This is a genomic window from Bremerella cremea (assembly GCF_003335505.1).
Taxonomy (GTDB): Bacteria; Planctomycetota; Planctomycetia; order Pirellulales; family Pirellulaceae; genus Bremerella; species Bremerella cremea_A.
Genome location: NZ_QPEX01000044.1, coordinates 57,672 through 115,342, shown reverse-complemented (window position 1 = coordinate 115,342; position 57,671 = coordinate 57,672). Strand labels below are relative to the sequence as shown.

The following is a 57,671-nucleotide window of genomic DNA, read 5'->3' as shown; positions in this document are numbered from 1 at the left end:
ACTGAAGTTTAGCTTGGTTGCTTCATGCGGGCTCACCCAGCGGAAGCCACCCAGGAAGCTGACTTGGCCGTTGGGTTGATCAAAAGTATTCCAACCTCGCACGATCCCACCGTACCAGGTCATGCAAGACGAAGTTGCATAGCTGGCCAGCATGCCGGTGTGGGTGAACGGCTCGCCATATTGCATTGTGTACGAGTGCGAGTAGAAGAAGTTCTCCGGAGCCATGACCGACTCGTAGCCCATGATGGTATAGAAGTGACCTGCTTTCAGATTCACTCCGTTGCCCCACGGCACGTTGGCTTCCACATAGAACTGTGGCAAGGCCAAGCCGTAAAGGCCTGCATTTCCTGCATTGCGAGGACCGTTGCCACTATTCCAATGCTGCGAGTTGTTGTCGCGTGTTTCCAGCCCGGTGGCTTGGACAAAGTAATAGTCGGTACCGAACAGCACATCCACGCGGCCGCCGATATCCCAGGAGCAGGAATCTCGGCTAACTTTGCGGCCAAAGCTCGTGTACAACTGGTTGAGCATGTATTCGTTGGCCTGATCGTTGAAAATCAAAGGCCCGTTGGTGCCCGCTGGTCCGTTGGCTCCACCATCGGAATTAGGATTTCCAGTGAAGCCTTGTTCTAGCCAGCCGTTGTAAAACCACGGCGAGCAGCAGATATCATCGAAGCAGCTACCACAACTCGCGCAGTCTGCCTGCTCGAAGCCCAAGGCATCGGTGCTGGTGATAGATTCGGGATCGAACGTTTCAACAATTGGTTCGCTTGTGATTGCAGAAACAGGCATCACCTCCGGTTTGGCCGGGGCTACTGCGTTAGCTCGTACTACCCGAACTGGGGCTTTCGTTTGGGCCTGCAATGCCGACCCATTGAAAAATCCCAATACGACCGTCCATGCCAAAGCATGAGTAATGTGTAATTGCTTCATGATTTCTTACTGCCGGTTGCTGTTCCGCGCAAACCCTGGGGGGCGATTCTTTAAATCGTATGAATCGTATCGGTCATTCAAACTGGATAGATTGATCCAATTAGTCCGATTTGCGCGATTCCGCCGTTTTGTCTGATAGCGGCGGAATGATGGCAGTGGCAGCAGGAACCAGAGGCGAGCTTAGAAGGAGAACACCACGTCCAGGGCAAACGTGTACATGTCGTCCTTAGTGAAGTCGTCATACACGCCGGTCGTGCCCAGCGGGTTGAGATCGGACCAGTCGTAGCGTACTTCCGGGCGAATCAGCACATTCTTGCTTGGCCGCCAGTTGGCACCCAGCGTGATGTCGTAGTAGTTACGACCGGTGAAAAGTAATTGGACCGGTGCTTGTTGAATTCGCCAGTTATCTTCGTCGCAGAACCACTCGAAGCGGCCACCGAACGAGAGTTCGTTCGACCATTGGTAATACAGGTAATTGGTGATGCTGTAATAGTAGGCATTCGCGTTCATGAACGAACTGTCGAGGAACGCATCCTGCTGAACGCCAAAGTCATGCTCGAACGTGTAGTTCCAACGCGATCCCATCTTGCGGGTGTAGACGATCGTGTGGCTATATCGATTTTGATCCCCATTAGGGTCTTCGTTGCCGTTGTGCATGGCATACGACAAGCTGGAAACGTCGTTCTTCCATTGGGCACCAAACGTAAAGCCATAGGATCCGTTGATATTGTCGAAGTTATCCCAGCCGTTGGTCATGCCCGCTTGCAGCGTCAAACAAGTGGTTGGACTATAAGTCGTGAGGAAACCAGTGTTCGTCTTAGGGTTGCCATAAACATAGGTATAGCTGTGCGAATAGAAGAAGTTCTCCGGAGCCATCGCCGACTCGTACCCCATGATGGAGTAGAAGTGCCCCATCTTTACTTTCAGCCCAGAGCCAACCGGAACGAAAACTTCTCCGTAAGCTTGGGGAAGTGCTAAGCCGTAAAGTGCTCGGGAGTTGTTCTGGCGTGGGCCGGTCCCGTTCCAGTGTCGGGTTCCGTTGTCGTGACGTTCCAAGCCGTTGGATTCCAGAAAGAAGTAATCCGAGCCATACAGCACGTCGGTGCGGAAACCATAGTCCCAGCCGCAGCTATCGTCAGCAACATTCTTGCCGAACGAGAGATACAGTTGGTTCATCTGATAGTCATCGGCCCGATCATTGAAGCCAAGCGGTCCGTTGAAATTGCTAGCAGGATGGTCGGCGTTTGCCGTATAGCCTTGATCGAGCCAACCGTCGAAAAACCAGCTCCCTTTACCGCATTTGCCAAAACAAGAGCCTGAGCCAGATGCTCCGGTCTCGCAGGAATCGCAATTTGCCATCTGGATCTCAACCGCTTCTGCGGCTTCGTCACTAAAGGACGTGTAGTATGGATCCTGATTCAGCGCTGGGTATTGATCCTGATCCGTTAACCAGGTTGACGCAGTCGGAGCTTCACGAACCAAGTCTTGGGCATTTAGCAAGGTCGTAGTGAAGCTTGCTAGAAGGCCGCTTATCGCCAAGGTTGCAGTCGTCAGTCGACGGAGCATAAGTCCCATTCCTTGTACTCGAGCCAATCTCCGCAAGAGAGATCACAGCAAGGTAAGTACAACGTTTGATTTAGTGTCGGTAGTAACTGTTCGCGAGGACTTGACCTGCTGGTCGCATTCCCACGAACAATCACGTTTTCCGTATTGGATTCGGTTTCCGAGCTGCTAAAAGTTTGACGGAAGTGACGGATATCACTAGGTTTAGCACAATAGAATCGGAATAGATTGCCGTGCTTCTCTATTTTGACGTTAAGCGTCCAAACTGCTATCTGGCGAGTTTGCTATTTAGGGAGTCTTTGGGGAACCAGATACTCTAAATGGGCGAGGTTAACCTTGCGGATCACCGAGCATTTGCGGTGTGACGCCAGAATTTCTGCACCCATAACCAGCACGTTTGATAGAACCAGCCCTTTTTTTCTAGTGGGGGGCTTAGAGCGGCAAAATTTGGCTGTTTTAAGAGGGTGTTTCGTAAGTGCTTTGATAGTAGTCGTTTACGGTGTATTTCTGTGAGATCGGCGAGCACTTAAAGCGTTGCGAATATATGGGTTAGCTTAAAATTTCCGCGACACTTGGGTAAAATGGCGAGAATAGGTAACGAAGGCTCTAGTAATTCGTTGAATTTGCCGCAACCCCTGATTTTAATGGAACTACCTGAAACAGGAACTCCTCTCTAACCCAGGTGGAGTATCTGTTCAGAATTATTCGAGTCAAAGGACTGGGCTCTCCTCGTTTACCTAGTCTCATCAATCTCGCTCCCCTGACTGAACTGCAAACCGACCATTCCCCGGGAACATAGACTGGCCGTTGGTGCAAAGCATGAAGAACATCAAATCCGTTCGTAAAAATCTGATCGCTCCTAAGAAGTCGCGAAATTCCGTCCGCGACAATCGAGCTATGCGGTTGGAATCTTTGGAAATCCGCGATCTGCTCGCCGCGAATACCCTCGACTTTGTCGACAATCTGGAGATTGGCTCACCGGGAGAAACCCGTGACCTCCAATTGGAAGTCGATGCTGCCTCTGGCAGCTCGATTGTGGCCTTGCGGATCAAGGGAACTAGTGGAAACCTGAACCCCGACGTGCCGTTGGTCTTTATTCAAGACACCGATCGCACGAATCCAGCCAACCATGTACCGCTGTTGCAGGCCATGGGGGACATCGAGGGGACGAGCGACAGCTACATCCTGTTTCAAGTGAACGGGGGGGATAACTTTACCATCCAAGTAGGTGGTTCTGGATCCGGTGGTTTCATCGCAGAGATCATGCAATTTGGTTCGACCGATGCGGACCAGATGGTAACGGAACAGGAATACTACGAAGCGGTTGCCGCCGAGTTGCAAGCACGAGGAGCAGGCAACCACAACACGGCTGCTTACTTCCAAACGGTCTGGGGCATCGACTTCAATCAGCCGCAGTACGATCCTGGTTTCGATGCTAACTTCAACGGGATCGTGGAAGGATTCGAGCTCAGCTATATGGAATCGGCCATGGGGCAGCCTGGGGTCGTACTCGATTTAATTGGCGACAACGAAGCACCGGTTGCAACGGCCAAGGTCGCCGTCGACACCGGTATCTCTGCCACCGACAACATCACCAACGACATTGATGGCAATGGCGACAACAGTGCTATCGTTGGTACCATCACCGACTTCAGCAAGATCACCAAGGCGATCGTCAAGATCGACGGGAAAGCAACCTCGATCGATCTGGCCGCTGCTCCCAGCATTAACGCGATTACCGTTGGCGACAACGAAATCACCTTCGGACTGAGCATTGCCGATCTGGATGCTCTTCTCGGATCTTCGGTTGTTGATAGTGGTTCGCATACCCTGACGATCGAGACCGAAGATGAACTGGGCAACACCAGCATCACGCCGTTCTCGTTGGTCTTCCAGTTCGACACGACAGCTCCGAATGCTCCGACTGGTGTCGATCTGGCTGCCGAAAGCGATTCCGGTACCTCTAATACCGACAATATCACCAACGATACCACCCCCACGATTTCAGTGACGGCGGAAGCTGGCACGCGAGTGACCTTCAGTTCCAGCAGTGCCGGCGTATTGGGAACGGTTGTCGCCAATGAATCTGGCGTGGCAACCATCACCCCAACCGTTGGTTTGGCAGAAGGCAACCACACGATCACTGCCACATCGACCGATGCGGCTGGGAACGTGAGTTCAATCTCGACCGGCTTGATCATCACGATCGACACGATCAATCCTGCGTCGTTCACCAACTTGACGCTGGGCAACGCCACGACGAACCCGAACCTGACCGATCAAAGCCAGGCAACGTTCACCGGTACGTCTGAAGCAAATGCGATTGTTGAACTGCTCGACTTGAACTCGGCTGTGATTGCGACGACAACTGCCGACGCTTCAGGGAACTTCAGCTTCACCTTGTCTGACAATGTTGATCTCGACTTCGATATCAATAACTTCACTTTCCGGGCGACCGATGCCGCTGGCAACCAAAGCTCGGCTGTCTTCGTTGTGTACCGCAACACGGCTCCATCGATTGATGCTGGTCAGCTCTTCTCGGTCGATGAAAACAGTGCCAATGGCACGACGGTTGGTAACGTTTCGGCCAGCGGTAACGATACCGGTGACGTGCTGAGCTACGCGATTACCGGGATTGATTCGGGCTACGAAGGTGCGTTCGTGATCAACGCTTCTACCGGAGTGATCACGGTTGGCGATAGCACCAAGCTGAACTACGAAGACAAAACGTCCTTCACGCTCACTATTCAAGTTACCGACAGCTATGGTGACGGTGCTGGCGGCGAAGGCTTGGCTACCACTCAAACGGTGACCATCAACCTGAACGACGTGAACGAAGAGCCGACCTTCGATCAGCAAACGTACACCTTCAGTGTCGAGGAAAACTCGGCGGCTTCCACCAGCGTCGGCACAGTGACTGGTTCGGACGTCGATGCGGACGACACCTCGCTGACCTACGGCATTAGCGGTGGAAGTGGCGATGGATTGTTCGCAATCGACTCGGCCACAGGGGCGATCACGGTTGCCAGTGGGGCGGTTCTCGATTTTGAAACCACCAATAGCTACACCTTGGACGTCACCCTTACCGATTCGCTCAGCGGCGGTGAAGTTGGCCAGGTGAACACGGTCACCAAGACCATCACCATCAACCTGATCGACGTCAATGAAGATCCTGAATTCGTAGGTGAACCGATCACGCTCAGCGTTGCTGAAGACGCCGGCGAAAATGGGGTCGTAGGAACGATCAGTGCTACGGACGTCGACGCCGACGATTCGACGGCTGGCGATTTGACCTTCGGCTTGGCTACGGGAGGAACGGGCGATGGCCTGTTCGCCATTGACCCAACGACCGGTGAAATCACCATTACCGCCTTGGGTGCCTCAACGCTCGACTTCGAGACCACCACTTCTTACACGCTGAATGTCACCGTAACCGATAACCTCGATGGCGACGGAGCGGGCGAAGTGGGTGCTGCGGTTACTAAGACTACTAGCGTCACTATCAATATTCTGGACGCGAACGAAGCGCCTGAATTCGTGGGCGAGCCAATCTCGTTCACGCTGCCCGAAGACGCCGCCATCGATGATTCGGTTGGTACGGTAGCAGCTACCGACGTCGATGCCGATGATAGCTCGGCAGGCGATCTCACTTACGGCATCAGTGGCGGAACCGGAGCCAACTACTTCCAAATCGATCCAACGACGGGCGAAATTACCGTCAAGGATAACTCGGTCTTCGACTTTGAAAGTACCACCAACAGCTTCACGCTGAACGTCACCGTGACCGACAACTTGGACGGTGATGGTGCCGGAGAAGTCGGTACGCAAAAGACGACGACCACCACGGTCACCATCGATTTGACCAACGTCAACGAATTGCCAACCGTCCCAGGCGATACGCTCAACTTGGGTTTGGTTCGCTGGACTTTGGTAGACGAAGCTGGTGAAGTTGGCAACACCGTTAAAGTGGTCGGCTTGGTCGATCCGGAAATGCAAACGCTGACCTACACCGACAGTAGTGGCAACGCGTTCTTCCATATCGATTCCGCTGGCAACCTGATTTTGGACCAAGCCGTTACGGCGGGTGATCTGACTGAGGGTGAATTGGAAATCGTTCTTAACAACGTCTTGGTGTCGGACGGCATCGACTCGAAGACCATTAGCATAACCTTCAAGGTCGTCGAAAACTCGCCACCGGAATTCACTTCGCCTGCCCCTGGTACCACCGTTAGCGTGGACGAGAACCTGGTGGACGACGTGGTCCTGAACTCTGGCGATCCGATCGACGATACGCTTGTGCTGACTGCCACGGACCTGGAAGGTGACAATCCTCTGGTCTTCTCAGTAGCCCCGAGTGTCGCAAATCCAGACACCGCCTTGGCCGCCCTCTTCTCGGTCGCCGAAGTAAATGGCAACTGGACGGTTGTCGTCGCTGATCCGACGAACCTGAACTTCAACTACGTCAATCAGCACGGTGCATCCAACGGCACTTTCACCATTGACTTGGTGGTAACCGACGCTTTGGGTGGTTTCTCTACTCAGACCCTCGAAATCACCGTTGCTGATCGCAACGACACGCCGACTTTCACCGATCCTGGTACTTTGTCGCTCGACGAATACGTTGCTAAGGATCCTAGTGTCTCGTTCGGTACGGAAGCTGGCACGGTGGTCTTCGATGCCAGCACCGCGTTTGCCGATGCCGACCTGGGCGATACGCTGACTTACACGCTCGATTCCGCCGTGGTTACTGGGACCAGCACGGATATTTCTGGTGCGTTCACCATCGACCCGAACACCGGGATCATTACCGTTCTCGATCCAACGTTGCTCAACGCAGAAGGAATCGATCCAGATAGCGTCACCCTGACCATCACTGCCAACGATGGTAGTGGCGAAAGCAACAGCAGTGTTAGCGGTAACCTCAACATCGACATTGTTCCTCAGGACGAACTGCCGATCTACGTTTCGCCAACCGATAGCTTCGACGTTCGCTACCGCTTTGTCGACGGTGCCGATTCGGACGATCTGACTGACCTCGGAAATATTTCCGAAGTGCTGACGGTAGCCGATCCAGAAGGTGACACGATCACCTACTCGCAGCGAACCACAGGAGCTTCAGGTGAAGAATACTTCGCCCTGGCCAGCGACGGCAGCATCACCAGCATTAAGCAAGTCGATTTCACCGAAGATGAAATGACCTTCGAGTTGGTGTTCGACTACAGCGACGGCGAACTCGACTCGAATACCGATCTTGGTTTCAGCAGTGGTTTCGTGTTGACGATTCGTGTCTTCAAGAACCCACCGGCTGTCTTCGACCAAGCCAGCTACGACTTCTCACTCGATGAGAATACGGCTGCCAGCTCGACCGTAGTACAAACCGTATCTGCGACCGACCCGGATGGTGAAAACGTTACCTACGCGATTAATGACCCAAGTGGGACCTTCGCAATCAACGCAACGACTGGCGAAATCATCATCGCTAATGCAGCTGCTTTGAATTATGAAGCGAACTCCACGCTCAGCTTTACGGTGACCGCCATTGATGAAGCGGCCAACGAAACCGACATGCTGGTTACGGTTACGCTGAACGACCTGAACGAAGCACCGACGATCACCAACGGCACGCTGGAATTCGGTATCAATGAGGACACCGCCAACGGAGCTGCGGTAGGGACTGTCACCGCAACCGACCCCGACGCGGACGACACTACGCTCAGCTATCAAATCACCGGTGGTACTGGCCAAGGTGTCTTCGCAATCGACGCTGGGGGCAACATCACCGTTGCCGATGCTTCCCAGATCGACTTCGAAACCAACTCGTCTTACACGCTGCAAGTTCAAGTCACTGACAACGGTGGTCCAACACCAGGCTCGAACCTGCTTTCCGATACCAAGACGTTCACCATCAACATTGGCGACGTCAACGAAGCGCCTGTCTTAACCGGTGCCGCGTTCGACTTGCCGGTTGTTGATGAAAGCAATCTGACCGCAACTGAAATCGGGACGGTTGGCGATGACTACTACACCAAGGTTTACAGCAATGCAACGTACAACTTCCGCGGTCAATTTACCGATCCGGAAGGAGATGCTCTGACGCTGTCGATCGCCAATAAGGCCGCTATCGAAGCGTTGGACTACGTCAGCAGCATCAACTACGACAACGCGACCGACGAACTGACGATCGTGTTTGTCCACTACGGTGTCGCTCAGAACCGGGCACCGTTTACCATTCAGTTGGTTGCCCAGGAAACAGCCAGCGGCATGCTTACCGCAGATGCTCCGCTGGAAGTGGGCGTTTCGGTAACCAACCAAAAGGCCGTCGACTTCAAGCTGATTCCGGTTTCCAGCCCAACCGATTCGAGTCAGGCCTTCGCTGGCATTAGCGAAGGTCAACTCCCAGGGGCAATTAATCGAATCGCCGACGGTCAAACCTTCACGGTTGAAATCTGGGGAACGACATTAGTCGGTCAAGACGACGTCACCCCAGGCAATTCGTATATCGAAGGGTTCTCGATCGTCAACCTGGCCCTGCTCTTCAATTCGACCCTATTAACGACATCGGCAGACAATGTGGCTGCTCCCCTGAAATTGGGTGGAGGCAGCTCCGAGCCAATCACCGTCGATAACACAACCGGGCAAATCACGAACTTTAGTGCTTTCTTTGGCTTCGATGAGCTGCCAAGCGGTGTTGCCTCCGATGGTAACAAAGGTGAATACGTCCGCTTGGGCTATGTCACTTTGACCGCTCGGGACGGTGTGAGCACTTCAGGAATGACGGTCAACGATCTGTTGTCGATCGACTACTCTGACGCAAACACTTCGATCGTGCCGAATGCGGCTGATGCCAACGAAGTGAGCCCGGCTCCAGCTCAGGGCGATCCTGTACCGCGTCATAGCGATATTCAGCAAGATGTCATCGCAGCTCAGGCGAACATCGAATCGCCGGGTGTCGAGATTGTCGATGCCACGACGTTTACGATTTCTTCCGGAGACAGCTTGGCCTCGTTGCTGGTGGGAACCAACGGCAGCACGATCGATGGCAACTCGATCGCCGCCCAGTCGCTAGGGGGTGAAACGACTAGCGTTAGCGGGAAGTTGTTTGTCATCTTTACTGGGGACGCTGCTAATCCAACCTCCATGGAGATCATTGGCAGCGAACTGATCTTTGCTGACTCTGGTTCCTATTCCCCTGGTGAGCCGAATACGGCTGGTGGCAATCCTGATTCGGCTAATCCAGACCCGGCTAACTTTGGCGTGGTTACTAGCGATAGTTCCAGCACCACCAAGGTTGCTATTCGTGAGACCATCCTGCGAACTTCCAGTTCTCAGGTCATCAACTTGACCGGCAACGCTTCGAGCGGTGGAGCGACGTTTAATTCGCAAGGGATTGACCTAGAATATGGCTCAGGCTTCGCCGACATCAATGTCTTCATTGATTCCTTCGGTGTGAATCAGTCGGTACGACATTCGTTGGCAAGCAAATCGGTTGTTAGCCGCGGTGCTGAAAATTCGATGCTGGTAGGCGATGGCGTGGGTGGCTTTACCCTGACGCTTGACCTAAAGCGTATCTTGCTGGACGAAGTCTTGCCGGTTCAGGGGCAAATCACCCGAGACCTCAACCTGCTGCTCAACGCCACGATTGTGGCCGAGATCAACGGTGGGGCAAACCTCAGTGGTTCGGTCTTCAAACAAGACAATCAGCCTCTGGAAGATGGTTCTGGCGTGTTTGTCACGGTCAACAAGAGCCGCACTCAGCTAGACACCAATGGCCAAGTCTCGGAACTGCCTCAGGACGCCCAGTGGGCCTCCGAATGGGACACGCTGTGGGTAGAAGTTTGGGGCAACACGGCAGACGCTTTGGGCGTTTACGGTGGATCGCTCGACCTGGCGTATAACTCCGATTTGTTCACCGCCACGGCTATCGAGTACGCTCCTTCGATGGGCCTCAACCAAACCGGGACCATCGATACGGCCAACGGCAAGATCGTGGGACTGGGAAGTGCCTCGGAATCGAGCACCCTAGGCAAGGGAGCCTTCGTTCTGCTCGGACGTGTCAAGCTCGAGTCGCTGCCGACCAATGGGGTCGACGTTACCTTAGACGACTATCACAGTGAATCGCTTGGCTTGGTTGCCGAGAACGTTTCGCTGGGGCTCACCGGCGTTGGGATGACTGAAGTCTCGACCGATGTGGCTGATGTTGATGTCTGGGGTGTTGCCTTCGACGTGAACAACGATGGTCGAATCGGCTTGGCGGACTTCTCTCAGTTCGTTCAAGCTTTCGGTAAGTCGTCGCTTCACAGCAACGATGCCCTGGTGGCCGCGTTAGACTTCGATAACAACGGCTCGGTTGGCTTGTCCGACTTCAGCTACTTTGCCCAAAACTTTGGTAAGGGGAAAGATCAAGCTGCCAGCCTCGTCTATCCCGAAACCTTCACTCAGTCGTGGGTTGGTCGCAAGATTGAACTCGACGGTCCAAATTCCGTCGAAGACGTCTTCAACCAAGCCCTGACCGACTGGCAAACTTCGCTGGGCTTGGAAGAGCCAATCGATGTGAAGCTGGTTGTTACCGACTACGGCGATGCTCAGTTGGGTGAAGCTCAACTGGTAGCCGTCGACGAAAATGGCCTGCCTTCTTACGGTATTCTGACCCTCGATGACGATGGTGCCGGTTTAGGATGGTCGTCTGATCTGGCCGGCGGACCGGCTGAAGGCCAGTACGACCTGTACACGGTGATCTTGCACGAACTTGGTCACTTGTACGGCTTCATGGCCCACTACAGTGGTTTCGCCGACAATATTGTTACCGACTACAACGGTGGCAAGGTCTTCATGGGAGCAGACTTCGTTGCAACCTTGGATGACTATGGTTTCCACTTGGACGAAACCGAGAATCCTGGCGACGTGATGAACGACACCTTGGATCCAGGCGTTCGCAAGACGATCTCGGACCTAGACGTTCAAATTTTGCTAACGGCTTACGCTTCGGCGAGCAGCGAAAGCACGGTTGCCAGCGGAACGGCTGCCCTGCACACGGAAGCCCTGCATGCTCAGATGGCAAGCAGTATGATCGTCGATAACGCTCCGGTAGCAAGCGTAACCGAAGCCCCGATCAGCTTTGTCTACGACAAGGTCGTCGATGTCGAAACGGTAAGTGGCCGCACTGGCTACCAGTCGATGATCGTCCCGGCTGTTTTCGACGAACTGGTTCGCAACGGTATCCGCGTCACCACTTCTTCCTCAACGGAAGTCCAGCAACAGATGGACGACATCGATTCGGCGGTTGCTGACTTCATGGGTGAAGATAGTGCCCTGCTGGTTGCCGATGCAGTTGAAGACGTCCGATCGTTTAGCACTGAAGACGATTCCACCAACGTCGACGACTTGTTCGCCGACTGGGATGTCGAGTCCGATCTGGAAGGTTAAACGCTTGACGGAAGCGTGAAAACCTCAAGATCAAACGAAGAGCCGCGCCTTCCCGGGGGCGGCTCTTCTTATGCGCGCTTGCTATCGCCTGCCTAGCGGGGCTTCTCAGCGCGGGCAGCTAGTGCTAGGTTGGGGGGAGCGCACCTATGCTCGCCCCACCTGACTATCGTATAGGGAGAACTCTCATGCTGGGAATCAACGTCGAAGCGTGCCGTAGCCGTCAACAACGCCTGCTCAAAGCATTGGAAGACCAATCGCTAGATGCGATCGTGGTCACACAAAACGAACACGTCCAATGGCTAGCCGGTCCTCGTTACGAGTGGAAATTCTCACCAGCGGCAGTTCTCTTCGCGGATGGTCGCTTGGCGTTGGTCTCGCCGAACGAAGCCCCAGAAGCGGCAGCAGCGGATGACGTTCGCACCTACGAAGCCCAGTGGCTGTCTACTTTGCGTAACGATCAACGCGCCGCATCCAGCCAGGCCTTGCTGGGCATTCTGCGTGAAGCAGGCGAACTGAAGCGTTTAGGAGTTGAGTACTCCAGCTATCCGGTTCATGTTTCGAGCCAATTCTCGGCGGAATTGGTCGATATCGAACCGGAGCTTTACCGCCAGCGTCGGAAGAAAGATGCCGACGAAATCGCGAAGATTCGTATGGCGATTAGCGGTACCGAAAAGATGTACGAAAAGGCCCGCGAGATCATCTGCCCTGGCATCAGCGAACTGGAAGTCTTTAACCAACTGCAAGCGGCCGCAGTCATGCAATACGGCGAAGCCCTAACTGGTACTGGCAACGATTACGCCAGTGGCGAAATGGGGGGCCCGGCTCGTGATCGGAGGACGCAAGATGGCGAGTTGTATATCTTGGACCTTGGCCCTGCGTTTCGTGGCTACTTTGCCGATAACAGCCGCGCAATCGCCGTGAACGGTAAGCCAACCGACGAACAGCAAGAAGCATGGACCTACATCATGAAGGTCTTCGCACATCTTGAAGCAGTCGTGAAGCCGGGCAAGAGCTGCAAGGAACTGTTCCTCGAAGTGCAAGAGATCCTCAAAGCAGCCCCGATCGGCGAGTTCCCGCATCACCTGGGGCACGGTATCGGTCTCTACCCGCACGAAGCCCCGCACTTGAACTCGTGCTGGGACGACACATTCGCCGTCGGCGATGTCTTTACCTGTGAACCAGGCCTCTACGACGAACGCCTCCGTTTCGGTATGCGACTAGAAAACGACTATCTTGTTACTGAGACCGGGGTCGAAAACCTCTCACCCTTCAAGATGGAACTGGCCTAATCGTTGGCGATCGGCAAGCCCGTGTTCCTATGAGCATGGGCTTGGGAGAGGTGTCGTTTTAACTTTTGTAAATCGACTACCCGCTCTTTAGTTCATATTCGGATCTTGCGGCATGCTCTTTAGGTTGAGCGATTCTCGCATGATGTTCGAGCCGACTTCGCCAGAGACGCTTTTCCAGAGCAGGTCGGTGTTTGATTCGAAGATCGGCTCTTTGCGGGCCGGCAGCGTGAGCCAGCCGCCGACTTCCATTTCGTCTTCTAACTGCTGAGCGCCCCAGCCCGAATAGCCGAGAAACAACCGGTAAGGGCGTTTGCCTTCACGAATGAGTGGCTCGATGTTCTCGCGTTGGCTGGCGAAATAGACGCCAGGGATAATCTCGATCTCGGCTAATGCTTCTTCCTGATGAATCGCCATCAAGGGGCCTTCGACGGGGCCACCTTGTAAGACTGCTTCTGCGGCAGAGATTTCCTCGCCGCTGACGTTTTTCCACAGCTCTTGCACGGTCAGATTGATGGGGCGGGTCAGGACCAAGCCTAACGCCCCTTCATGATCGTGCTGAACCATCAGCACCACAGTCCGCAAGAAGTTGGGGTCAGGGAGATAGGGAGACGCGATTAAGAATTTGCCAGCGAGTGATTCCATCGTCCGCGAACTCCTCTCTGTTGCTACGCGATACGTTAGGCACCGCTACCGTACGTGTCGTGCCAGATACAGCCTCCCCAGGACCAGCCCACGCCAAAGCCAACCAACAGGTGCTTGGCTCCCTTTTGCAGCCGACCTTGTTTTCGCAAATCATGAATGAGAAGCGGAATGGTCGCTGAGACCGTATTGCCGACGTTTTCCAAGGCAATCGGCATGCGGTTGGAATCGACTCCCAGGCTTTCCTGCAACTGCTCCAGCATTTTACGGGTGGCTTGGTGGAATAGATAGAGTTCGACGTCGGAATTTGGGATGCCGGCTGCTGAGAAAATGTTCTTCACCAACTGGGGTATCGCACCGACAGTAAAGTTAATCAGCGCTGGGCCGTCCATGTACAAACGACTATTCCAACGTTTGCGATGCCGTGGTGTATGGGCGTCTTTCGCTGGACGAGCGCCGCCGTCGGTAACCATCAGCGTATCAGCCCCACTTCCATCGGTTCCGAACTGGAATCCATCCAGGGTTGGTTCGTCAACGGCTTCAATCAGCGTGGCAGCAGCCCCGTCGCCAAAGATCGTCCGCAAGCTGCGGTCGTCGTGGTCGATGTATTTTGAATAGGTTTCGGCTGTGATGAACAGCACTCGCTTGGCCACCCCTGCCCTGATCAGCCCTTCGGCCAGCGACAGACCATAAATAAACCCAGAGCAGCCAAGGTTGAAATCCAATGCACCACACGAAAGGCGCAAACCAAGCCGCTGTTGCATTAGGCAGGCCGAGGTCGGTAAGGGGTAGTCTGGCGTCTGGGTGCAAAACAGGAGAAAGTCGATCGATTGTGGATCGATATTGTGTTCGGCAAATAGACGCTCGGCCGCAGCGACTCCCAAATCCGAGGCGCATTCATCTTCCGCCGCGATGTGCCGGGCTGCGATCCCCGTCTTCGGATAGATCAAGTCCATGTCCCAACTGGGGAACTCGGCTTGCAACTGTTGGTTGGTCTCAATCCTTTCCGGTAGATAGGTAGAGATGGGACCGATCGATGCGTATTTCACAAACGAAACTCTTCACTTTAATTATTGACTAGGGGGATCCGGCCTACGTCCAGCGAAGAATGGAAACAGGCCACCCAGGGCGCATTGCGCAACATTCGGGGTCCTCGAAGCTTATCAATTCCACGATATGTGCGATACCCTGGCGAACGAATTCCCTACCATGACGGTTGCAATACATCCGTTTGGGGGTTGCGCTATTTTGGTGAACTCGCCAGCACTTTTCTGCTCTCAGCCAATTGCTGGAGGGCCGGTTAGGTAAACTGCTGAAAGTTTGATGCGAGCAGGCAAGAGCTTTTATGAGAAGTGGGGAAAAACTACGGGCGAGTGGTGTTTTCTGCCGAAGAGACGTGGGTATCTATACCATCCATTCTGGGTCGTCGTTTTGAAGGGAATCAAAATTGGCTGCCGGTCGTGTTCTGCAATATTTGCTGAAGTCGTGGTTTTCGAAGCCGGTTCACCAGCGCGAAATCTATTCTTGGATTCGCCAACATGCTCCGGTCGTTAAGATTGCCGAGATCGGTTTGGGCAGCGTCAAACGCGCCCAAGAGATCATCCAGTTCAGCCAGCTTTACGCTGAAGATCAGCGTATCGAGTTCCTAGGGATCGATATGTTCGAAGGTCGGCCTAAAGGAGACGGCATGCCTTTGAAAGCCGCCCACAAGACCCTCAACGCTAGCGGCGCAAAAGTTCAACTGGTGCCAGGCGATGCTGCCATGGCGCTGCCGCGAGTGGCCAACGTTTTTCGGGATGTGCAACTGCTGATCATCTCGGCAGATCAAGACGCCGACAGCGTTCGCCAGGCCATTACGTGGATACCTCGGATGCTGAACGAAAAGAGCTTGGTGCTGTGGGAAGTGCCCGATGCTAAGGGCAATTTAAGCTTTGGGCGGTACACCATGGCTCAAATCGAAGCCATGGCCCCGGCTGCTCCGATGCGACGAGCTGCCTAATCACTGGCTATACTTCTTCGCGGGGTAACGACTTCTGAGCGGCAAGGTACCCCGCTAAAGATCCGGCGATTCCCAATGGAAGGGATCCAACCAGACATAGGATGGATCCCACAACGTAACCAAGGCTAAGCCCGCCCAAAATGGTCAAGCGTCCCTGGGGAATGCTCCGCCAGCTTAACGCGCCCAGGCAAAGGTTGGCCAGAATATAGATCACTGCGCCTGCTGGCAAATAATAGGGCCCCAGTAAAAAGGTCAGAACCCCAAGGGGAAGTCCTAGGCCCAGAACCGTAGCGAAACGAAGTGGCCAGTAACTTAAGGCGCCGATTGCCGTGCCAATCCATAGCCAAAGTAGATTGATCCCCATGGCTATCAGTTCTGAAATCGGATCGGCCGGCGTTCCGAAATAAGCGGCTGCTATTGATAATGGAAGCCACATCCAAAGGGGAATCAGGCAGGCCAACGACATCCGCTGGCTAACCAGGGCCGCGACGACACGAGCCTCCGGAGAAGCAAACGGATTTACAGGAGGTTCACTCATCTGCTTTCGTGAGTCAGAAGTAATCCTGCCACTTTCAATCGTTATGGCAAGTAATCTTGCCCAGTTTAATATTCTGCCAAACGACTTCGGGGACAAGCGGCTGCATACGATTGCCTACTCCCCAAGAGTACCAAAAGCGTTCTACTTATTTGTTGGATAACTGCGGCTTTCCAGAACATTTTGAAGCTGGGGCGTGTCTTTCTGGGTAAACAGTACTATAAGAGAGGAGTCTTCTTGGTGACAACTTGCCAGGCATCTTTTTAGCGGCAGGATAATGCTTGATAGGTGGGTGCTTACGGGAGAGAATCTTTTGTAGTCGGTGTGAAGGGTAGTTTTTCGGCCCTATTGCCAGGTAAGAGGTTTTAAGCCGAGGATGGGAAAGATTCGCCTCTTGCTTACGAACACGTTAATATAAAAACAACAAGGAATACTCCGCTCACTTCGCGCGTGATTTTCTAAGCAGCTTTATGGCCAGTGACACTCCCCCAAATTCGATGGATCGGCATTTCGAGGAGACGATTGTTGCGCCAAGCGGAGCCGCATCGACGGGAGGCGGGGTAACCGCCACCCAATCTTCTTCGCCTCACATTGCGTTGGTTGAAGGGTCTTCCAGTCCGCACTTCTCGCGGGTAACGCAATCCTTGCTTCGCTTTCGCTTGCGGGTCGCCACACTGGTAATGTTCGGTATCTTTGCCGTCTATTTTGTGTGGCACTTGTACGATCACTTCGCAGGGGATGACGTCGGGCGAGAAGGTTCGTTTTTGATTAGTCTGCACGCCGGGATATTAGTGATTTTGGGTGGCAGTGCCTACTTGCTTTGCCCGAAGTGTGATATGCGACGCGGACTTTTGCAAATGCAAGAGTTGGTGACGTTTGGTTTGCCGGCATTGTTTTTGTTGTTATTGCAGTATCACACCATGCAGATTTGTGCGGTACGGCATCAGATGCTACAAAACCCGGCCCCTGGTTGGTTGTTGTTGATCTTCATCTACGCTCTCTTTATTCCCAACAAGTGGCAACGCGCTGCGATGGTGATCGGAGCCATGGTGATGGCGCCGATTGCCTTGTTGGCGTATGCTTGGGCAACCGACGGGGCCTGTGCTGCGGTGATGTACGGCAGCCCCGAAATGATGGCCGAAATCGCGATGAAGATGATCCTTTGTGGCGGTGTCGCCGTGTTTGGGGTCTACACGATTAACGTCTTACGGACAGAAGCTTTTCACGCGAAGCAACTCGGCCAATACCGACTCAGCCGTAGTCTTGGGGCTGGCGGCATGGGCGAAGTTTATCTCGCGCATCACTATTTGATGAAGCGTCCTTGCGCGATCAAAATCATTCGCCCCGAAAAAGCAGGCGATTCCAATGTACTGGCTCGGTTTGAACGTGAAGTGCATGCTTCGTCGAAGTTGTCGCACTGGAACAACATCGACATCTACGATTACGGTCGCACCGAAGATGGCACGTTTTACTACGTGATGGAGTACTTACCCGGCCTGAATGTTTCGGACTTGGTGCATCGCTTTGGTCCGTTGCCGCCTGGACGCGTGATCCATTTGTTGCGTCAAATCTGCGATGCCCTGAACGAAGCCCATTCGCAAGGGATGATCCATCGCGACATCAAACCCGCGAATGTGTTTGCTGCTAAGCGAGGTGGTTATTTCGATGTGGCGAAGTTGCTGGACTTTGGTTTGGCCAAGCCGATCGCTTCGACCGAAGACTCGAACCTGACACAGGAAGGGATGATCACTGGTTCTCCTTTGTTCATGTCCCCCGAGCAGGCCAGCGGCGAAAGCGAGCCAGATAACCGCAGCGACATTTACTCGGTGGGTGTCTTGGCTTACTTCATGCTGACCGGGCACGCACCGTTCGAGTACGAACGCCCCATTAAGGTCATCATTGCCCACGCTCACGAACCGGTCGTTCCTCCTTCGCAATTGGTCTCGACCATTCCGGAAGACTTGGAGGCGATTGTCTTACGGTGTTTGGAGAAAGATCCTAACAAGCGATTTCAGGCCATTCTCGACATGGCCGATGACCTGGAGAAGTGTGAAGCTTACGGCACTTGGCATCAAAAAGACGCCGTGCGATGGTGGACTGAGAACGAAACTATCGCCGAATGCCCGCAGCCAGACCCTGTCGAAGAAACGCTGCCGGTGGGGATTCGTACCTAAAGCCAGTCGAATGTTATTTCTCCTGGCGATCGCTTTCTAGAATCGCCCTGGCGGGGCTTTCTGGCGATGTCTCAGGTGATTGCCTCTGCTCATCAAAAAACAACGAGGTTGTTTGCAAGCCAACCCTGATAGCACCGTGGATTGTGCCCGCTTGCCCCCTGCCCCTCCCGGTTGGCGGGAAAACGGGATATAATGCCGCTCTACCATTATGCCAACTCTCTCTGGCTGTTCGCTAGGGAAGTGGCTGCCCAAGTGAACTTTTTGTGTCACTTGTGTCCTTCTATTGTTGGCCTATTCAAAGCCGTTTGGGGAAGAGTTGAATGATCGCGGAGAATGCCCCCCGTACGATGTTCCAGAAGATCTGGGACAACCACTGTGTCGTTGCCGAACCTGGCAAGCAGACCCTTCTGTACATTGACCTTCAATTGGTGCATGAAGTTACTAGTGCCCAAGCGTTTGAAGGACTGCGGCTAGCTGGCCGCAAGGTTCGCCGCCCAGAACTAACCAAGGCGACGCCTGACCACAACGTGCCGACGACCGACCGTTCGCTTCCGATCGTCGATCCGATCTCTAAGCAGCAGATCGACACACTCCGCCGTAACTGCGAAGAATTCGGCGTTCAATTGTTCGACCTTAACGACATCAAGCAAGGCGTCGTCCACGTGATCGGCCCTGAGCTTGGCCTGACGCAGCCTGGCATGACGATCGTCTGCGGCGATAGTCACACCGCTACGCATGGTGCTTTTGGTGCGTTGGCGTTTGGTATTGGGACAAGCGAAGTCGAGCACGTACTGGCTACGCAAACGTTGCTGCAAAGCCCACCCAAGACGATGGAACTGCGCGTCAATGGAACGCTGCCCAAGGGAGTTACCGCGAAGGATTTGGTGCTGTACCTGATTGGGCACCTGACCACCTCTGGCGGAACAGGCTACGTCTTGGAATACACGGGCGAAGCCGTGCGTAACTTGACGATGGAACAGCGGATGACCGTCTGCAATATGTCGATCGAAGCGGGTGCCCGGGCTGGCATGATTGCCCCAGACGAAACCACCTTCGAGTATATTCGCGGTCGTGAGTTCGCCCCGAAAGACATGGACGCTGCCATCGAATGTTGGAAGAACTTGCCTTCCGATCCAGGCGCCCAGTACGACAAAGTCATTGAATTCCAAGCCAAGGATATTGCTCCGCAAGTGACCTGGGGAACCAATCCTGGTCAGGTTTGTGCCGTCAATGCCAACGTCCCTTCGCCGGGCGACTTCGCCGATGCGACGGAACGCCGTTCGACCGAATCGGCCCTGGAGTACATGGACCTCAAAGCTGGGGCTCCGATGACCGACGTGAAGATCAACCGCGTCTTTATTGGCTCGTGTACCAACGGCCGCATCGAAGATTTGCGTGCTGCTGCCAGCGTTGTGAAAGGTCACAAGAAAGCAGATCACGTCCATGCGATGGTTGTGCCAGGAAGTGGCTTGGTGCGAAAGCAGGCTCAAGAAGAAGGGCTCGATAAGGTCTTCACCGAAGCCGGTTTTGAATGGCGTGAAGCAGGTTGCAGCATGTGTCTGGCAATGAACCCCGACAAGCTGGAACCAGGCGAACGTTGTGCTTCGACCAGCAACCGTAACTTCGAAGGTCGCCAAGGCAAAGGTGGGCGTACTCATCTGGTCAGCCCCGAGATGGCCGCCGCCGCTGGAATCTCTGGGCACTTTGTCGACGTCCGCGAGTGGGACTACAAATAGTTGAAAACAACCAATCACGTAGGGCCCGTGAGGTGGGCCTTGCGATGGTTGATGTTACCCACTTTGGCATGAACCTGCATTTTTGGTCCGCATAGCGGACCCTACATAAGTGAATAAACCAACATGCAAGCATTCATTAAAGAGACCGGCTTGGTCGCGACCATGGACCGGGCCAACGTCGATACGGACCAAATTATTCCGAAGCAGTTTTTGAAGCGGATCGAACGAACTGGCTTTGGTCAGTTTCTCTTCTTCGACTGGCGGTTTCTGGACGATGGCTCGCCCAATCCGGAATTTGAACTTAACAAGCCCGAAGTTGCCGGAGCTTCCATCTTGGTAGCTCGTCGTAACTTCGGTAACGGTTCGAGCCGTGAGCATGCCGTTTGGGCCATCGACGACTACGGTATCCGTGCGGTGCTGGCCCCCAGCTTCGCCGATATCTTCTTCAACAACTGTTTCAAGAACGGCGTTCTGCCGATTCCGTTGACCGAAGAACAGATCGAAGAGATCTTCCAACGCCAGGCCAAGACCGAAGGCTACAAGCTGACGATCGACCTGGAAACAAAGAAGATCACCGACGGGCAAGGCCTGGAAATTCCGTTCGAGATCGACGAATTCCGCCGCCACAAACTGCTCAACGGGCTCGACGACATCGCTTTGACGCTCACGCACGAAGACGAAATCGCCGCCTACGAAAAAGCCCACGGCATTGGCGCTTAAGCGCATTCTTCGCGCTGGCACCACAAATCGTGTCCCCTCTCCCTTTTAATCGGGAGAGGGCTTGGTACGGTTTATCTTTTGTGGGGGCTCTGCTTGTACCGAGACTCGTAAGTTTCGTCTCGACGTAGCCTGCGAATTACGGCTTGATGATTTGTACCGTTGTGCTTGTGCCCTCGTTTTTCTGCCAGGTCTTTGACGCTTACGCTTGGAAAACCTTGCGTTATGCGGCAAACTATACCTTATCAACTGCACTAGTATTTTCGAGAACGAGGCCCTCGCATGCTCCGCCGATTTGCCCTGCCCCTTTCCTTTGCTCTATTGATGACAGTTTCCGCGAAAGCGGAGATCAAGCCAGAAGTTATTCTCGATGGCCTGAAGTGCCCGACCGGGGTGGCCGTGCAGCCGGAGACAGGAATTGTCTACGTCGCGGAGTCCGCCGCTTCGCAAATCATTCGCGTTGTCGATGGCAAAGCGGAAGTGGTCGTGAAGGATTTTCCACAGGACGAATATGGCAAAGGCCCGACCTATTTGATGGGGCCATTGGGGTTGGCCTTCTTGGATAAAGATCACCTGGTGGTTGGCGACGGCAGCCTGAAAGATGGCGAGGAAGTCGTCCGCGTTTACCATGTCGACGAGATCGGCGACGGTGGTATCAAAGCCGACATGGGCAAGAAGACGAACCCGCTCAAGCCGAGCGATGACGTCCCAGGCGAAGGAAACTTTTACGGCGTGGCCGTCGATCAAGAGGCCATCTATGTGACTTCCAACGGCGACGACAAGAAGGGCTGGGTCGCTCGCTGCCCGTTAGAGATGGATGGCTTGGGAGAACTGACTCGTTTTATTCCTACCAAAGAAGTGGTTAGCGTTGACGCCCCGGCCGCGATCGTGATTAGTCCTCGCCGCGAGATCGTGGTGGGTCAAATGGGGGAAATCAACGACACGAAAGACAGTCTGCTGACATTCTACGATCAAAAGTCGAAGAAGCTGCTGTTGAGTTTGCCAACCGAGCTATACGACGTCGTGGGCTTGGCCTACAGCCCTAAGACTGGCCGTTTGTACGCCGTTGACTATAGCTGGGCCGATCCGAAGCAAGGGGGCCTCTACCGTCTGGACGCGATCCGCCGCGACGGCAAACAGGCCATCAAAGCCACCAAGTTACTCGACCTCGACCAACCCACCGCGATGGCCTTCAATGCCGACGGCGAGTTGTACATCACGGAATTTGCCAATGGCGATGGCAAAGCAGAAGGCAAAGACCCGGCGACCGGGAAGCTGCTAAAGATTGGCGAAGGGCTGTAGAAAGTTGATTCACACCCGTCTATTGTCCCCTCTCCCTTGAAGGGAGAGGGTTCGGGTGAGGGATTCCAACGAGTGGAATCGAAAGGCAACCTAAGCCGAGCCGACCGAGACTTCTTCCGTCTTGGTAACGGTAAAGCCAAGATCTTCCAGCATGCGGTAATCGTCTTCCGCTTTCTGCCCTGGCGTTGTTAGGTAATCGCCCAGGAAGATCGAGTTCGCGGCGTATAAGCCCAGCGGTTGCAGGCTGCGGAGGTGGATTTCGCGACCGCCGGCGATACGAAGTTCGCTGGTTGGGTTGGCGAAGCGGTAGACGGCCAAAATACGGAGGCATTGGCGTGGGCTCAAGTCTTTACCCAGACCCTGCAGCGGTGTGCCGTCGATTGGATTGAGGAAGTTGACCGGAATCGAGTGAACGCCCAACTCACGTAGTTCGAGGGCCATCTTCACGATGTCTGCTTCCGATTCTCCCATGCCCACGATGCCGCCACTGCACAATTCGAGGCCAGCTTCACGGACCGCCGAAAGGGTTTGAATACGGTCTTCGTAGGTGTGGGTCGAGCAGATCTTTTCGTAGTATTCGGCACTCGTGTTGACGTTGTGATTCACGCGGTCGACACCACAGGCCTTCAAGCGATCGGCCTGTTCAGGGGAAAGCAGCCCGAGGCAAGCGCAGATTTTCAGGTCGTACTTTTCTTTGATCTCAGGGACGATCGTTTCGACCGCTTTCATTTCCCGTTCGTTCGGGCCGCGGGCCGAGATGACGATGCAGTAGGTCTTCACATCCCGTTCGGCGGCGATCTTGGCCCCTTCCATCAGCTTGTCGCGGCTGAGGAAGTTGTACTTGGGAATTTCTGCATCGGAAACTTTCGATTGCGAGCAGTAACCGCAATCTTCTGGGCAGAGGCCGCTTTTGGCGTTCATCAGCTGGTACAACTGTACCGTCTTGCCGAAGTGTTGGCGGCGGATCTTGAACGCGGCGGACATCACGTCCAACAGTTCGTCATCGGACGATTGGAGGAGCGAAAGGCCCTCTTCCAACGTCAATTGATGACCACGAAGGACTTCATCAGCAAGGGCAGACCAGGATTGCGTCGTCGTCGACATCGGCGGCGTTCTCTTCTTTACTTTCGGATAGATCCAGAAACAATGATCGGCAGGCCACTTTTCAAGGGACGAAAGATGGCCCAAACCGACCAATCATTCTAAAACGCTTGCCAGGGAATTGTAAGGTCAGTGCCCATCGACACTTGGCAGCACCCCCGATTTGGGCCAGAATGCAGGCAAGGAGACCTTGTTTGAGCCACGAAAACGTATCTGATACCTTTGAAATTACCCGCCATCACTTCGTGCGCGTGGGAGTGCTGGGGCATGTGGGCCGCTTTACGTCGGTCGACGCGGTGGCGTACGCGCGCGGCATGCGCGTGGTTTGTCGTACGTCGCGGGGGTTGGAGGTAGGGGAAATCTTGGCCCCAGCTGGCGAAGCCGATGGTGCTTCGGTGGAAGGTGCTTCGTCGGACGGATCGATCTTACGTGGCGTGACCGTTTCCGATGATTTGCTGTTGGCCCGCTTGGAACGCAACCGCCAGGAAGCCTTCGCCGCGTGCGAAAAGGAACTGGCTCAGCGTGGCATTCACATTCCGCTGCTCGAAGTCGAACAATTGTTCGATGGCAGTTCGCTCTACTTCCATTTTTTGGGGGAAGTTCCACCAGAAGTGACCGAACTGACCGATCGCCTTGCCGAAACCTACAACGCGGCAGCAGGGATCAGTCAGTTTTCCGATCTGCTGGAAACCGGCTGCGGTCCTGGCTGTGGCACCGACGAAAAGGCTGGCGGGTGTGGTGACTCGTGCGTGTCGTGCGCGATTGCTGGGGCGTGCAAGAAGTAGGCACGTTCGAGAAAACGTTGATCGCCACACTTCGCTCTGCAGACCTCCTTACGCACCGATTGACAAGTCGGCGGCTGGCGATACGCTGGGAGGTGTTCGAGGTGATCTTTGTTGATTGTGTCAATAAAGTGAACAGGGAACTCCGGTGCGTCTTCTTTAAATAAGACAATTCCGGGACGGTCCGGCCGCTGTGTGCTGCCTGCGATTTTACTTGAATCGCAAATTTTGCTCCTTTCTTGGGAATGAGCCATTGTTCGCCTGAGTGTTTTCAGGGCTAACGGATGAGAAGGCTGAGAGCAAACGTTAAGGCAGCGAGTCAGAAGACCTACCTCGAATGAAACGATGAAGTGCCCTCTTGGATTGGGGCGATCGTTGCCGTTGTTCTCCGCGTGGTGTTCATGGCGTCTTTGTTTGGTTGTCGTATTGGTTTCTAAGCTCAGTTGTCTGGCCCGTAGGTTGGATCAAGCTGGGAAACGGTTTGTTGTTAGGCCGTGTGAGAAACCGCATTCACGACAATCAGCTTGCCGCTGTCTCTAGCGGACTCGACTTCCAACTTGGAACGGGCCACGGTGTTTGCTGGCCACGCTCTTTGTTCATCAGCAGAGGCGGGTAGCGAGCGATGGTCCGTGTTTTCGTCTTATTTTGAGGTAAGTTATGCGGATCGTTGCAATTTTGTTACTGGCTCTTCTCTCATTCCAACACGCTCAGGCGGGAATGGTCATCGATTTTGAATCGCTACCGGTCAACAGCGGTGGCTACTATAACGGGGATACCAGCGCCGGTGCCCCTTTACGTGACAACTACACCCATCTCGGCAGCGCGCCTGGATCTTATGGCGGCACCGAGCATTCGCAGGTTTGGGCGGCCGGAGGAGTTGAATTTAGCAATACGTACAACTCGGACTACGACAGTTGGGGTGGTTGGAGTTGGTCGAACGTGGCCGACTCAACAACGCCTGGGTATTCCAACCAATATGCTTCATTCGCTGGCGGTGGCTCGGACGGCGCTGGCGGTTCGGTCGCCGGTGGAACGTACGCGGTTGGCTTTGGCAGCGGTTATATCAATCTGCCCAGTAATATGTCCGCCAAATCAATGGACATCACCAACGCCACGTACACAGGGCTTTCGATGCAAGATGGCGACTTCTTTTCCAAGAAGTTTGGTGGCGATAGTGGCAACGATCCAGATTTCTTGCGGGTGATCTTCAGCGGCTTTGACGATTTGAATGGAACCGGTAATCTGCTTGGTTCACTCGTCGTGAGTCTGGCCGATTTCACGTTTGCCGACAATAGCCAAGACTTCATTCTCAGCGATTGGGCGAATATCGATCTGACTTCGCTAGGTGGGGCTCGCTCGATTTCTTTCTCCTTCGAGTCAAGCGATGTCGGTCCCTACGGTGTCAACACGCCGTTGTATTTTGCGATCGATAACTTTACGGTCGAAGATTTTTCAGTGACCCCAGTGCCGGAGCCCTCGATGTTGGTTTTGCTGGGAAGTTTTGCCGCAGCAACGGCTACGCTGCGAGGCTTTCGCCGCAAGAAACTAGCTCGGACTGACGAAGCTGTGTAACGCAGTCGCTGGTTAAAACCGCTTGCGAAGACTTGTTTCCTCTTCTTCAAGAGGGGAAATTATAGATGTCTGCGAATCAGGAACGCCGTTGGTGTTGCCTGATTCGCGGGGAAACGCCGAACTCGATCAAGCTTCACTCTGCTGATGAAGCTTGTTTTCCCCTGGCATTAATATGCAGTTGCGAATTAACGATCTGTTGTTGCTGATCTTGGGATTCGCAGTCTGTTTCTGGTTGGGCAGTCTGGATCCGTACTGGGGATGGTCGAGCGTCGTCGCGTTGCTGACTTCGTTGTTGTTCTTTCTGAATCGACACTATCAAAAACTTCGAGGCTGCCTGGCACCGCTTGCTGCCTTGCCGCTTGTTATTGCGATAACCTTTGGCTTGGCCTTGTTGACTGGCTTGCGTTATCCCGCACCGTGGATCGTGAATGCCGACCAAGCGTTGCCGTTCGAGTCTTGGGTGGAAAGGGGGCAGCATGCGTTGGGGTTATCGATGTGGTCGATCATTATCACCCCGATCATTTGGTTATTCTGGCAGGCCACTTTCTTAGAAGAATTGATTCAGCCGCCCCCAAGGGCCGCACAAGAAGAAGGGGGAACACCGGTTCAAGCCGAGGCTCCCCTGCCCCGCCCTGGGCAATTTCAGATGACCGACTTGCTGTTGATTGTGGTGGGGTTTGCCGTTTGCTTTGGGATCGGCACGGTCAACTTTGCCAAAGGGTGGATTGCTTTAATTGCGATGGACACCACGCTGGCTTTTTTCGTAGCACAAAGAGGACTGGTGGGGCCGCGCGAGATGCCAGGTTGCATCAGAGCGGTCCTTGTTCTGCCGTTGGTTTCTCTGCTGATGTTCTTGATCGCTCTGTTGGCAGGGCTACAACATCCGCCGCTTTTGGCCCCGCCGAACTTTCAGCAGCCGCCATTTGAATCGGTCGAGCAACGCGTCCAGCATGCGGTTGCTTTAGCATGTTGGACCATCTTTGTGATGCCGCCAGTCTGGCTGTTTTGGACGATCTTGTTTGCTTGGTTCAACGCGAGGAAACCGATGCCGCCTCAAATGACGAGTACCAACAAAAACAGGCAGGCCACAGCCGGGGATGGCGATGGCCTGCCTGAGAGAGAGTAGTCTCTTTAGAGAGTTTGCTGATTAACCTTTGGTTTTCAGCTCGAAGTTTTCTTCCAGCTTGCTTTGATCTTCCCCGATGTTTAACGACAAGGTCGAATCGCTGTTAAACTGCCGAGGAATGAACATTTCGCGAGCAGGTTCTTTCTCACCAGGATTCACTTCCACGAACTTACCAGGAATGTCGCGGTAGCCAATGATTTCAATCTTCTTGGCGCCCGGTGTGACTTTTGCCTCGTAAGCTCCTTTTTCGATTTTGGTAGCGTACGTGTTGCTGCCATCTTCGGCTCGGAAGTAAATCTGTCCGCTATCGACTGGGGTTCCATCAAGCGAAACCTTGCCGGTTACGTCTACCGTCTTCGGACCTGACGTACCGCCACATCCGGTTAAGGCTGTGAAGACCCCACATGCCAGAAGTAGCAAGGGTTGAAACTGTTTCATGTTTGCCTGTTTCATAACGAGATTAATACTCTCCTACGACTTCACCGCCTTGGCGAGTTCCCAGAGCTTGGTAAGTTTGGCGATTGATCGTTTCGGGGATGAAACGGACCGAACCATCGCACAGCGTGGCCATGACACCGCCTGGGTGATAGCTGCGTGCGTAGGTTTCGATTTCAGTCGTGCTGCCTACAGAAACACACGGGGAACCTGGGAAACTCTCGTTCTTACACTTGTAGATTCGATCTGGAACCGTGGTGTTTGGCGGCTCGTAGCAGGTGTAGCCAAAGCCACCCCATTCAGCACCACCCCAATAACCACCTGGGCCGCCCCAACCACCGGTGTTGGCTGAGCCACGAATGATCGCTTCACTAAAAGCCAGCGTGTTGCTGGTACCATCGATCACCGAGGCAAACTTGGTCTTCGATGCCAAGTTGAAGATACCACCGTTCTCGCCGGTCCGTTGCAAGATTTGTGAGCCTCGGCAACCAACATAACTTCCTTGGAAGCCATCGCCACCAGCGCGTTTTCCGCCGGAACCACCCACGGCAGGCGAGGAGGCTTCGGATGGGCAGACGATCATCTCGACTTGCAAGTCTTTGAGCGCTGGCGGAGTATCCATGATCCACTCACCATTCCAGGCCTCGTACTGATCGTACATTGCCCCTTGTTCAATGAATGGCAAGATCCGCTGAAACCAACAATCACGCTTCAGTGTTTGCCGTTGGCTAGAAGATAGCCAGCCATAAGGAAAGACTTTAAAGGTGTCGTGATAGTTGTGCAGTGCCAGCCCCAACTGTTTCATGTTGTTGCTGCAACTCATACGGCGAGCGGCTTCGCGTGCTTGTTGCACCGCCGGCAACAAAAGTGCGATCAAGACACCAATGATCGCAATTACGACGAGCAATTCGACAAGCGTGAAGCCACGCCGTGACCTTAGAACCATGAGTTCCTCCCTCATGCCCAACAAAGAGCGACAAACAGAAAATGGAAGAGAAAAAAAAGATTGATGTGACGTTATATCATTCACCGTTCCGCTGCGATTGTATTTTGTATTTCTGCGCAAAAACGACAATGGTTAGACGCAATAGAGAGAATTGTGTCTGTTTTATTCGCCTGTCTGGGGGGAGTTTAGTTCTTTGTGACGGCGTATTCGCCTCGCGAGGGTGGTTAAAAAATGACCTCTTGCTGAACTGGTTTTCTCGATTTGTTGAACGCTTAAGCAGCGACGTGCTGTTTTTGATAGCACGCTAAATCATTTTATTCTTTTCAGAGTTAAAAAGGTCCCTTGTCAGCAAGCATTAACTAAGCGGTTTGGCTGACCCAGGTTGCTTGGCAAGGCGACTGCCGACGCCAGAGATTCCCCCGCAAACGATCTCGTCGCAAAGCTTTGTGGGATTGGAAACGATCAGAAGATCATTTGCGGAGAGGAGCATTTCGCGTCATGCCGAAATGCCTTAACACGCAAACGGTAATCGTGCTCACGACACGAATGTTGCCCATACAAGAAGTGGCTGCCGCTTTGAAAGATTTTGATCTTCGAGGTACAAGCGAGGTAAGCTCGCATTGGGCAATGGGGAGAAGTCGTTGCGGATTAGAGGCAGTAATAATACGGCTGATCAAACCGGCTTGCTGGGATGGCCGGTAAGCTTTTGAACCAAGTCTTGAACGTCCCAGTGATCGCGTCCCTCTATGATTTGGTCGTGAGCGAATTTGGCGTACGAACTTCCGCGCAGGGTAACCGTTTTACCGGTCGCTGGAATTCCTAAGAACTCGCCCACGTGGGTCTTTTCGACATGCCAATAGGCAACCCCGTGGTCCGGACCGGCAATGATATTCTCGATCTCGATATGCAGCGGATCGAAGCCACGCAAGATCGCCGCGACACGCTCGCGAATGATCTGGCGCCCAATCCGCGTTTCCCCTTCGGCGAACAGGACGACCTCGGGGTGCATTAACTCGTCGATCGCAGCGAGATCGCGTTGATTGAAAACGCGATCGAACCAGTTCCGGATTAGCTTCTCTGGGGTTTGGCTGTTGCGGTGAAGTAAGATCAGTTCGAGCGGATAGGTGCTAATCTCTTCCGAAAGCTGCGCATACGCTTCCAGCACATCTTTTACGGTTTGCAGCTGAACGGGGCCGCCCCGTTCAAGTTTGCGAATCAATCGCTCGGTATAACCAGACCGGGCCGCTGCCTCTTCTTGGGTGAGGCCAATTGTGTGGCGAAACTTGCGCAACCGATCGCCATCGACCGGAACGCTCCGTGGATCATCAGCAGTAGACATCTTGGGGTTAAGCTCCATGAAGCAATACGGTAGCGAGCCGCACCCAAGAAAGTCAACCGCCAGAAGCGGGGGTCTATCCGGTCAGGGTATGCACAAAGCGGAGTTTTTCGATCACCGGAGCGGTGAAGACTTCGGGAACCAAATCTAACAGGCCGATCTCACGGTTGAATTCGTTGGCCATAATGCCAATTTCACGGTACGCGTTTAGAAGCTCGTCGAAGTCATACGACTCGAACCGTTGATTTTCTTGCTCGAAGTGATCGGCCGTGGTGACAATCGCCACCATGTCGAGATAGGTGGCGAAGCTTTCCGCAAAGTCTTCCCAAGGGTGCATGCTGGCATAGGCGGATACATATTGCTTCGGCCAATTGGGCTTCGGGCCGTTGGCGTAGTAGGCTTGCAGGGCTTCGGTATAGGTGGGGCTCTCTTCGTTGCCGAACTTTTCCCGAAAGGCTTCCAGGTGATGGGGCTTTACCAGCAAGTCCCAATAGTAATGCCCCAGTTCGTGGCGAAAGTGGCCAACCAGGGTTCGTTGCGGCTCGCCAAATTCAACTCGGGTTTGTTCGCGATGAACACTATCGGCTTCTTTGATGTTGATCACAATCAGCCCACCTGCATGCCCTGTGCTCACCGGCTTGGCCCCGTCCGCTTTAAACTCGAAACCGAGCGGTAAAAGCTCTTCCTGATCTGGCATGCCAATCGGCAAGCCGATCGCCTCGATGATGTACAGCACACGACGCTTGGCAGCTTCCAGGCGTTGCCATTTCTCTAAGTTACCAGGCACCGAAAGATCGGGGATCATCTGGTTCAAACGGCAGTTGGTACACAGCGTCTGGTCTTTTTCCTCGAATAGCACCCCCCAGTTGCAAGCGGCATGTTCCACGCGATTCTGGCAAAAACGTTGTCTCTGACCGCAACCATTACGCAGGCACTTCCACGTTCCGTCCTCAAGTTCCTCCATTGCCGAAACTTGACGGCATGCTGGACACATGGCTACCGTGCGTTGGCACGAAACGCAGTTGGTATTGCCGAAGAAGAGCTTACTGTGACAAACACAGCGAAAAGTATGCATGGGAAACCCGTTTTCCGTCGACATTCTTGGATAATCATGAAGACGGCCCCACGGCTCGCCCTCCCCCTTGGTGAGAATCGTATCTCACGTTAAGAGCAAGAGAAGCTAAGTTACCAGAATTTAGCTTGCCCCCTCTGCCGATTGGGCCTGCTGCGGGCCATTTTGGGTTCCCAGAATGTTAACCTGAAGGAAAATATCGTGCCGTTTCATGTGGATTTGCGAATGTAAGGGCGGGGCCCCTACCCCAAAAACGTGTGAATCTGCTAGGATTCGGGGCTGGGGAACGAGAAGTAACGGCCTTCTATTTACCACGCTAATATAGTATGCGACGCGACGACCTTCGAAATATTGTGATCATTGCCCACGTCGACCACGGCAAAACGACCCTGGTAGACTGCTTGCTGCATCAAAGCGGCCAGTTTCGGGCCAGCCAGCTCACCAGCGAACGAATCCTTGATTCAAACGACCTGGAAAAAGAGCGCGGCATTACTATTCTGGCGAAAAACATCGCCCTCCCCTACAACGGTGTGAAGATCAACATCGTCGATACGCCAGGACACGCCGACTTTGGCGGCGAAGTCGAGCGGGTGCTCAGCATGGCGGATGGGGCTGTCGTGCTGGTTGATGCGGCGGAAGGGCCGATGCCACAAACGCGGTTCGTCCTTTCTAAGGCCCTGGAAGTTGGGCTGAAGCCGATCGTGCTGGTCAACAAGATTGATAAACAAGATGCCCGCCCGCACGAAGTGATCGACGAAGTGCTCGATCTGTTCCTGTCGCTAGGGGCTCACGACGACATTGCTGACTTCCCTTACCTGTTTGCCAGCGCCAAGGCAGGCTTCGCTTCGGACGATCCCGATGTTCGCGAAGGGGACATGCGTCCGCTGCTGGACCTGGTACTCAAGCACATCCCTGGTCCCGATGTGAACCCCGATGACCCGCTACAGATGCGTGTCACCACGCTCGACTGGTCTGAGTACACCGGGCGTATCGCCATTGGCCGCATCAAGTCTGGCAAAATCAAAAAAGGACAAAGCGTTCTCGTCTCGAAAGCAGACGGCGAAATGCAGCGTGGCCGCATCGTCGCCTTGCACGCCTTCGAGAACCTTGGCCGTGTTGAAGTCGAAGAAGGAACCGCCGGCGATATCATTGCCGTAACCGGTCTGGAAGACATTGATATTGGCGATACCATCTGCTCGCCCGATAAGCCGAACCCGCTGCCACGCGTGGCGGTCGACGCCCCGACGCTGGAAATGATGTTCACCATCAACACGTCGCCACTGCTGGGCAAAGATGGTAAGTACGTGACATCGCGTAATCTGCGTGATCGACTTTTCAAAGAACTGGAACGAAACGTCGCCCTGCGAGTTCGTCCCGGCGAAACGGCTGATAGCTTCCTCGTTAGCGGTCGAGGTGTGTTGCATTTGGCCGTTTTGATCGAGACGATGCGCCGCGAAGGTTACGAACTGGCGGTCGGCAAGCCACAAGTGATCATGCGTACCAACAACGGCGTGAAGGAAGAGCCGTACGAACAATTGGTGATCGAAGTCCCGTCCGAAAAGATGGGCCCGGTGATGGAACTGGTTGGCGAGCGTCGTGGCGAATTGGTCGAAATGCAGCCACGCGGCGATTACACCCAGGTCATCTTCACGATTCCTTCGCGCGGCCTGATCGGGCTGCGAACCAAGTTGCTCAACTCGACCCAGGGCGAAGCAATCGTCAACCATCGTTTCGAGGAATACCGTCCTGTCTCGGGTGATGTTCCGCGCCGAGCAAATGGAGCGATGATTTCCATGGTCAGCGGCAAGGCGGTTGGCTTTGCCCTGTTCGCCCTGCAGGAACGCTCGGACATGTTCGTCCGCCACGGCGACGAAGTGTACGAAGGGATGATCGTCGGCGAGAATTCGCGAAGCGATGACCTGACGGTGAACCCCACCAAGGAAAAGAAGCTGACCAACATGCGGGCCTCCGGTTCCGACGAAAACATCGTCCTGCGTCCACCGAGGGACATGAGCTTGGAAGTCGCTTTGGAATACATCGAAGACGACGAGCTTGTGGAAGTCACGCCAAATAACATTCGTCTGCGGAAGATCCTGCTAAAGGAAACCGACCGACGTCGCCAAAGCCGGAAGTAACTTTCCTTCTAAGGCAAACAGCATAGCGTGCAACAACACCCACGATTTCGTGGGTGTTGTTGTTTGTACACGGCTCGTCTGGTTGATTGGCTGAAATGTATGAGCCTGCTAATTCAGCCATGCTTTCGGAGGACGCGACGACGCCAGGGCGATTCGTCGTTCGATTTCTGTCTTCAGACACTCAACGTCTATCAGAAGTTCTTGTTGGCTCAGACGAAAGTCGTAAGTGTCAGCAAAATTGGAGAGCATCTTCTGAAAGACATCCTTCGATTGTTGCGGATCTGGCAAACCATACTTGTCTCGCGATTCAAGTTTTATCCGCACGCATAGGCATTTCAGTTCCTTAGGGACAAAAATCCGCTGGACAGCGACCTCTTCAATGTCTTCCCACTGGTACGTTGATTTCAATCGAGGTACCTCAAGGCCCGCCGAGGTCATGCGTAAGACCACCGGCAGATGTTTCCACCAGAACCAGCCGCCGGCAAACACAATCACGCCACTTCCCGCCAAAAACAAACCACCGAAAACGGCTTGTAGGGCGGATAGTGGAGTAGTAATCAAAATTCCTAAAACAAACCAACTCGCCCCTGACAGAATCACCAACCAAGGAATGATCGGATTCATGGTGACTTTCAGATCAGTGTCTTCTGGCAAAGTGGCCATGGGCGACCTTGGTTCAAGATAGGTTCGGGGAGCGCGTTACGATAACCCTGACGCCAAACACCTTGAAGGGATTTGGTTATTGTGGGGGTGTTGTAAGTCTACTGGCGGACCGTGCAGGTAGTAAAGTAATTTTGGGGACAGAAGGAACCCCTGAGATTACTTGGCAAGCTGTTTAGAAAGAGTTTCGCTACCCTCAGCCAGGTGGAAAATCTATTTCCGCTTGTTGGCTATACCTTCACATAAATCTTCCGCCAGTCCATCAACGCTACGATCAGCCAGTAGACGATCAGTAAGCAAACGCTGTAGAGAAACGATCCTAACCGCGGGTCGACTCCTTCCCACGTGAAGACGTTTTGATACAGCCACGGCAGCGGGCTCGTCCAACGCTCGCTACCTGCAGGGTGCCAGCGGAACATGGCCAGTGTTTTCACGACCAAAGAACTGAAGACAAAGATAAACAACGGGTTCTTGCCAAAGACTTCAAAGAATCGAAACACGCCACCTAACAGCCAGCGGGTTGCGCTGGCCAATCTCGGGAAGCTGCCCCCCTGCTTCGCTGGCACATCCAACCAAAATACAATCGCTGCCAACACCAGCGTCGCCAGCCCGCACGTGTGCAGCACAAAAGTCGACGTCCAGATTTTTTTGTTCAGCGGGAACAAAAACTGCCAGAAGTAGGCGATCGCTAACAGGTGAACACCGACAATTGCCAGCTGACCAATCAGGGCTAGGTTCTTTTCGCTGCGAATCATTGTGCGTCCAACCCACCAGCCAATCATCACCTGAGCGATCGAGGGAATGGTCCCGAACAGCCCTTCCGGATCGAACGGAACGCCTTCGCCATGGTAAAGATGCTTGTCGCCGAATAGGTCTCGGTCGATCTTCGTACCGATGTAACCTTCCAGACTATAGGGATCGGCCGGATCACCCAACCACCAGCACGCGATCCAATAGCCCACCAAAATCAGGGTCGTCGCGCTGAGAACCCACTTCGTCTGCCCCCCCCGAGCCAGCAGCCAAATCAGCAGCGCCGCCCCGCCGTAGGCGAGAGCGATTCGCTGCAACACACCCATGATGCGACGATCTTCAAACGCCTTCCAAGCCAACTCGCCAGCGGAATCCCAATAGACAAACGGAAAGTAGCCCAGCAGAAAACCGATCGCGAAGATCAAGACCGTCCGTTGCAAAATCCGCCAAATCACTTGATAGGCAGGTGCATCCTGCAGCTTCGCGAGCACAAAAGCCAGGGCATTCCCCACGGCGAAGAGAAAGAATGGAAAGACCAAGTCGGTCGGCGTGCAACCATGCCACGCGGCATGCTGCAGCGGCGGGTACATGGCCGACCACGAGCCAGGATTGTTCACCAAAATCATCAGCGCCACGGACGCCCCGCGAAACACGTCAAGCGATCGAAACCGCACCGGCTTGGCAGGCTTATCGGCAACTTCGCCAGTGGAAGTGGCGTTGTCGGTTTCGCTAACGGCAATCGCAGGCCGGCTTGTCATCGGTTGGCTTCCTCTGAATCGTTCATCGGATCGTTCCCAGTAGGAACGGTAGAACCCCATTGGGACAAACCGGCAAGCAGGCGTCAAGCAGAGGAGCGGCCCGCTTTTTCAGAGATTTGCGCAGGAAAGAATTGACAGTGGTGTTACGCCGTGACCAACAAGCAAATGCTTCGAGAAACCAGGTTACTTTCCTGCTTTTAGCTTCTCCTCCAGCATCGTTAGATCGCCCCCTTGAACAAGATTTCCTGCGGGATCAATCAGAAGTTGGGTAGGCCAGCCTTGGATGCCGTAGACGCCGGACGTCTTCCCTTCACCGTCAACGAGCACCGGGAACGGTAAGCGTTTGCCTTGCCAGAGTTTCTCGACAAACTTTTCAGTTTCCTGGTCGTACGCCTCGATCGTGCGGGTCTCTTCGTGCTCGGTGTTGCAGATCGCCAGGATCTCGAATCGATCGCGATCGGCGGCGTGCTGCTCGTAGAATTTAGTTAGCTGCGGCAAGCTATGCTCTACACATACACCGCACCAAGGCGCCCAGAACTCGAGTAAGACCCATTTACCGCGAAAGTCTTCCAGTTTCACATCACCTGGCACTCCACGGGCGGCTGTGATCGAGAGAGGTGGTGGCTGCTTGCCGTAAAACTGCGAGTAATCCGCGAGGTTGCCTTCTTTGTCTTTGGGAAGCGAAACATTCAACACGCCCAGGTCAACGTGGGTGACATCGCTGGGGATGGTTACCCGCAAACCGCGCGGAGGCAAGACGCGGTACGTGAACGCGCGGCGACCAGCCGGAGGCTTGGCAGATGAAGGTTTAAGCTGCTTGTCCGCCTTGGGAAGCAGCAATTTGGCATCGGGGGATTCGCTATGGGTTTCGAAATCGTAGGTTCCCGGAGGAAGTAAAAACGAGATCTCCCCTTTGAGCGAACCGCAACCGGTGAACGCAGGAAACTCGGTCCATTCATCGACGGGATAGACACGCACATGCGACCAATCTGGTGTTCGGCCTGCTTCGGCGCAGTAGATCTTAGCTGTTACCCGGACCAATTTCTGAAGCGGGATCTCAACTTTTTCTGTCATCGAATTCCCAACCTTCGAACGGGTTTCAATCAGTTTGAGCCCGCCAAGTTGCCGCTTCTTATCGAGAACAAGAACGGACGCGAAAGGATGCGGAGACATCGAAAGTTCAAACTTGCCGTCCGGTAGAATCTTACCCTGACGCTTCGGATTGGGGACGAGCACCCCTTCTTCTTTCCAAATCTTGTGGGCATCGGCCAAGCCGTTCACTTCGATCAACTCGCCCGCTTCATCCCAGCGACTACCGTTGGCGGACCAGGAAACGGCCGCTTCGTAGTCAGTGACTTGATTGCCTTGCGGATCGACGACTGAACCGATGATTTTCCAACCTTGGTCATCCTCGTCGGCATGGGCCAGATGAGCGAAAGTGAGGACGAGAAGAAGCGTTGTTTGTATCCGCATGGAATGGGTACCCCCACGAGAAGCGTTCTGCCATGCGGGTGATTCTAGTGGCAATCGAATTGGTATGCCACCAAAATCGGTGCGAGTACGACCCGCTCAGAAAATCCATTCGTGCAGCACGATGACTTCCCCGGTGGCTGGGTGTTCGGCGACCAGGTACAAGTCGGTTCCGTCCATGAAGGTCGTGCCATAGCCAGGCGTAGCGTGCCAGATGCACTGCGACCACTGAGGTTGTCCCCAAGTGGCTGGTACCGATTCCATCAACCGAGCTGCCATCGGGTGCTTTCTGTCGGCAGGCTCAAACGGGTTTTGTCTAAGCAACCGGTCGTAGAGTGGCGAGTCGGCTGGCAATCGCCAAATCGATCGGTGATCGACCCACGCATCCAGTTCGTAGGGCTCGACATCCTGCCTAAGATTCGTGTCCTCGCCAACCAACCGCTTGAGCGCCAGTGGCCACGCGTCGAAATTCTCGAAAGGTCCTTCCCGCTTTTCCTTACGTAGCCCACTGAGCAGATAAACGCACGATCCCAGTGCCAGCCCGGATAGCAAAGTGACTAGCATTAAACGGCGAATGGTAAAGCGAAAGGGACGTGCGTGCGTTGGTTTCATGACAGGCTTTAAACCCGCCCAGGCGGCCGGTTCTCTTTGCCTTGGATCTTCCGGTGCGAGTCCCCCAGCTTAGCGCGGATTCCATCGGCTAGATTTTCAAGACGCTGGACGACGTCGGGGTGGTCTTTACCTAGGTTTTTGGTTTCGCCAGGGTCGGCCTCCAGATCATACAAGGCCAGCGGGGTGGTGGCTTGCTCGTAGTTGGTTGGGATGCCGCCGGTTCCGCCGGGGCGGCCGTTCAAGGTGCGGTATTCGTGCGGGAAGACCAGCTTCCACTTGCCGCTACGCACTGCTTTCAAACCGCTGCCGTAATAGAAGTAATACGCTTCGTGGGGCGACTTGGCGCCGGGCTGGCCGGTTATCAATGGCCAGATATCTTTGCCATCGATCGGGTGCTCTGGCAGCTTGGCGCCGATCAGCTTGGCAATGGTAGGGAAGATGTCGATCGTCATCGCAGGCGTATGGCACACGGTTCCAGCGGGGATTTTGCCAGGCCATTTCATGATGGTTGGTTCGCGGCAGCCTCCTTCCCACATGGTCCCCTTCCCCTCGCGAAATGGGCCTGCGCTGCCGGCGTGATCGCCGTACGAAAGCCACGGACCATTGTCGGAAGTGAAGATGACCAGGGTGTTGTCGTCTAGGTTGTTGCGGTGCAATGCGTCGACGATTTGACCGACCGACCAATCGACTTCCATGACCACGTCGCCAAACAGGCCAGCCCCGGACTTCCCTTTGAACTTGTCGGAAACGTAGAGCGGCACATGCACCATGCTGTGGGGCACATACAAGAAGAACGGTTGATCCTTGTTCTTCTCGATAAACGCGACTGCCTTTTCGGTGTACTGCGTGGTGAGTTGTTCCTGAGCTTTGTCGTCGACCTGGGCGTTGACCACTTCGTTCTTATCGTACAGCGGCAAGTGAGGCCAACGCTTGACGCGTTCTTCCATGGAAAGATGCCGCACGCCAGGGTGGTAGGGCCACATGTCGTTCGAATAGGGGAGCCCAAAGTAATCGTCGAACCCGTTTTGCAGCGGCAGAAACGGTTGGCGATCTCCTAGATGCCACTTGCCATAGCACGCCGTGGCGTACCCTTTCTGCTTGCAAAGCTCGGCCATAGTCATCTCGTCAGGATTGATCCCAATTTTTGAGTTCGGCCCCAACGCACCTTGAATGCCAACACGCACGTTATAGCAGCCAGTCAAAAGCCCGGCCCGAGAGGCCGAACAGACTGCCTGGGGAACATAAAAATCCGTAAACGTCCGCCCCTCGGCCGCCAGCTTGTCGAGATTGGGCGTCTTATACGCTTTCGCCCCAAACGGCCCGATATCGGCGTAGCCCATGTCATCGATGAAGATGAGGACGATATTTGGTGGAGGTTCGGAGGCTGATAGTGCGAGGGGAGCGATGAGCAACGCTGTCAGGGAGGCGAGAAAGAGCAGTGGCTTCGGCATGTTGGATGGTCTCAAAGCTTAGGCGAGAAAGATTGAGGGAAGTACTTCGCATGATAACCGGTGTGTTTTTACGCGGCAAACAGAAGACAGCAGTTGGTGTTCATTTAGGCACGGGGGATCTCGCTTGCAGGCTGGGAGGTTGCCGAGAGAAGGTCGTCGTATTTTAGGGCCAGCAACTGCCAGCGAAGTTGGGCCAGCTTGGTTTGGCTGACCGTATGCTGCTTGATGGCGGTGCTGCGAAATTCTTTTTCGTGGAGCAAACGCCGAAGGTGCTGGGCGAGTGAATCGACCGAGCCGTCGTACAGCAAGTGCGAACGTCCGTCGACCAGTTCTGGATAAGCCAATCGCTGAGGGAGCACCGGTAGGCAGCCAGCGAGAATGGCTTCGGCGGCTGAGATGCCGAAGAACTCGTGGACGGCGGTCGAGACAAATAGGTCGGCGGATTGCAGTAAGGCCACGTAGTCGGCATGGCTAGGAAGGTAGCCCCACTGGTGGATCTCGGTGGCGAATTCTTGTCGGGCTTGTGAGAAGATAGGAGGAACGTCGCGGAAGGATTCCCCGACCACGCTCAAGCGAAACGACTCCCCTGCTCTCTTCAGTTGACGCAGCGCAGCGAAGAAGTCGTCTGGATTCTTGTCGTGTTCCCACCGGGCTGCCCACACTATATGAGGCTGCTGGAAGCGAACCGGTCGCGTTGGCGAGACGATCTCAGGCAAGCCTGGCACGGCAACTCGCACGCGGCTCTCTACTTGGTCGAGTTGGGCTTCCTGCGAATAGTCTGGCAGTTTTCGCAAGAAGGCACGGCACTGCGAGAAGAACTCGTCACGGTGATAGGCTGAGTTGAACCAAATCGCATCGGCAGCGAGCATCGTTTGGAAGTTATCGTAGGCATAATGAAAGTCCCGCTCGGTTTGGAACGCGTCGGGATAGGTCAATTGGTTTTCGTGAAAGTAAACCACCGCTGGCAAGCGTGCGACGTGCCCAGAAGCCAGTCCGCGAAACGTGGCCAGATTGAGCATGTCGCTGCAGAAGATCAAATCGAAGCGAGCGTCCGTCTGCGTTTCCAACTGCTGAGCGAAGGTCAGCGGAGCATGCCGCATCCGCCATTTCCAGTGGTGCGCTGGCAGGGTGAGCTTCGTCCAGGTATGACGACTCGCACTGCTCCATCCATCGAGGAACGCACGATGGCTGCCGCCGTAATAAGGTTCTAGGGCCAGAATGTGCATGAGAATAAAAATAGGTGAGCGAGGTTGGGGATCTCGGCTCACCTATTCTAACCCGATATCGAATCGGGCAGGGTTCTTTTTGTGATCGGAACTACAGCTTTTGGAGTTCCGTGCTCAACTCAAGTAGTTCTTCCGCGGTGTTACCCATGGTACTGATGATCGCAGATTGCTGTTCGATCGCCGCTGCAACTGCCGTGGTGTTGCTACTGACTTCCACCACGCTCTTGGCGATCTCGTTGGTCGAATTGATCGCGCCTTCGATGCTAGTGCGGATGCGTTGCACACGTTCGGCAATCGTTTGGGTGGCTGCTTGAGTACTGTTGGCCAGGCTTTTCACTTCGGAGGCCACCACGGCAAACCCACGCCCTGCTTCACCTGCTCGAGCTGCTTCAATGGTGGCATTCAAGGCCAGCAAATTGGTTTGGTCGGCCAGGTCGCAAATCAACGTGACCACCTCTTCGATTTCGACACTCGAATCTCCCAAAGTCGCGATCGTTTGGCGGGCCGTTTTTGACTGCTGTTCGGCGGTCAAAGCCAGGTTGGCCGTGCGACCGATGTTCTCTGATATCTCGGTGATCGCGCCCCCCATGTCCTGCACGTTGTCTGCCACGGTCTTGCCGACTTGCCCCAACGTGCCGACTTGCTCGCGAATTTTCATTTGCTCGGTAATAACCAGCCACGTGGTCATCAAACCGATCTCGACACCAGATCGATCGTGAATCGGGCGAACTTCAAGCGAAAGAATTTCATTCCCCAATTTAATCGAAGACTTAATAGGAAAGTTGGCCTTGTTGGCAAGCACCTTTCGTTGATGTTCCGGATTCTTGTGAAATAGGTCGATCGAGCTTCCCACCACTTCGTCAATGGCAACCGGCAAGAGGTGGGCTATTTCTTTGAGCGAATTTAGCGAAGCCGGATTCATGTAACGAATGATGAGGTCGTTGTCGGCTAAGATCAAGTTTGTGGGCAGGCTCTCCACCATGTTCATTAACCGCGTTGCTTCTTCCTGCACGCGGACGTCTTCCGTCACATCGGTAGCAAATTTGACTACCTTGTAAGGTTTGCCATCTGATCCAAGCACAGGGTTATAGGTCGCTTGGATGACAACCTCGCGTCCTCCTTTGCCAATTCGCTTGAAGCGTTCGCAATAGAACTGGCCGTTGTTGAGCCCCTGCCAAAAATTCTTGTATTCCACCGATTGAACGAACTTCGGATCGACAAACATGCTGTGATGCTTGCCTATGATCTCGTCGCGAGTATAGCCAAGCGTTTTCAGAAAGTTGTCGTTCACCTCCAGAATCGTCCCCTCCATCGAGAATTCGATTACGGCATTCGAGCGATCAATCGCCGCGATCTTGCCCAATGCCTCTTCAAGCTCCTGCTGAAGTTGCAGGGTGCGATCGATCGTCTTACGAGACCAAAATCCTGGCCAGGAACTTTGCTGTGGTGCGGTTTTAACTGCTTGCACGGGATCAACCTTCAAGGCGGAGATAGGGTTGTAGTCACTCAACGCTCAAATCAGCTAAGTGATCTATTTAGGAAACAGTAGGACGCTGCAAATACCTAGCATGGGTGAAAAGCCGCAAATGAATCGAATTTCCGCCAGTTTTTTGTAGGCGGGGTTGTGGCGAACGCCCTCTGCAGTGGGGCGAGAGGATGCTTTACGAGAGGTTTGGCAAGAGACACCGCCTGGCAAGGAAAAGAGAAGTCAATTGCTGTCGTTTGACTCCATTTCCGCGCTTGGGCCAACTCGGGGATTTTGGTTTCCCAAATTGGCTAGTCTGATCGTGACCCAATGAAATTAAGAGGCTTTAACTGCCTTTTGTATATCTCAATAGCTTTGGCGACCAGAGTTGATATTCAGCAGACTAAGAAGTTCGGACTGCGGCGTTCTGTCTACTCGGGAATCGGCAAGCTGTTAGGAGCTACGCGAGTAGAGACGCTGCCAAAACTGTTGAAGATTCCCGCCGATCCAGTGATCGTGTTTTGTCCGGTGATGTCGGCCGAAATTAACGTGGCAGGAACCATTTGCCCGTTGAACACTTCAAAATTCAGTGCCGTACTAAAGGCCGAATTGAATACGACATCATCCGCTACCAGGTTATTACGCATCCGCAAGTTGATTGTCGAATTAAAGGAGTTCGTTACAGCGATACCGCTACCCGAAAAAGAAGTGTCGATCGTGTTATCTTGGATGTTGGCATTAACAACAGAGCCGGTGCCAGTAGAAGAGAGAGACAGCCCATTGCTGGCGACGTTGGTAAACGAATCTTTGATTGAATTGTTGGTAATAACGAAGTCGTGGGTTCCGCCATTGGAAATTTCTACCGCAATGCCTTCATTGAAAGCTCCGGCGACTCCAAAGTTGTCGATCGAGTTGTAGGTGATCGTGGCCAAAGTGTCAGAGGCCCCGTTGTAGTAGAGTCGGATCCCAGCATCAAGCAATTGCGCCGAAGCAACGGTGCCGATTGTGTTATTGGAGATGGTCAGGTCCGAGGTTCCATTGGTAATTGCCGAGGAGATAGCATAGTCGGTGGCCGAGGTTGTCAAACCATTAAAGATTCGGTTGTTCGAGACCGTGCCTGACAAGTCGTTGCCCGCAGAGGTTAAGTTAATTCCATAACCGCCCGCTGACATAAAATTGTTAATTCGATTGTTGGTGATATTAACTTCCAAGTCGGCCCCAGAAAGTGCCGCAACCTGAATGGCGTCGTCACCGCCGATGCTCAAGTTTCGACTGATCGCATTGTCGGCAATCGTTATTTTGGCGGTGCCAGAGGAAGCCACGGAAATGGCATCGCCACTGCTGTTTGCAGCCGAAGCGGTAACATCGTTGTTGCGGATAACCCCTTCGCCTCTGAGGTCGGTCACGTAAATGCTGCGGGTGCTCAGGCTCCCCAAGTGCTCGAACGCGTTGTTGTTGATATCAAAGCCGTTGACCGTGCCGCCGTTGATTGCGGTATTGCCGGGGTCATCGAATTTGAATCCGGAAACCTCGTTGCCATTGGCCAGTTGCACGGTGACTCCGGTAGAATCTAGCACCGGTTTGTTGCCCGACTCGTAACCTGGCAAGTCAAACGTGCCCTGGGTGGCGGTGAATTTGTGCTGCGTTGTCGAGGCCAACAAACGTTGGCGATCCTGCAAGGCGATGCCAGAGTCGAGGTTGGTTGAAGAGCCGTTGCTGTTGGGATGTACAAAAACAAAGTCATTCGCTTGCGACCCACCTTGGACAAACGCCAAGCTGTTATAGGGGTTCTCGACACTTCCATCCCCGTTGGAGGTGGCATTCGGATCGACATGCACCACACGTTGGGCCATGTTGGTGATGGTGTTGGTAGCGAAGACCGATTGGATTTTCTCGAAGCGATTGACCGTGACAGCTTCTTTGCGGATGAGGGGTTCGTCCATGCGTGTCAGCATGTCATCGTAACGTGGCGAGCGACGGGCACGGGTTCCTGGCCAGAACAACGAGATACCAAATACCACATTCGTATCGAAAACCTGATCGTTGGTGACCGTTAAATACAGCCGCATTTGGTCGCTGACATGGCTTTCGAAACGAGTTTTAAAGCCCCATGCCTGTGGCTGACTGCCGGCTTGATAGTTGTACGTTCCGACATAGGCCCGTAGGTAGTCACCGAACTTAGGCACCGCGCCGCCGAACTCGGCATCGAAACCACGCATGGCCGTTTCTGCGAAGAACGTTTCGCTTAGTTGAATGTTATTGCCGACGTAGCTAGGGTTGAAGAAACTGGTGGCGCCGATCTGCTGCGACTCGCTATCGGTTGGCAAGTAGGCATTGGCCCGAAAGTCGATCCGTCCGAGCGATTCGAACCCGGTTGCGACTTGGCTCACCGTTTGGTAGCCGGTGTCTCGGTTGTCGTAGCCAACGTAGCCGCCAAATGTGCGGTCGAGCTCTTCAAAATAGAATCGCTGCCCGATCACCGCATTCATGCCAACCTTCGAATCGTTGGCCAGGAGCACTGCAGTGTCGACGAAGGTTAGGCTTTGCGAGTCTTCCGATTCGTATATTGGCACCCAGGCCCGCACATCGGAATAGGAGTAAGCGTACCCAGCGCCTTCAGTGCGATGTTGAAACGAAACGCGTGGCAGGTAATTTCCCCACATCCCTTCCGAAAGACCGATGGTAATCGGCGCCGCGCCAGAGACAACACCTGGTGCGGTTGGGTCTGTTGACTGGGCTGTCGCGGTCGTTGCGATTGCAAACGCCAAAACCAAAGAGGCCCACTGCCAAGATCGTTTCGCCCCAGCCAAAGTAGCCCATCCTGTCGATCAAAGGACCTGAGTTGCATCCACGAAGAAATGCTAGTTTCGTTCTCAGGTTCATCGAGTGTTTGCTACAGCGGAGGAGATACTAAATGATCGGGATGACAGAGGGTACGTAGGTGTTGCATATTGCCAAGATTGGCACAGATGCCTTGTTGATGTCGGTGCCTGCAAGATAGCAGAGACGGCAAGCAAAAGCCTTGCTTGCACTGCTGGCTTGAGGTTTGTGGCCTCTCTGAGAGTCGCACAACTGGGAGCACGAGCGACACAACTATCGCAGCATTCCTGCGGTTGGTTGAGGAAGCTGGCTCATTTGAATAACGTTGCTATCAGGCGAAAGCTCTGCCGCGCGTTGGAATGCTACGAGAGCAGAGGTCGTGTCGCCAGAGAACTCCAACGCCATCGCATGCAAGTGATGCAGGTTGGCATCGCTGGGATTCTTCTGGAGTAATTCTTCGTAGATGGCAGCTGCCGCCGGGTATTGGCTTTGCGACATGCGAACTTCGGCCCTTAGCAATTGCACCTCTTGAGCATCTGGATTCGACTTGGCGAGGCTATCTAGCACGCGCAGACAATCATCGTACCGCCCTTCATCGAGCATGGCCGCAGCCGCTTGAAGGTGAGCTTGCTGATGGCGATGTTCGACCAGTCGCTTGATCTCTTCCTTCCGTTCCCGCTGCTGCTTGCCGGGATCGAGGATCGCTTCCTTCCAAGCCGGAGAAATCGCGCAGCCAAGCAAAGGGCAAATCAGAACCAGGAAAAGCAATGTACGCATGCAATTGATTTCGACGGGGGGGACTAATGGTTTTTGATTCGCGGATTGACCACATGCTTGGGCGGAGGAGTCACGACCTGCTCGACCGCTGGCAGTGTGCCCCCTTGGTTCAAATGCCAAGGAGAAACCGCAACACCGTGCGGATGTTGCCACGGGTAAAGGCCTTCTTTCAAGTGCGAATGCACCGTTCGATCTCCTAGGCCCGTCTCGCCGACGATCGTTTCACGCAGATTAACCGCTTCCAAGTTCAACGCGTCGTAGTGGATCGAAAGATTGACGTAACGCAGCGCGGACAAGGCATCGCCGGTCGCCCAGGCCGAAGTCGCCAGGCGGTAGTAGTTTCGTGCGATGTGTCGCTTGCTTAGCGGACTCATCTTGTCGGCGCTGTATTCATGCTGAATCTCGAACAGCTCCCGTGCGTTCTCGCCATCTTGCGGAATATGATTCGGATCGACAATCCGGGGCGTGATCAGCACGATCAGTTCTTCGCGTTGCAGGTCTTCATTTTTTTGTCGGAACAAAACGCCGACACCTGGCAAGCTGCCCAACAGTGGAATTTGCGTACCCTTTTTGATCTGACCACTCTTTATCAGACCGCCCAGTACCACGGTTCGCCCATCGGGGCACATGATGTTGGTGGTAACCTGCGTGACGTCCTTATCGGGAATGGTCATCCCTTCTTCGACGCGCACTTCACCGGTAGAGATTTCCGGATGAACTTCCAGCCGCACCATGCCGTCGTTGGTAATGAAAGGGCGAATCCGCAATTGGGTACCAACATCCAGAAACTCAACCGTTTGCGTGGAGGCGCTTTCGGTAACGGTGGTGCTGATGTAACCCTTTTGCTGACCGATTAAGATCTCGGCACGCTGCTTGTTCAATACCAGCAACTGCGGCGCGGCAATCACGTTCGTTTCGCCGATCGTTTCCAGGGCGTCCACAAACAAAGATAGATTCGCGTCGAGGTAGCCAAGCTTCAGCCCCCCTTCGGTCAAGCTGAGCGAGGCGAGGTTGTTGAGCGGGTAGCCAGAGATCAGGCGTATGTTATCGTTGCCACGTAACGCCTCGAAACTAACGCCCATGTCAAGCGAGTCGTCGAGCTTCACGCTCATGATCATCGCTTCAATGGCGACCTGCAGCGGACGGCAGTCGATTTCCAAAATGGCACGGTCGATCTTCTTGAGGACTTGTTCGTAGTCGCGGACGAAGACCGTTTCTAGCCCAGCGTAATCGTCCGAGCCGGAACTGGTCGAATCGGCGGCGATGCCTGTTTTGGTGGGGGCCGAAATACTAATCATGCCGACCGTCTCGCTTAACATCGGAGTGATCAGCTTTTGGACGTCTTCCGCCCGGATGTATTTCAGTTTGTAAATTCGCGTGCCCAATTGATCGCTCAGGCGACTCATGCTTTGCATATCTGCTGGAGTGCCGACGTAGATAAAACCATCCTCTTCCAGCATCACATAACCGGTCGACTTCAAGATCGCCGCCAAGGCGGTCGGAACGTCAACTTTGGTTAGTGAAGCGGAAACCTGGCCTTGCACGTTTTGGCTCGGCAGGATGTTCAATTGGCCATGCTCGCTGAGCATCTCCAGGACTTCGCGAATGTCGCTGTCTTGAATGACGATGGTGAGCCGGTCGTCCCCTTCATCGGGAATGATTCTTGGCTGCGAAGAACGTGGCGTCTCGATCGGTTCGGGAACTGGCTGGGCAGGAATTGGATCGAGCGGCGGAGGCACCGGCTGAACGACTTCAGGAATCGCTGGCTGCGGTGGTTGTTGTGGATTATCGGCTTTATGTGTGGCGACTTCCTTGACGGTGTCGAACGCTTTGTTGAGCAGTTCCCACTGACGGTCTTGCTGGTTGTTGGGATTTGGGGTTTGCGAAAATTGCTGCGTAACGGCCGGTTCCAAGGCAACTTGAATCGGCGCAGGAACGGGCTCTGGACTTGGGATCGTGGTAACGGGAGCGATGGTAACCGGTGTCGCAGGTGTGACGGCAACCGGCGGGGTCGGCGGTACGCTCTCCACAGAGGTGACTTCGGCTTCGGCAGTTGTTTCCAGCGAGACCGAGGGGGTGGCTTGGGCCAGGAAGGCGGGCAGATGCCACTGCGACAGGTCGCACGATTCAAGGAAGACGGCTAGGCCGATACCGCCTAGCGTGCTTACCAAGAGCAGCGAAATGATCAGGAGTTTTCTCATTCGACTTCCGTGTCGACCGTGGAACTCAGTTATCTGTGGAAATCACGGTTCCGTTCCGCATGACCACGCGTTGCCCATTCTTACGAGCAAGATGGTCTAAGTGCAACTCGTACGTTTGATGCGTCCCGTGTAAGAGGACGCCCCAAGGCTTCACGGCGATCAGGGTGTATTGAACTTGCCCGTCCTGGGCGGACACCTGATCTCCGAGGTGGTAATTCTGATTGTTGATCCGTGCGATCGGCACGGAGCCTCCCACAATTACCGAGGTTATACTCAACCCGGCCGTCTCTGGCGAAACGTCCGGGATGGTCGCAGCTTCTGGCGGGGTGTCGTTTGCCGTGAACTGCGTTGGAATTAGTTGTTCTGGATAAAACGGGTCGAACGTCTCTGAGCGAAGATGGCCTATTTGCATCAAGGGATCTTCGCTGATTCGCCGGGCAATGGCTCGCCAGTTCATCTTGCTCGTCGTAGACGAACCAGGGCTGGCGGTGTTTGGCGATTGGGTGGTCGTGGCCACGACGATCGAATCGTCAGCGCCGCTCGACGAGCCTTTCAAGCCGAGCCAACCTTGAACCAAAGGAAACCAAAACCATACAGCGACCACCAACAGCCCGCCCAGAACCGCAGCTTTGGCCGGGTTCCGTTTTATTTCGCGTGTCAGTTGGTGGGAAATTTGTTGTACGTTCACCGTTATTGAAGAGACGCCAAGGCGGCTCGTCTTTCGTGTTATCGGTAAAGGGAATAGTCTTCCTAATGCGAATCTTTTACCGGAACGATAAAAGCTGTGAAATCCATTTCACACGTCAATTCATGCTTCTGATCGTCGGCCGGTGCTAGCTCGACGCGTTCGATCCACAGTTGGTAAGGGAGCGTATCTATTTGGCAGATCAACTGGTGAATTTCCTGAAACGTACCTCGGCAACCTAACTGCACCGGAATACGGTGAACTGCTTGCATTGCTTGCGATTGTCCCGGTTCTAGTCGTAAGGCATCAGCACCTACTTGCCGGGCTTCACGCGAGATCTTGCCCAGCATTTGGCTTAAATGAAGGTTGGGATTAGCGACTTGGGGCCAGGCTGCAATGACGTTATCGATCTCGCGGCTTTCAGCTCGATGGGCTTCGATTTGAGCTAGCAGCGTATCTTCTTGATGCAGTGTGGCCTGCAATGTGGCCAACTCATTTTGGGCCGTTTTGATGACACGCTGCAGCGGAAAGTAAACCAGCAGAACAAAGGCGACCACGAACGCTAAGCCCAGCAAAACGAATGGAGTGGAAGTTTTCGGCAAAGACCATTTCATCGGACGCCTCCTTCTCCTGGGACGGTGGGCAACGCTTGCACAATCGTCGTGTAAAAGTCGCGAAAGTGACCACGTCGGATTTGGACGTGCGCGGTGAAGTTCGAGAACTCGCGACCATCGCTATCTAATTGAGGATCGATCGACTCGATCTTAGCGGATTCAATCAATTTCGATTCGTGGAGCGTGGCCAGAAAGGTGTAAAGCAGCGAGGTGTTGTCGGTCGTGCCTTCAAGTTCCACCGTACATTGGCGGGTCTTATTTTCGTCGATCAACTGAGCCAAGTCGATTTGCATCGGGTCGCCAGGCGGAACCTGCCCGTTTCCCTTCTCTGATTTCTGACGAGTGCTGTTGCCCACAACCTGGCTGTGGGTTAATTCGATCCGTTTGATGGTGATATCCCCTGGCAGCGGATTCAACAGCACGGCTAAGATTTGCGAGCGGGGATACGGATACTCCAGAAAGGTCTGCAAGCGAGCATAATGACGTTTTTGAGCGACTTCGGCTCGTGTTTGTTCCACCTGTTGAGCAAGCAGATCGATGCGTTTGTGCTGTACTTTTAGGTTTGCTAGTTGCGAACGAACCTGATACAGCCGGGCCAGCTCGACCAACGAAACGATCGCCAGCAGCGAGATCAAGAGCGAAAAGATCAACAGGCGAGGCGCTTTGATCGTACTGCGACGCTGCTTTTCGCGGAAACGTTTGGGCAGGAACTCAATCTCGTTCATGCTTCCTTACCTCCGAGCTGCCGCGCGGCCAAGCCGACGGCGATATCCCACTGGCCATGTCGCCCAAGAACTTGAGGGGCGTCGTAAAGACGTAGCGGATCACCCAATTCAGTCTCGATGGTTGTGGTACGCTCTAATTCGGCCCGCAGGGTTTCGGTTGCTTCGCCTCCAGAAAGCACGATACGGACGAGCGGACGACCCCGGAAGGTAACGCTGTGATAGCGAATGCACATCGCTAACTCTTGGTGCAAGCGTTCTAGTTCGTCACGCATCGCATTAAGAACACTCCGTTCGACTTCGGGCGTTTGTTGCGAGCGGCGACGGTCGGCGCTATGGCGGCGTAGGTTGACGGCATCGTCCATCGTCATGTCAAGTTGACGGCAAACGGCTTCGTCGAAATGCCGTCCGCCAACGTTCAAGTATTTAATGAATAAGACCTGCGTACCCTCGGCGATAATCACCGCCGTGTTGCTATACCCCACATGCACGTACAGCACGCGATCTTGCTCGTCCGCTTCCCGGCGATACTGCTTGGTGAACGCTCGGAGAATGGCCATTGGCTCGACATCGACGGAAATCGGACGGAAGCCAGTCTCCTCGAAAAGTTCTAGCAGGGCTTCCAAGCGTGGGCGGAAGCAGGCCATGATGATCACTTCCCGCAGCGTTTGTTCCCCCTGACGAAGCTCTGCTGATTCGACAAAACGAATCTCGGCATCGAGCATCGAATAAGGAATCCGGTCGGCCGCTTCTTGCTGAACGATGTTGGCCAGGGCTTTCGATTCGTTCTTGTTCACCCGAATATTATGCAGAAACAGGTCGCGCTGATGGATGCAAAAAATCGCATCGTGACCGCGAAAGTTCCGACCGACTCGGGCACGCTGCAAGGTTTGTTTGAGTTGTGCCAAGTAAGCGTCGAAATCTTGCTCTGCTGCGATAGGCTCGGGAAAATCGAACGAGGCCGCTTCCTGAATCGTGGCATAGTCCTTCGAAAATTGCACCATCTTGATGCTTTTCGAGCCGATATCGATGCCGATCGGTGCGTAATGGAAGAGCGGTAAACGGATCATAAACGGTACACGTTTGCCCAGGTGAAACGATCGTTATGGGATCGGACGAACTAGGGTGAGGCAGCAGGCATTAAGGGGCAGTCGATGTGAAATCACCGATTTCGGTCAGGCCTGTGATCGGATGGACGCGAATCGGCAAATAGATTTCCTCCGCCCCAGCCGAGGAGGAAAGCCAGATAAGTGTAGGTTGCGTCCTGGTGGTTTGGCCGAGTGTGCCGAATTCGATTGAATCGACATCCTTGGGTGATGTTTCGTCGGTAACGACTGCAACGATTTTAATGCGGGTACCCAGGCGAGGAAAATCATCGGGTGAGATGGTTAACGACTGGGGATCGGCTGAAGGTTTGCGAAATGGTTGAGCGGGCAAGACATCCAAGGCCGAGTTGGAACTGCTATGGGTCAAGACGTAGGCATTATGAGCGAGATCGAACGTCAGCTTGTATTTCGAGCCGTTTGAGATAGCCAACGTACGTGCGTAGTCGAGATCGGAGGCCAGGATTTGGGCAACTCCAAGCACCTGATCTGGGGCACTGGATCCGATTTGAGGAATGACCACCGCCGCCAGAATCCCCAAGACGGCGATCGTAATTAAGATCTCAATCAGCGTGTACCCGACGCGACGGGCAAGACCGTCAGGGGACGCCGCTTGCGTGATCGATCGTGATGGGGGGGACCAGAACATTGACTACTTTTCGGCAACGATTTGAACTTGAAGCTTGCCTGACTTGAGCAACGCATTTTGCTCGCGGAGCAGTTGATTCGACTCTTGCAGTAGGCGAATCATCGATTCGCGTTGTTGCACCGGGTTCGCGAACGGTTGTTTCACTTCGGGAGGGGCGGCGTCGCTGTGCGAGTACCACCAGCCAGCGGCCAGGCAAAGGACGTTAAAAGCGATTAGAAGCTGCCAGCTTTTGCGTGATGTTTGCATTGCATCGGTTTCCTAAATGGTTAGACGCCGCCGTTATCTTTCCAGCGGATAAGTTCCCACACGAGTCCTGTATCGTCATCGCCAACCTGGTAGATCGGCTGGCTGAGATCGAGCCATTGATAGGTTGGCGGGTTCTCGGGTAAAGCGATTCTAAACCGATCGGTTAATTTTCCCGAGGTCGATTCGTTAAGCCACTGGGCAAAATTCTCCGTGGTGGTTTGTCCCTTGATGTTCAAGAAGTTCTGCTGGTGAGTCGCCGAGTATGCGGCAGTCGATTGCCAGCTATCGCATGCTTGCAAATCAACGTTTTCGGCAAAGACAGGGCCGTCGATTTGAAAATACGATTCCGAATCACCGTCATCGGCTTCGAACTCTCCAAAGGCCACCACCGCGCCTTGGATTGACGCTTGAGCATTCGAGTCAATTTCAAAGTCGTCGCCGGCGATTAGGACAGGAAGTTGGTAGGCGGTGTCGTCATTGACAAGCGGTGGCAAAGGCAAAGCTTGGACCGAAAACGACGAGCCACGAAGCTTGAGCTTGCCACTATTCGGCTGACAGATCAAAGTTCCTTTAATCGAAACATTGTCGCGAATGTTCAGAGAGCCATTGCTGCGATAAAGCCCCAAGGGATTGGTCACCACATCAGGGAGAAGTGACGTATTCTCGATCGAGCCTGGAACCTCTTCGAGCGAATACGCTTGCCCGCCGGGATAAAGTTGATAGGTCGACCCTGAAACGGTCGTATTGGAATGGCTGCCAGCGTCGGGCGAAGTCAAGCGAACACTACAGCCAAGTTGACGATAAAGCGTGAGGGCGGTACTCAGCGGGTTGGTCTCGTTCGAGAGGGTGATGCTGCCAGAGAGCGGGCGATAGTTTCCTCCTCCGTCGATGGCCAACCGTGTGAAGTCTTCCAACAGTCGTGACCGGGCCGCACCGGGTGGGTTGTCACCAATCCAAGTCAACAGGTTCGAAGAACTCGCGGCGGTTCCATAAGCTGTCCAGTCGTCTCGTTCGTAACCGTTGTTATACAACTTCAGTTCATTCTCATCGGCTTCAAAAGTGAGCACCACGAAATTCCAGTCTTGCGTGCTGAAACTTCCTTTGTTTGGACTTTTGTCATAGAAGTTGGAGGTCGTTTTGAGACGAGTCCAGGGGTACGAATTAAGCCCCGAACGTTTTGCGCCCAGCATCCACCAATGATCCTGGGCGCTTGTTCCGGAGGCACGGGAAATGATCCGCCCTTCTTCGTTGTCGCCGTCTATGTTCGTCGGACGAAGCCATGCAGCGATTGTGAAATTGCTATGATCAGGTAAGTCAAAATCGCCCAACTCGATACGCCCCGAGACACCGTCGACTAAGACCACTTTGTTGTCTCCCCCGATATCGATGCCAGGATAGACCCCTCCTTTGTACTTGCCATGGCGGCCACCCACGGAATCAAAGGCGGTTGTGGAGGTATAGTCTGCTTCGTTGAAACGCCACCAATGGCGAATACCTGGACGGTTTAACGTGCTCGATAGAGTGGATGCAGAAGAGTTTCCACGCGATGCGATCGAGTAGATTTCGTAACCGCTCAGGACTCGATCGTAAATGGCGATTTCATCAATGTAACCGCAGAAGGGGCGATTGGTGACTTGCCAATCTTCGCACAGGTGGAGTTCGCCGTTGATCAGCACCTGGCCGTGAACTTGCCAAGGCGCTTCCAAATAGTTGTCTTTGGTACCAAAGCTGTACAGTGTGTACCCCGCAGCGGCGGTCCATTGGCTAGGATTGGCTTGAAGTTTCTTCCGCACGAGTTGCACTACGGCGCGGATCGTATATTGCGATTTGACCGTTGAATTGATGCTGTCCAGGGCGTAACCGGTCGAAGTGACGGTAACGCGAAAAGGAAATTCGGCGTAATCGGGAGCGTCTTCGGCGAGCCAAGGATCCCCCGTATCGTAGCGGACCTGGTACGAATGGTTATTGCCTAAGTTCATCGAGAGAGTACTGCCGATGCCTCCCCAGTTGCTTCCGTACATCTCGCGCAGGCCCGCCGAAATGCCAGAGATTGCCGCTTGGCGGGCATTTGCTTGGCGGCTCATGTTGCGCTGGATTTCGTTGGTGTTGGCTTGAACTCGCATCATCGAATACGACAGCGCCAATGTCACCGTGAGCAGAGCCAGCACGATGACCACGGCGAATCCTGATCGCTCGCTTTGACTAGATCGTCTTGGCATGGTCACCTCGTCACCTGGTAATAGAGGGCCGAAGAACCAAAGAATGGAGACGATTCGTCTTTGAATGTGGCATGCGTGGCGATATCGGAACTGGGGACTAGCTGAAACTCGAAGGCACACCAAGCTTGACGGAGGCCTGATTGCGACGAGTAGATACTTGTCGGCCAGTTCAAGCTTTCCCACGAGACCGTTCCAGCCCGCGCTTCGGCTAGTTCGGTGGCGGTTGGTGTGATTCGTGATTTAAAACGGAGTGTGCTGTAGAAGTTCGAGCCCAGCTTTCCAGCCCGCAATAAGTCGGTAATCTCGACCATATCGGAATTGGTATCGTCGATCAATCTTTGCACCAGGTTCCGCCAATCGGACGGAGCATTCAAAGCTGGGGCAACGGTAGTGAGGCTGGGGTTGGTGATCTCCAGCAGCCGATTAGGGGCCGCAGGATCGCAGGCAAAAAAGGTGAGTTGGTTGACCAGCGGGTAATCGTTGGTGGGGATCCCGCTAGGATTCCAAATGGCGATCGCCTGAGGAAAGTCGTAGCTGCCGTCGTCGTAGGTGATTGGCAAGAAGCCGGGGAACGCCTCGGTCGCGTGGGCTTTTTGAATGGCATTCTCGATCCGGAGCAAAATGACGCGGGCATGTTGTCCGACTTGGTTCCTCTCTTGCGCGAACGTATTGGCCATTTGGACCGAAACCGCCAAAGTACCGAAACCAACGCAGAGAATCCCCATTACCGCACTGGCAACAAGCAGTTCGGCCAGCGTTAGCCCAGGCTTTCGTGTTGTCTGATGGTTTTTCATTGAGCAGGAAGGTACGAAATGATTCGATCACGCTGAACCACTTGACGCCAGGTATTGTCGAAGTCTTGATGAAAGACACGGCAAATGATCACGCGATAATTTGTAGGTGAATTGTCTGGCTGTTTGGTGGCGTGATCCGTCTCTTTAACGTAGGCCACTTCCACTTCGCAACGCCAGTTGATCAGCTTGCTGCTACTGGGGCGAAACGCATCAGGGAGGATATCTCCGCTGGTATCTGCCGAGGTTATCATCTCGCCACGGATATCGACGGGGGGCGTAGAAACGTAGTCGTTGTAGTCGTCGGTGTCGTCGAAATAGAGGCGGCCAGGACCTCTTGACTCATCCGCAGACGCACTGAGCGAGGTTTGATAAGGAGAACCACGCAGTTCAGGATCGACCCAGTTCTGCCCTTGGATTTCGTCGAGGAGTTGCCGAGCGATTCCATCGGCGACTACAACTTCTTCTTGCTCGACGGACGATTCAAGCGTTGCTTCGACACCCAACAGCAACACGCTGCCGGCAATGGCAACGATCATCATCGCCACAATGGCTTCCATCATGGAAAACCCTTGAGGTCTGGTGAGAGACGGTGGGATCGATTGGGGCAACAACATGCTTCGCTTTGGGCACGGTAACGGAGGAAGAACCGCGAAAAACGCCCCGAGCCGCAAGCCAAGGCGTCTGATGAAGCATAGGTTCGTGCTCGACTACGCCAGTTACGAAGCGAAATTTGAAAACAAAAAGCGCAACTTCCACCGGGTGGTTCGTTGCGAAAACGCAACAACCGTCAAAATCGGAACGACCGAATGGGGCAGACAACTGAGCTAGACCCAGTCGTATCCTAGGTCGACGTTGACTGCCGAGTGGGTTAACGCCCCAACACTAATCCGATCGACCCCGGTCTGGGCGATCGCGCCGATAGTGTTGAGATTGACCCCGCCAGAAGCTTCCAACTGCACGTTCGGGGCTGATTCGTTGCGGAGGGCAACAGCAGCGGAAAGCGTTTCGCAGTCCATGTTATCGAGCAGCACGATGTCTGGCTGGCTGGGAAGAACTTCGCGGAGTTGCTCCAGACGATCGACTTCGATCTCGATAATCCGCTTCTGTCCCTCTTGCTCACCCAGTTGGTCGATCAAAAACTGACGGACAATCGGAACCAGATCGCCCAGTTGCGCCGCCTTGCCGGTCGCTTCTGTATACCAAGCCAGGTGGTTGTCTTTGAGCATCACGGCCTCGTACAAGCCGGTTCGGTGGTTCGTGCCACCGCCACATTGCACAGCGTATTTTTCCAGACGCCGCCAGCCGGGCGTTGTCTTGCGGGTATCGTAAACTTTGGCCGCGGTCCCCTGCACTTCCTGTAAATAAGTACGCGTAAGCGTGGCGATGCCGACCAGACGCCCCAGAAAATTAAGCACGATTCGTTCGGTTGTCAGCAAATCGCGAACGCTTCCTTGCAGGGTGATTAGCACATCACCCGGGACGATAACGGCCCCATCGGCAAAATGGTGAGTCGCCGTGACGTCGAGTTCGAGATCTTGAATGATCAGATCGACGACTTTCCCCCCCGCCAAAACCCCCTCTTGCCGCGCCACGATACGAACCTCGCCGGTCGCCGATTCTGGCACGATGCTGAGGGTTGACCAGTCGTGCTCGCGACCGAGGTCTTCGCGAACGGCTAACGCGATCAAGCGGCGACAATCATCTTGTAAGAGATCGTCCCAGGCTACCTGATGAAATTCCTTGGGCATGGCATTTGGGCAATACGGGGGGGCGGTCAGTCATGCGAGGCTCGGAAAAAGCTCGCCTTGGTTCGTTCCATTGTCAATAATGAAGGCTTCATGACCAAGGGGTGCCATGGGGCAACGAACGCAAAAAGATGGACCGCAGATTTCTGTGCGTTCGCTGCTGCGCCGTGGCGAACAGTTGGCGATTGCCCTGGTTGTGGCTGGAACCGTGGTGCTGGGGGGGATTTATTTTGCCACGCTGCGGATGCGGCAAGTCGAACTGATCGATATCGACGAAGCCCCGCTGGTCGAGCGTCCTTTCATGGTCGATGTGAACCAGGCCGAATGGGCAGAACTGGCTCAACTGCCTGGCGTGGGAGAGACCATCGCCAAGCGAATCGTTGAATCACGTCAGGTCCAAGGACCGTTTCTCGATCACTCGGACCTGCAGCGTGTGCCTGGCATTGGCCCGCGCACGGTCGAATCGTTACGCGGTTATTTGGTGCCCATGCCTCAGGCCGATTCGATCGTGGTCGATGCCCAGATCGATCCGGCCTCTTAGCGATCGTTTAACGTCGACCGATATAAAAGCCCGGATCATCGATCACCCACGGCGTCGACCAGCTTTTGCCGTTGTCGTAGTTGAAGACGTTAAAGAACATGCCGCTGACCGTTTCGATTTTGTAGTTGTACGGCAAGTACGAGGCGACCAGGTCCTTTTGCGTCAGGTCTTCGGCACCTTCTGAGATGAAGTAGTGGCAACGGCCATCGGGCGTGAACGACATGCCGATGGTCCACCAGCCTAGCTGGTCGGCAGTGACCTTCAAGCTACGAACGTCGCCACTGGGGGCACCACGGATGATCCACTGAGCTTCAGGCTCTTTGCCATCTTTGCCGGGGCGAAATTCGAGGAAGATGCCTGGCCAGTTCTCTTCGGTTTCGGTCCCACGGTAGCTGAACAGGCCTACCCCTTTTTGCTTCGAGCGGCTCCCGACGCAGGTCGTACGGAAACCAAACGTCGCCGCGCCAGCGTACTGTTCCCACTTCTCGAACGGCGGCAAATAAACCCGAGTCATTGCGCTGGGGTATTGGCTAACCGAGTACCGACCCGGCACGCGGCAGATGAAGTCATCTTGCCCCAAAGTGTTGCTGACGCGGTTGGGAACATTCGATTGCAGGGTCATCATCAGTAGCGAGCCGTTGCTACCAGGGATGCCACCTTCGGGCGTTTCGACACGACGAATGTAATCGGGATGGCCCCGTTTGCTGCTTTCGCCCCACTTCTTGTTCTTGGAAATGCCGCCAGGTAAACGGATGTTGTTGTCTTGTTCGTGGCTCGATTTGGGGTGGTTGTCGGTGTATTCCCACTCTTCATCTTCTAAATCATCGAACCAGATCCGTTGTCCCTGACCTGGAATCGCGATGGCTTGAGCCCAAGCGGTTGCCGGAGCGAAAGAAATAAGAACGAGAAAGAGAGCAATGCGAATAAGCATGACACGATCGGTTTTGCTAGCAGAAAGAAGTGACAGCAGACCCCGCAAGCCGGGCTGCCCTGTTACGGCTGTTATCGGCGCAAGATAGAACGATCATTCACGAAATACAACCAGTGGTTTCGATCTGTTGACCTTCCCCTGGCCTGAATTGGGCCAGCTGCGATAGCCAGTGGCGGCAGGAAAAAAAGATCGAAATGGGTGTGCGCTCGTGCCCCCCGTTTGGTAGAAAGAATTATGGCGAGCTAGGTGAGTGGCTTGCTTACTTTCTGAGTGAATTCCATTTCGAGACGAGTCATGCGACAGTTTTTTTTGGCATTTACAATCGGAATCGGCGGCTTTTTCTTGGCCAATGCGTTGGCAACTTGGGTTGCCGAGCAGTTCGCCAACCTGGCTCCATTCACCCCCCTACAGCTCTAC

At 54.2% G+C, this 57,671-nt stretch carries 44 protein-coding genes and 1 riboswitch (2 of these 45 cut by a window edge); of the genes, 13 read left to right on the top strand and 31 right to left on the bottom strand.

Features of this window, described 5'->3' with window-relative positions:
• Both DTL42_RS20075 and DTL42_RS20070 read right to left on the bottom strand, forming a co-directional pair.
• A protein-coding gene (locus DTL42_RS20075) for a porin (protein WP_114371380.1) crosses the window boundary here: on the bottom strand, positions 1 to 933 show its 5' portion. The gene continues 477 nt to the left of window position 1, outside the view; 933 of the gene's 1,410 nt are visible here — the first part of the coding sequence; it begins with the start codon at positions 931 to 933; the stop codon falls past the left edge of the window.
• A gap of 180 nt (positions 934 to 1,113) precedes the next feature.
• A complete protein-coding gene (locus DTL42_RS20070) occupies positions 1,114 to 2,499 on the bottom strand; it encodes a porin (RefSeq protein ID WP_158545486.1) in 1,386 nt (461 codons plus the stop codon).
• Positions 2,500 to 3,315: 816 nt separating this feature from the next.
• Between DTL42_RS20070 and DTL42_RS20065 the strand changes: the two genes are divergently transcribed.
• Both DTL42_RS20065 and DTL42_RS20060 read left to right on the top strand, forming a co-directional pair.
• On the top strand, positions 3,316 to 11,919 hold the full coding sequence (locus DTL42_RS20065) for a cadherin domain-containing protein (RefSeq protein ID WP_114371375.1): 8,604 nt from the start codon (positions 3,316 to 3,318) through the stop codon (positions 11,917 to 11,919).
• 185 nt (positions 11,920 to 12,104) lie between these two features.
• Positions 12,105 to 13,208 (top strand): M24 family metallopeptidase, encoded by a 1,104-nt coding sequence (locus tag DTL42_RS20060; RefSeq protein WP_234824282.1) that lies wholly within the window; start codon positions 12,105 to 12,107, stop codon positions 13,206 to 13,208.
• A gap of 87 nt (positions 13,209 to 13,295) precedes the next feature.
• On the opposite strand, the gene DTL42_RS20055 is transcribed toward DTL42_RS20060, so the two are convergent.
• Both DTL42_RS20055 and DTL42_RS20050 read right to left on the bottom strand, forming a co-directional pair.
• Entirely contained in the window at positions 13,296 to 13,850 is a 555-nt protein-coding gene (locus DTL42_RS20055) for a YqgE/AlgH family protein (protein ID WP_114371368.1), read from the bottom strand.
• Between the two features lie 35 nt (positions 13,851 to 13,885).
• Positions 13,886 to 14,896 (bottom strand): ketoacyl-ACP synthase III, encoded by a 1,011-nt coding sequence (locus DTL42_RS20050; RefSeq protein ID WP_114371364.1) that lies wholly within the window; start codon positions 14,894 to 14,896, stop codon positions 13,886 to 13,888.
• 398 nt (positions 14,897 to 15,294) lie between these two features.
• Here DTL42_RS20050 and DTL42_RS20045 point away from each other — a divergent pair, with 398 nt between their 5' ends.
• Positions 15,295 to 15,846: a hypothetical protein gene (locus DTL42_RS20045; RefSeq protein WP_114371362.1), complete on the top strand. Its 552-nt coding sequence runs from the start codon at positions 15,295 to 15,297 to the stop codon at positions 15,844 to 15,846.
• 7 nt (positions 15,847 to 15,853) lie between these two features.
• On the opposite strand, the gene DTL42_RS20040 is transcribed toward DTL42_RS20045, so the two are convergent.
• Complete coding sequence (locus tag DTL42_RS20040) at positions 15,854 to 16,384, bottom strand: hypothetical protein (RefSeq protein ID WP_114371360.1); 531 nt, start codon at positions 16,382 to 16,384, stop codon at positions 15,854 to 15,856.
• Between the two features lie 467 nt (positions 16,385 to 16,851).
• Here DTL42_RS20040 and DTL42_RS20035 point away from each other — a divergent pair, with 467 nt between their 5' ends.
• The 4 genes from DTL42_RS20035 to DTL42_RS20020 all read left to right on the top strand — a co-directional run bounded on the left by DTL42_RS20035 (position 16,852) and on the right by DTL42_RS20020 (position 22,310).
• On the top strand, positions 16,852 to 18,555 hold the full coding sequence (locus tag DTL42_RS20035; RefSeq protein ID WP_114371358.1) for a serine/threonine protein kinase: 1,704 nt from the start codon (positions 16,852 to 16,854) through the stop codon (positions 18,553 to 18,555).
• 320 nt (positions 18,556 to 18,875) lie between these two features.
• Positions 18,876 to 20,291, top strand: a complete 1,416-nt coding sequence (gene leuC, locus DTL42_RS20030; protein ID WP_114371356.1) for a 3-isopropylmalate dehydratase large subunit — start codon at positions 18,876 to 18,878, stop codon at positions 20,289 to 20,291.
• Between the two features lie 123 nt (positions 20,292 to 20,414).
• Complete coding sequence (gene leuD, locus DTL42_RS20025) at positions 20,415 to 21,011, top strand: 3-isopropylmalate dehydratase small subunit (RefSeq protein ID WP_114371354.1); 597 nt, start codon at positions 20,415 to 20,417, stop codon at positions 21,009 to 21,011.
• Between the two features lie 279 nt (positions 21,012 to 21,290).
• On the top strand, positions 21,291 to 22,310 hold the full coding sequence (locus tag DTL42_RS20020; protein WP_114371352.1) for a hypothetical protein: 1,020 nt from the start codon (positions 21,291 to 21,293) through the stop codon (positions 22,308 to 22,310).
• Between the two features lie 90 nt (positions 22,311 to 22,400).
• Here the strand turns inward: DTL42_RS20020 and bioB are convergent, their stop codons facing one another.
• A complete protein-coding gene (gene bioB / locus DTL42_RS20015; protein ID WP_114371350.1) occupies positions 22,401 to 23,414 on the bottom strand; it encodes a biotin synthase BioB in 1,014 nt (337 codons plus the stop codon).
• Between the two features lie 191 nt (positions 23,415 to 23,605).
• On the opposite strand from bioB, the gene DTL42_RS20010 reads away from it, so the two are divergent.
• The 3 genes from DTL42_RS20010 (at position 23,606) to DTL42_RS20000 (ending at position 26,891) form a co-directional block, all read left to right on the top strand.
• Positions 23,606 to 24,196: a PSP1 C-terminal domain-containing protein gene (locus DTL42_RS20010; protein ID WP_158545485.1), complete on the top strand. Its 591-nt coding sequence runs from the start codon at positions 23,606 to 23,608 to the stop codon at positions 24,194 to 24,196.
• A gap of 82 nt (positions 24,197 to 24,278) precedes the next feature.
• Positions 24,279 to 24,543: riboswitch (cobalamin riboswitch) on the top strand.
• A gap of 307 nt (positions 24,544 to 24,850) precedes the next feature.
• Complete coding sequence (locus tag DTL42_RS20005) at positions 24,851 to 25,765, top strand: DUF4465 domain-containing protein (RefSeq protein ID WP_114371346.1); 915 nt, start codon at positions 24,851 to 24,853, stop codon at positions 25,763 to 25,765.
• Between the two features lie 172 nt (positions 25,766 to 25,937).
• Complete coding sequence (locus DTL42_RS20000) at positions 25,938 to 26,891, top strand: hypothetical protein (protein ID WP_114371344.1); 954 nt, start codon at positions 25,938 to 25,940, stop codon at positions 26,889 to 26,891.
• 21 nt (positions 26,892 to 26,912) lie between these two features.
• Here the strand turns inward: DTL42_RS20000 and DTL42_RS19995 are convergent, their stop codons facing one another.
• The 4 genes from DTL42_RS19995 to DTL42_RS19980 all read right to left on the bottom strand — a co-directional run bounded on the left by DTL42_RS19995 (position 26,913) and on the right by DTL42_RS19980 (position 30,683).
• Complete coding sequence (locus DTL42_RS19995; protein ID WP_147274374.1) at positions 26,913 to 27,329, bottom strand: hypothetical protein; 417 nt, start codon at positions 27,327 to 27,329, stop codon at positions 26,913 to 26,915.
• A 22-nt stretch (positions 27,330 to 27,351) separates the two neighbouring features.
• Positions 27,352 to 28,272, bottom strand: coding sequence for a DUF1559 domain-containing protein (locus tag DTL42_RS19990; protein WP_114371340.1), 921 nt, complete (start codon positions 28,270 to 28,272; stop codon positions 27,352 to 27,354).
• A gap of 673 nt (positions 28,273 to 28,945) precedes the next feature.
• Complete coding sequence (locus tag DTL42_RS19985; RefSeq protein WP_114371338.1) at positions 28,946 to 29,611, bottom strand: ester cyclase; 666 nt, start codon at positions 29,609 to 29,611, stop codon at positions 28,946 to 28,948.
• 73 nt (positions 29,612 to 29,684) lie between these two features.
• Entirely contained in the window at positions 29,685 to 30,683 is a 999-nt protein-coding gene (locus tag DTL42_RS19980; protein WP_158545484.1) for a zinc-binding metallopeptidase family protein, read from the bottom strand.
• Between the two features lie 323 nt (positions 30,684 to 31,006).
• Here DTL42_RS19980 and typA point away from each other — a divergent pair, with 323 nt between their 5' ends.
• Positions 31,007 to 32,815, top strand: coding sequence for a translational GTPase TypA (gene typA, locus DTL42_RS19975; RefSeq protein WP_114371334.1), 1,809 nt, complete (start codon positions 31,007 to 31,009; stop codon positions 32,813 to 32,815).
• A 108-nt stretch (positions 32,816 to 32,923) separates the two neighbouring features.
• Here the strand turns inward: typA and DTL42_RS19970 are convergent, their stop codons facing one another.
• The 20 genes from DTL42_RS19970 to nadC all read right to left on the bottom strand — a co-directional run bounded on the left by DTL42_RS19970 (position 32,924) and on the right by nadC (position 55,785).
• Positions 32,924 to 33,478 (bottom strand): hypothetical protein, encoded by a 555-nt coding sequence (locus tag DTL42_RS19970; protein ID WP_114371332.1) that lies wholly within the window; start codon positions 33,476 to 33,478, stop codon positions 32,924 to 32,926.
• A 227-nt stretch (positions 33,479 to 33,705) separates the two neighbouring features.
• Positions 33,706 to 34,983, bottom strand: coding sequence for an acyltransferase family protein (locus DTL42_RS19965; protein WP_114371330.1), 1,278 nt, complete (start codon positions 34,981 to 34,983; stop codon positions 33,706 to 33,708).
• A 183-nt stretch (positions 34,984 to 35,166) separates the two neighbouring features.
• Complete coding sequence (locus DTL42_RS19960; RefSeq protein WP_114371328.1) at positions 35,167 to 36,456, bottom strand: TlpA family protein disulfide reductase; 1,290 nt, start codon at positions 36,454 to 36,456, stop codon at positions 35,167 to 35,169.
• A 96-nt stretch (positions 36,457 to 36,552) separates the two neighbouring features.
• Positions 36,553 to 37,065 (bottom strand): hypothetical protein, encoded by a 513-nt coding sequence (locus tag DTL42_RS19955; RefSeq protein ID WP_114371326.1) that lies wholly within the window; start codon positions 37,063 to 37,065, stop codon positions 36,553 to 36,555.
• A gap of 8 nt (positions 37,066 to 37,073) precedes the next feature.
• Positions 37,074 to 38,516 (bottom strand): sulfatase family protein, encoded by a 1,443-nt coding sequence (locus DTL42_RS19950; protein ID WP_114371324.1) that lies wholly within the window; start codon positions 38,514 to 38,516, stop codon positions 37,074 to 37,076.
• A 104-nt stretch (positions 38,517 to 38,620) separates the two neighbouring features.
• The gene (locus DTL42_RS19945; RefSeq protein ID WP_147274373.1) at positions 38,621 to 39,784 is read right to left on the bottom strand and encodes a tRNA-queuosine alpha-mannosyltransferase domain-containing protein; all 1,164 of its coding nucleotides are present in this window, start codon (positions 39,782 to 39,784) and stop codon (positions 38,621 to 38,623) included.
• A 49-nt stretch (positions 39,785 to 39,833) separates the two neighbouring features.
• The gene (locus tag DTL42_RS19940; protein ID WP_114371320.1) at positions 39,834 to 41,210 is read right to left on the bottom strand and encodes a methyl-accepting chemotaxis protein; all 1,377 of its coding nucleotides are present in this window, start codon (positions 41,208 to 41,210) and stop codon (positions 39,834 to 39,836) included.
• A gap of 428 nt (positions 41,211 to 41,638) precedes the next feature.
• A complete protein-coding gene (locus tag DTL42_RS19935; protein ID WP_158545483.1) occupies positions 41,639 to 43,981 on the bottom strand; it encodes a hypothetical protein in 2,343 nt (780 codons plus the stop codon).
• Positions 43,982 to 44,300: 319 nt separating this feature from the next.
• Positions 44,301 to 44,804, bottom strand: a complete 504-nt coding sequence (locus DTL42_RS19930; protein WP_114371316.1) for a tetratricopeptide repeat protein — start codon at positions 44,802 to 44,804, stop codon at positions 44,301 to 44,303.
• A gap of 23 nt (positions 44,805 to 44,827) precedes the next feature.
• A complete protein-coding gene (locus DTL42_RS19925) occupies positions 44,828 to 47,005 on the bottom strand; it encodes a type II secretion system protein GspD (protein WP_114371314.1) in 2,178 nt (725 codons plus the stop codon).
• 25 nt (positions 47,006 to 47,030) lie between these two features.
• Positions 47,031 to 47,693 carry a hypothetical protein gene (locus DTL42_RS19920; RefSeq protein ID WP_114371312.1) on the bottom strand — a complete coding sequence of 221 codons (663 nt, stop codon included), beginning with the start codon at positions 47,691 to 47,693 and terminating at the stop codon, positions 47,031 to 47,033.
• Between the two features lie 62 nt (positions 47,694 to 47,755).
• Complete coding sequence (gene pilO, locus DTL42_RS19915; RefSeq protein ID WP_114371310.1) at positions 47,756 to 48,304, bottom strand: type 4a pilus biogenesis protein PilO; 549 nt, start codon at positions 48,302 to 48,304, stop codon at positions 47,756 to 47,758.
• Entirely contained in the window at positions 48,301 to 49,029 is a 729-nt protein-coding gene (locus DTL42_RS19910) for a hypothetical protein (protein ID WP_114371308.1), read from the bottom strand. The genes pilO and DTL42_RS19910 overlap by 4 nt, the downstream gene beginning before the upstream one ends.
• On the bottom strand, positions 49,026 to 50,096 hold the full coding sequence (pilM, locus tag DTL42_RS19905; protein ID WP_114371306.1) for a pilus assembly protein PilM: 1,071 nt from the start codon (positions 50,094 to 50,096) through the stop codon (positions 49,026 to 49,028). Before pilM ends, DTL42_RS19910 begins: the two co-directional genes overlap by 4 nt.
• Positions 50,097 to 50,166: 70 nt before the next feature.
• Complete coding sequence (locus DTL42_RS19900; protein ID WP_114371304.1) at positions 50,167 to 50,778, bottom strand: pilus assembly FimT family protein; 612 nt, start codon at positions 50,776 to 50,778, stop codon at positions 50,167 to 50,169.
• A gap of 3 nt (positions 50,779 to 50,781) precedes the next feature.
• Positions 50,782 to 51,024, bottom strand: a complete 243-nt coding sequence (locus DTL42_RS19895) for a hypothetical protein (RefSeq protein WP_114371302.1) — start codon at positions 51,022 to 51,024, stop codon at positions 50,782 to 50,784.
• Positions 51,025 to 51,044: 20 nt separating this feature from the next.
• The gene (locus tag DTL42_RS19890) at positions 51,045 to 53,243 is read right to left on the bottom strand and encodes a LamG-like jellyroll fold domain-containing protein (protein WP_114371300.1); all 2,199 of its coding nucleotides are present in this window, start codon (positions 53,241 to 53,243) and stop codon (positions 51,045 to 51,047) included.
• Between the two features lie 2 nt (positions 53,244 to 53,245).
• Positions 53,246 to 54,037 (bottom strand): PilW family protein, encoded by a 792-nt coding sequence (locus DTL42_RS19885; RefSeq protein ID WP_114371298.1) that lies wholly within the window; start codon positions 54,035 to 54,037, stop codon positions 53,246 to 53,248.
• The gene (locus tag DTL42_RS19880) at positions 54,034 to 54,597 is read right to left on the bottom strand and encodes a hypothetical protein (RefSeq protein WP_158545482.1); all 564 of its coding nucleotides are present in this window, start codon (positions 54,595 to 54,597) and stop codon (positions 54,034 to 54,036) included. The genes DTL42_RS19885 and DTL42_RS19880 overlap by 4 nt, the downstream gene beginning before the upstream one ends.
• Before the next feature lie 264 nt (positions 54,598 to 54,861).
• Positions 54,862 to 55,785, bottom strand: a complete 924-nt coding sequence (gene nadC, locus DTL42_RS19870; protein ID WP_114371292.1) for a carboxylating nicotinate-nucleotide diphosphorylase — start codon at positions 55,783 to 55,785, stop codon at positions 54,862 to 54,864.
• A 106-nt stretch (positions 55,786 to 55,891) separates the two neighbouring features.
• Between nadC and DTL42_RS19865 the strand changes: the two genes are divergently transcribed.
• On the top strand, positions 55,892 to 56,323 hold the full coding sequence (locus DTL42_RS19865; protein ID WP_114371290.1) for a ComEA family DNA-binding protein: 432 nt from the start codon (positions 55,892 to 55,894) through the stop codon (positions 56,321 to 56,323).
• 7 nt (positions 56,324 to 56,330) lie between these two features.
• Here the strand turns inward: DTL42_RS19865 and DTL42_RS19860 are convergent, their stop codons facing one another.
• Entirely contained in the window at positions 56,331 to 57,254 is a 924-nt protein-coding gene (locus DTL42_RS19860; RefSeq protein WP_114371288.1) for a hypothetical protein, read from the bottom strand.
• Between the two features lie 294 nt (positions 57,255 to 57,548).
• Between DTL42_RS19860 and DTL42_RS19855 the strand changes: the two genes are divergently transcribed.
• On the top strand, positions 57,549 to 57,671 hold the 5' portion of the coding sequence (locus tag DTL42_RS19855; RefSeq protein WP_114371285.1) for a hypothetical protein. Its footprint extends 243 nt past the window's final position; the window shows 123 of its 366 coding nt (coding positions 1-123); the start codon lies at positions 57,549 to 57,551; its stop codon lies beyond the right edge, outside the window.

Excerpts from the sequence above, each read along its gene's own strand:
- DTL42_RS20070 (WP_158545486.1), bottom strand. The coding sequence starts at position 2,499 with ATGCTCCGTCGACTGACGACTGCAACCTTGGCGATAAGCGGCCTTCTA.
- DTL42_RS20065 (WP_114371375.1), top strand. The coding sequence starts at position 3,316 with ATGAAGAACATCAAATCCGTTCGTAAAAATCTGATCGCTCCTAAGAAG.
- DTL42_RS20060 (WP_234824282.1), top strand. The coding sequence starts at position 12,105 with ATGCTGGGAATCAACGTCGAAGCGTGCCGTAGCCGTCAACAACGCCTG.
- DTL42_RS20055 (WP_114371368.1), bottom strand. The coding sequence starts at position 13,850 with ATGGAATCACTCGCTGGCAAATTCTTAATCGCGTCTCCCTATCTCCCT.
- DTL42_RS20040 (WP_114371360.1), bottom strand. The coding sequence starts at position 16,384 with ATGAGTGAACCTCCTGTAAATCCGTTTGCTTCTCCGGAGGCTCGTGTC.
- DTL42_RS20035 (WP_114371358.1), top strand. The coding sequence starts at position 16,852 with ATGGCCAGTGACACTCCCCCAAATTCGATGGATCGGCATTTCGAGGAG.
- leuC (WP_114371356.1), top strand. The coding sequence starts at position 18,876 with ATGATCGCGGAGAATGCCCCCCGTACGATGTTCCAGAAGATCTGGGAC.
- leuD (WP_114371354.1), top strand. The coding sequence starts at position 20,415 with ATGCAAGCATTCATTAAAGAGACCGGCTTGGTCGCGACCATGGACCGG.
- DTL42_RS20020 (WP_114371352.1), top strand. The coding sequence starts at position 21,291 with ATGCTCCGCCGATTTGCCCTGCCCCTTTCCTTTGCTCTATTGATGACA.
- bioB (WP_114371350.1), bottom strand. The coding sequence starts at position 23,414 with ATGTCGACGACGACGCAATCCTGGTCTGCCCTTGCTGATGAAGTCCTT.
- DTL42_RS20005 (WP_114371346.1), top strand. The coding sequence starts at position 24,851 with ATGCGGATCGTTGCAATTTTGTTACTGGCTCTTCTCTCATTCCAACAC.
- DTL42_RS20000 (WP_114371344.1), top strand. The coding sequence starts at position 25,938 with ATGCAGTTGCGAATTAACGATCTGTTGTTGCTGATCTTGGGATTCGCA.
- DTL42_RS19995 (WP_147274374.1), bottom strand. The coding sequence starts at position 27,329 with ATGAAACAGTTTCAACCCTTGCTACTTCTGGCATGTGGGGTCTTCACA.
- DTL42_RS19990 (WP_114371340.1), bottom strand. The coding sequence starts at position 28,272 with ATGGTTCTAAGGTCACGGCGTGGCTTCACGCTTGTCGAATTGCTCGTC.
- DTL42_RS19985 (WP_114371338.1), bottom strand. The coding sequence starts at position 29,611 with ATGTCTACTGCTGATGATCCACGGAGCGTTCCGGTCGATGGCGATCGG.
- DTL42_RS19980 (WP_158545484.1), bottom strand. The coding sequence starts at position 30,683 with ATGCATACTTTTCGCTGTGTTTGTCACAGTAAGCTCTTCTTCGGCAAT.
- typA (WP_114371334.1), top strand. The coding sequence starts at position 31,007 with ATGCGACGCGACGACCTTCGAAATATTGTGATCATTGCCCACGTCGAC.
- DTL42_RS19970 (WP_114371332.1), bottom strand. The coding sequence starts at position 33,478 with ATGGCCACTTTGCCAGAAGACACTGATCTGAAAGTCACCATGAATCCG.
- DTL42_RS19965 (WP_114371330.1), bottom strand. The coding sequence starts at position 34,983 with ATGACAAGCCGGCCTGCGATTGCCGTTAGCGAAACCGACAACGCCACT.
- DTL42_RS19960 (WP_114371328.1), bottom strand. The coding sequence starts at position 36,456 with ATGCGGATACAAACAACGCTTCTTCTCGTCCTCACTTTCGCTCATCTG.
- DTL42_RS19955 (WP_114371326.1), bottom strand. The coding sequence starts at position 37,065 with ATGAAACCAACGCACGCACGTCCCTTTCGCTTTACCATTCGCCGTTTA.
- DTL42_RS19950 (WP_114371324.1), bottom strand. The coding sequence starts at position 38,516 with ATGCCGAAGCCACTGCTCTTTCTCGCCTCCCTGACAGCGTTGCTCATC.
- DTL42_RS19930 (WP_114371316.1), bottom strand. The coding sequence starts at position 44,804 with ATGCGTACATTGCTTTTCCTGGTTCTGATTTGCCCTTTGCTTGGCTGC.
- DTL42_RS19925 (WP_114371314.1), bottom strand. The coding sequence starts at position 47,005 with ATGAGAAAACTCCTGATCATTTCGCTGCTCTTGGTAAGCACGCTAGGC.
- pilO (WP_114371310.1), bottom strand. The coding sequence starts at position 48,304 with ATGAAATGGTCTTTGCCGAAAACTTCCACTCCATTCGTTTTGCTGGGC.
- DTL42_RS19910 (WP_114371308.1), bottom strand. The coding sequence starts at position 49,029 with ATGAACGAGATTGAGTTCCTGCCCAAACGTTTCCGCGAAAAGCAGCGT.
- pilM (WP_114371306.1), bottom strand. The coding sequence starts at position 50,096 with ATGATCCGTTTACCGCTCTTCCATTACGCACCGATCGGCATCGATATC.
- DTL42_RS19900 (WP_114371304.1), bottom strand. The coding sequence starts at position 50,778 with ATGTTCTGGTCCCCCCCATCACGATCGATCACGCAAGCGGCGTCCCCT.
- DTL42_RS19895 (WP_114371302.1), bottom strand. The coding sequence starts at position 51,024 with ATGCAAACATCACGCAAAAGCTGGCAGCTTCTAATCGCTTTTAACGTC.
- DTL42_RS19890 (WP_114371300.1), bottom strand. The coding sequence starts at position 53,243 with ATGCCAAGACGATCTAGTCAAAGCGAGCGATCAGGATTCGCCGTGGTC.
- DTL42_RS19885 (WP_114371298.1), bottom strand. The coding sequence starts at position 54,037 with ATGAAAAACCATCAGACAACACGAAAGCCTGGGCTAACGCTGGCCGAA.
- DTL42_RS19880 (WP_158545482.1), bottom strand. The coding sequence starts at position 54,597 with ATGATGGAAGCCATTGTGGCGATGATGATCGTTGCCATTGCCGGCAGC.
- nadC (WP_114371292.1), bottom strand. The coding sequence starts at position 55,785 with ATGCCCAAGGAATTTCATCAGGTAGCCTGGGACGATCTCTTACAAGAT.
- DTL42_RS19865 (WP_114371290.1), top strand. The coding sequence starts at position 55,892 with ATGGGGCAACGAACGCAAAAAGATGGACCGCAGATTTCTGTGCGTTCG.
- DTL42_RS19860 (WP_114371288.1), bottom strand. The coding sequence starts at position 57,254 with ATGCTTATTCGCATTGCTCTCTTTCTCGTTCTTATTTCTTTCGCTCCG.